The sequence below is a fragment of the Novosphingobium sp. BL-S-21 genome (assembly GCF_055521655.1).
The window spans coordinates 1,535,172-1,592,842 of record NZ_CM145495.1 but is presented as its reverse complement, the minus strand read 5'-3'; the positions used below and the strand labels follow the sequence as shown (position 1 = coordinate 1,592,842).

Sequence of the window (57,671 nt, the reverse complement as noted above, 5' to 3'; positions counted from 1 at the left end):
ATCGACGTCGATTTCGAGCACGAGCGGCGTGAGGAGATCATCCAGTGGATCTTCGAGACCTACGGGCGCGACCGGGCGGCGCTGACTGCCGTCGTCACCCGCTTTCGCGCGCGCGGCGCGGTGCGCGATGTCGGCAAGGCCATGGGGCTGCCCGAGGACCTGACCTCCTCGCTCGCGGGTCTGGTCTGGGGCTGGTCGGCCGAAGGGGTCGGTGAGAAGCAGGCCGCGGAACTGAACCTCGACATGTCGGATCGGCGCCTTCGCCTGACCCTCGATCTTGCCCGCCAGCTGATCGGGGTTCCGCGCCAGTTCAGCCAGCATCCCGGCGGCTTCGTGCTCACCCACGACCGCCTTGATGACCTCGTGCCGATCGAACCTGCGGCGATGGCCGACCGCCAGATCATCGAGTGGGACAAGGACGATATCGATGCCTTGAAGATGATGAAGGTCGATGTCCTCGGCCTCGGCATGCTGGGCTGCATGAACCGCGCCTTCAACCTGCTCGAAGAAGCCAAGGGGCTTCGCGTCGGCCTCGCCGATCTGCAAAGCGACGATCCGGACGTCTATGCCATGATCCAGAAAGCCGATACGCTCGGCACCTTCCAGATCGAGAGCCGCGCGCAGATGTCGATGCTGCCGCGCATGAAGCCCCGCCGTTTCTACGATCTCGTCATCCAGGTGGCGATCGTCCGGCCCGGACCGATCCAGGGCGACATGGTCCACCCCTATCTGCGCCGCCGCGAGGGGCTCGAGAAGCCGGAGTATCCGCGCCCCGAACTGCGCGCCGTCCTCGAAAAGACGCTCGGCGTGCCGCTCTTCCAGGAGCAGGCCATGAAGGTGGCGATCGTCGGCGCGGGGTTCACGCCGGCGGAAGCCGACCAGCTGCGCCGCGCGATGGCGACCTTCAAGATGACGGGCGGCGTGTCCCACTTTTCCGAGAAGCTGATCGAGGGGATGGTCGGCCGCGGTTATCCACGGGATTTTGCCGAGCGGACGTTCCGTCAGCTCGAGGGCTTCGGCTCCTACGGTTTTCCCGAGAGCCACGCGGCGAGCTTTGCGAAGATCTCCTATGCGTCGAGCTGGATGAAGCATCATCATCCCGACGTCTTCTGCGCCGCGCTCATGAATGCGCAGCCCATGGGGTTCTATGCCCCTGCCCAGATCATCACCGATGCGCGCCGGCACGGTGTGGAGGTTCGTCCCGTGTGCATCAACGCGAGCCGGTGGGACTGCTCGCTGGAGCCTGCGCGGGGCCGGTATCATGCGGTGCGGATTGGTCTGCGCCAGGTGCATGGGCTCTCCAATGCCGATGGTGCAGCGATCGTCACGGCGCGCGCCCTCACGCCGTTCGAATCCGTCGAGGACCTGTGGCGGCGCTCCGGGGTGCCGCGCGCCGCGATCGAAAAGCTCGCCAATGCCGATGCTTTCCATGGGTTCGGCGCGGATCGCCGCCAGGGACTGTGGAAGGTGAGGGGGCTCGGCGAAGAGCCCCTGCCGCTGTTCGCCGCCGCGGACCGCGCGGCAGAGAGGATCACCGCCGAGGCGCAGGAGCCGGCCGTGGAACTGCGCCCGCTGGCCGATGGGCGCGAGGTCATCGAGGACTATCGCTCGTTGCAGCTCTCGCTGCGCGCCCATCCTCTTACCTTCGTGCGGGACGAACTCACGCGGCGGGGCGTGACGCGCTGCGCCGACCTCGCGCACATTCGCGACGGCAGGAAGGTCGAGGTCGCCGGGATCATCCTGGTGCGCCAGAAGCCGGGATCGGCCAAGGGCGTGCTCTTCATCACTATCGAGGACGAGACCGGTATCGCCAACGGCATCCTCTGGCCCGACCGCTTCGAGGCCCAGCGCCGCACCGTGATGTCCGCCTCGATGGTGGGGCTCAAGGGGCAAGTCCAGAAGGAAGGCGATGTCATCCATGTGATCTGTGATCGGATCATCGATCACGGTGACCTCCTGCACCGCGTCGGCGAGATGTCTTTCCCGCATCGCACCGGGAGGGGCGACGGCGCTCGCCATGGCGGTAGCCCGGATCGCGGCGATGCGGCCTGGAGCCCGAAACCGGTCAGCAGCTACTGGCCGCCGCATGCGGATGGCCGGGACCCCGAGGAGGTCGTGCGGTTCAAGTCGCACGATTTCCATTGAGGCGTGGCGGCGCTTCCCAAACACCAGCGCGTGATCATCGCGCTCTCGCTGCATATCCTGCGCGGCGGCGTGACCCGCTGCAGCGACGGCAGGGTCGATACCGTCGAGGTTCGCCTCGCCCTCAGATGCCTGCTGCCGCACTGCCGGGAGCGCTGGCCGCTCGAGCTCTACTGGGATGCCGCCTGCCAGGATAACGAGATCGGCCGGGCGCAGGGGGTGACGGCAGCTTTCAACGGAATTGTCCGCCAGCTGCGGCTCGCCGGATGCTATGAAGAAGTCGGCCCGTCCTAGCGCGCCTCGCTAGCAATTCTCTCATAGCGCCGGTTGCCGGCTGCGATGCTTCCGGCGAGGCAGCCTCGCCAGGGGATGCGCGCCGCGATCAGGAGCAATGCCATGTGCAACCGTGTCCGCTTCAAGGGAGAGCCTGAAACCCTCTTCGGTTCGGTCGCTGAGCTCTTTCGCGAACGGCCGCGCGACAATCGCTTCGATCCCCAGGAGCTGAGACCCAAGGGGCGGGCCTACGTGGTGCGCGAGCAGGACGGCATCCGGGGGTGGGACGTGATGAGCTGGGACGTGCTGGGAGGCAAGGGGGCCTGGCCGATGACGAACGTGCGCAATCTCGCCGCGCCGCAGTGGCAGCGCCTTGCCGAAGACCCGAAAAACCGCTGCATCGTGCCGCTGAGCGAATTCTGCGAGTTCACCCCGGACAAGCATGACCATCGGGGATGGCAAGCCGCCGCGCAAGGGTGAGATGTGGTTTTCCGTGACGGATCAGCCGGTGTTCGCGGTCGCCGGCTTCTGGCAGCACACCGAAATTGGTGAAGCCTTCGCCATGGTGACCTGCGATGCCAACCCACTGGTCAAACCGATCCACCCCAAGGCGATGCTCACCATTCTGGAGCCGAGGGATATCGATACTGGCTAGGCGGATCCTATGCCGAAATCGCCCGGCTCCAACGGCCCTTTGACGAAACGCGGATGCGGGTACGCGGGCCGGTTTTTCCGACCCGGCGGGATGAGCGGTGACGGACTGGCTGACGCCAACACCGCGACAAGTGCCCCGTCGCACTTCTGGCGCGATAGTCCAGCTGCGACCTGGAGGGAGGTCGGACTCCTGAACCAAGTCGCGGTCACATACGTGACTCCCGTGTCGTTCGAGAAAAGAGTGCCCCCAAGATAGGGGCACCCCGCCGTCAGGCGCCCGCCTTATTCGCGTATAGATCCGTGGTGCGGATCAGCCGATCAAGGATGCCCGGCTCGGAATAGGCATGACCTGCGCCTTCGATCAGATGGGAGTCGGCTTCAGGCCAGGCCTTGTGCAGCGCCCAGGCGTAATGGGCGGGGCAGGGCATGTCGTAGCGCCCATGGACAATCGTGCCCGGGATCGTGCGAAGCTTGGGGGCATCACGGAGAAGCTGATCGGGCTCGAGCCGGCAATCATGGACGAAATAGTGGGTCTCCAGTCTCGCGAAGGCGAGCGCGAAATGACCATCGTCGTGCTGCTGAGAGGTCGCGGCGTCGGGAAGCAAGGTGATGACCTCCCCTTCGAACAGGCTCCACGCACGGGCGGCCTCGATCTGCTCTTCGGGCGAACCTGTTGTGAGCCGGCGATGATAGGCGCGCAGGATGTCGTCTCGTTCGTCCTCGGGGATCGGCGCCATGAGGCGCTCGTACTTGTCCGGGAACAGCTGCGACACGCCGAATTGATAGAACCAGTCGAGTTCCGCCCGGGAGCACATATAGATGCCCCGCAGGATCAGTTCGCCACGCGCTCCGGATGCGTCTGCGCGTAGGCCAGCGAAAGCGTGGAACCCCAGGAGCCCCCAAACACGAGCCACTGTTCGGCGCCCGCGAGTTCTCGCAGGCGTTCGATGTCTGCAACCAGGTGCCAGGTGGTGTTGGCATCGAGCGAGGCGTGCGGCGTCGATCGGCCGCAGCCGCGTTGTTCGAACAGGAGCACGTCGTATAGCTCGGGATCGAACAGACCGCGGTGCGACGGCGAGATCCCGCCGCCGGGGCCGCCGTGCACGAAGACCGCAGGCTTTGCCCCCGGAGTGCCGCAGCGCTCGTAATAGATGCTATGGCCTTCACCGGTATCGAGCATTCCGGTGGCGTAGGGTTCGATGGACGGATAGAGTGTGCGCAGCATGGCACTCTTCTTGCCGACTTAGTCTCCGAAGGAAAGAGGGGCTACAGCACTGGGTTCGGCCATCCTCCCTTTTCGAAGGCGTTGTTCGCTTGGCAATAGGCTGCGGCTTCATGGAACGCGCGGTCATCGGCACTCAGCGGCGACATTCCGTCGCTCGCTTCCAAGCATTTAATATCTGCACCTGAGCCGGCCATTATTTCCGCTAAGTCGGACGATCCGGTAAGTCCGCTTCCGGGCGACATTAGGCTGGAGCGGACGTTCGTTCAAACAGCCGACAAATGGCAGCAAGGCATTCTAAGAGCGGCTCGCCCGGCGGCCAGAAATGTCGCCGGAAAGCGGCCATTCAGCGGATCTTGTTCTCTACGGACTTGTTGACGGCAAAGCCCATGCAGCGCGTTTCGCGCCAGCTGTTTTTGCGCCCGAGCGAGAAATCGTCGCAATGTTCGATTCGAAATCGAGGAGCGGCGCAATCTAGTGACGCGGGCGCTCAAGCTCGTCCCTTACATGTCGAATAAGGGCGGCGATTAGGCGATAAATTTGAATGCCTTCGCTTGCGCGCTTTGCAGCGATCTCTTGGCTGCCTTGCTTCACGAAATCGCGAGCCTGACCACCGTGCCGATTTTCGATTGTCCATGCACAGGCCCACAGGTGATGTTCGGTCGTCATCAACATTGCTCGTGCCAACGCACCCAGAGGGGCTGAGATGGGCGCGGTCGCCGGATGCTACGCGCAAAGGCGCCGATGTTGAAAATGAAACACTGCGGAACATCAGTTCTTGACTAGGTGGCGCCCACGCGCCTGCTAGCTCCAGGCAGCTTCGAGCACATCCTGCAGGCTTCGAAGCGAAGCGGCGACACGGGGCACGACGTACTTGTAGGCCTTGGTGTCATATCGCTTGCGGATAATGCCTTCGAACCGCACCGCCAAGTCCTCCAGATCGGCCACCGTATCTGGACGCAGGTCGAAACCGACGCCATCGGCTTCCGGCTCCGCGTTGTGTGCCTTGAACCAGGCGGTCACGTCGTCGCTCACGGGCGTTCCGCCGCGTAGCCAGAGATGAACAGTGTCGGCATTTTTGACGGTCGCGAACATCTGGCAAAACCACAGGAACAGACGGCCCTTGGCATCGTAGTCGCCCTCACCCCGATCGTCGACGATGAACGGTGAGTCCCTGGAGATATCTTTGTACCGCTTGTCGGCGAAGCCGTCATACGCGTCGAAAAGGCATTGCTTGAGTTCATTTGCTCTTTGGTTGGGCACAGGCGAAACCTTTTGAACTAACAATCTTGAGTACATGAAATATTAAATAGTAAGAAGTTGACGGTTCTCAAGTTCGGGGTCGGATGCCGATTAGATGCACACTATTCTCGAAAATGTGGTGCAATCCATCTAGATCGGGATCGAGGATTATCGTTCCAAAGATCCCCGGCGGTTGCTGTCCGCTGTCCGGAATGTCCAGGCCGGAATCCTGTTGCTGTGCAAGGAGGCGCTTCGCAGGCTTTGGGGGCACGAAGGGTGTCGAGAGCGCCCTTCGTGCGCAGCGCTGCCTGTCTGCGAAAAACCTATACCGCGTTCTGCCACAGTACTCCGTCTCGGGGCAAATCACGACCCGCTAACACAGAACCACCTCACATCAACTTGATCTCCGGTATCGTCTTGCCGACGAGCCGTATGTCATCGGCTGTGCCATGGGCGCCGTTCCACTTGTGCAACATAGCCTCCACTTTTTCGATATAGGGGAGTCCATCCGGCAGCGGACCGAATGGTTCGAGCTCCGCGCCATCGCAGATATCAACCAAAAATTGTTGGAGCTTCTCCCGTAACGCTGCATCGCCGCTCACACGCAGATATGCTGATAGCGGCTTGTCCTTGCCCAGTTCAGAACCGCCAAGGCTGCGCTCGAAGTCCGGAATGCTGCAACGGTGACGAACCGCGATCCCGGCCTTTCGACATTCAAAGACTGCGTCGTAGATCGACTGGTTGATCGTCCACATGCCGTTTCCGCCACCTTCACGGTTGAAGGGCCAGTCGACGTCGTGGACGATGCTGAACGGTATGCGGAAATGCCTGAGCATTGTGATTAGGCCAGGCAATATTGCTTTCCCGCGCGCCCGGATGACGGTCGCGCGATCGGCGAGCTCATGATCTGCTTCGACGATAGCAGCGATAAACGCGGCGTGTTCGGTATCGCCCTCGACCAGGATCGGATGCGAACCGAAGAACACTTCGGAGAACCCGACATCCATCTGCTGGATCGCCTTCAGATTGCGCTTGGTGTCGTCGTCGAAGACGACATCATCGGCCCGATAGGTTTTGCTACCCAGCGTCGATTTGTCGCCGCCGCTGCGTTCGAGGCGCACGATCGTGGTGTGATCCTCAAGCGGATTCACGAAATATGGGGAATGGGTTGTCATAATGACTTGCCATTCGGGATCCTCAGCAAGTTTGTAGAGGTGTCGTTGCGCCGCCCGCGCCGCCATCGGATGCAGGGCATTCTCCGGCTCATCGATGAGCAGGAGATAGCCTGGAAAGGCAGGGTCATTTTCGTCGGGCTCTTTTTCGCCCTTGCGAAACGCTTCGAGCTTCTCGATCGCGGCGGCCTTGGCATCATCCTTCTTGGCGGTTCTCACCGCCTTCTCGAGCGCGGCTTCCGTTTCATTGCGGCGTGACAGCTGGTTATGGACGGTGAGCATCGACCAAAACAATGCGCGCCGCGCTCCGGCCCCTTGTTGCTCGACGGAGGTTTCTACATCGCCGTCGGTGACGCGGATTCCGGAGCCTTCCTTAAGCAGCTTCTCCAAATCATATTTCGGCTCCGCCATCGCAACTTCTAGTCGGATACCAAGACCTGGGAAGACCCCTGCAAAACCGTCGTGCACCTGCCCAGCGATCTCCGTAAAACGATCTTCGTGGGTTTTGGTGAGGCCAGACACGATCTCGGAGAGGTTCGAGACAGACTTTGCCAGATCGGAGGCCGGATCCTTTTGAAGGTCGCCTAACTCCTTCGCAAAAGGGGATAGTGCTAGGGCTAGCAGAACTGATTGGGTTTCGGACGCATCCTGCAGCGAACCGATGCGAAGCGGTCGCGGCAATCGTGATTTGAAGACATTGTCCGCACCCCCGGCCTTTTCGCTGTCCGACCAAATCTCCGCCTCGGGATCCCAGGTCTTGCGGACAAAGGATCCGTCTGGGGACCATTCCCATCGGCTGCGCACGACAAGATGATGCCCGTCAGCCGTTTTCCACTTCTCATCGACATTCGCCACGCCTTCGGGAATGTGAACGTCGAGTTCGACGACGGACGGCTCGTCGTCTGGCGCCCAGCGGCATCGATCGCGTGTTCCGGAAAACAGAGTGGGTTTTATTGCTAGCTCATAAGCGCGCAGAATAGTCGATTTGCCGGCATTATTCTTCCCGACCAAGCAAACGACATTGTCGAGTGCGACCTCGACACCTTCCGGGCCTATGCAACCGAGATTTTTGACGACCAATTTCAGCAATTTTGAACGATTGATGACCACTATTCCGCCCCATTTTGCCCCACTGGCAATATAGCATTTCAAGGGAACGGTCGTTTCGTCAAGAAGCGCAGAACGGAAAATGACATCATGACTGATTTTTAATTGAGAAGAGCCTTTCAGACGAAAATAGGTTGTATGTTTCCAAATTCGATCTATGCGACCTGGTCCAGCTTGCAGAGCAGGCCGGTCAACGGGCGATCACATCCCGACAGCGCATCCAATGGTTTGGGCCTCGGTGGCGCACGGGAACATTGAGATCGGCCGTGCGGATTGCCTGCGTGTTGATTTCTACTGATTAGTGATCCTGGGTTGATCCGACACCATTCTCGGGACCACCTGGGGTTAGAGTTTCCCGAGCAGGGTCACGGTGATGGGCTGGGTGCGTCACTAGGTTTCATCAGCGTGATCGGGCATGTCAGAATACAGCGTCCATGCATCAACGATTAGAATGTCCTGTGAACCATCGGGCCAAAGGTGCGATTGATGCTAAAATCGTGTCGGGATGGATTGTCAGTGACGAGTTCCCTGGAAGCCGGAGATGTTGCGACTAGATATCCAGCAGGGTCGATCCAGGTTACACCACCAGCATCTGCGATCGGCCGAACGGAATAGGACGGACAGCGTCCGTCGACACCGGTTAGCGTAACGACGCTGGCCGTCATCGGATTTGTCGTTGCGCTAACGGACGCCTTGAGTGAGCGTTGCCACGCGACGAACTGCTGTGGGTCAATCAAGCTTTCCGCGTCCGACACAATTCCCGCCGCAGCAAGCCACCCGACGAACTGTGGCCTGAGGGAATCGGCTTCCTCGCGCGTCTTTGCTAGCCCCTGCGCCTGTGCGAAGGCGACAAAGGGGTCGAAAGTTCCCCAGCGAAGGAGTTCGCGAAACCAGAAGGCGATCCATGGCAACCCTGTGGTTTCTCGCCAGGTAGCAAGCGTCGGAGTCTCCAGGTCTCCGGCAGTCTCTCCCCAGACCTGAGCTACCGCAGCGCCGATAGCCACGCCGAGCCGGAACTCGAGATTTTCCGCTACAAAACGCTGCCACGCCCGAAGATCATCCGGTTGCGGGGCAGATGTGCCTGGCCGCTGCATCCACCAGCCGAGCACCGTTTCCCATGCCGCCAGGATCGCCCTTCCGCGAACAGTATCATTGGCCTTGAAGCCGATGCCTGGAATGCTGCGCAACAATTCAGCAAGCCGTCGGAACAGTTCGTAACGAACCTCGGCTGTCATGCGGCCATATTCAACCCACATCTTTAGCTCCGCTACAATGGTAGGCGCGACGCTATCGAATGTCGTGCCGACGTGAGGCGTAAAACCAAAATGGTAGAGGCGTTTCCGCAAGGCAGGATCCGGGTAGATGGTCTCCACGATCGCGCGACCGCGCTGGATGAAGCACCGCTCCATGAATGCCTCCTCGGCCGTAGCGGCGTAGCTGAAGGTACGTTGCCACAAGCTTCGGAGGAATGCCTCGGCCTGAGCCGGATCGACTTGACCGGTCACTAAGAGCGAAAGCTCCTCGTTTGCGGAAAGAAGAAACCCGTCGAGTTCGTCAAGACTATCGGCGAGCTGGTCGGCCGGATTGCGTGAGCCCGATGCGAGATTTGAACCTATGCGCGGAGCGGTCGCCTGCTCCAGCCACGCTAAGATCGCGTCCTCGCCTGTAATCCCGAGGACCGTCCTGCACTTCTCAGTGATTGCAAGCAGAAGGGTGGCAAGCGGGCTGCCAACCGCCGCACCGGCAGTCTCATCGGCTTGGAGACGGCGTAGAAGATTCTGGAAATAGCCTTCCGAACTCGCGATCTGCAACTCGTGGAGGGGGCGAGTCTGGGCTGCGGTCGTCGAGGGATGAATTGGCAGCGCGACAAGGGTTATACCTTCGATTGACTCCGCCGCTCCAGGTCGACCAGCCCGGCCCGCAAGGTTGCGAAACTCCGAAGCAGGGATCTCATTGGCTTCCGCTGATTCCTCCGCTGCATCGAAACTGCGCCTGACCAGGTTGGTAAGGAAGATGATATCGAACGGAAGATTCACTCCTTCTGTAAGCGTTGCCGTAGCGATGGTTAGCGGGCAGATGCGGCGTTCGATCAATTCGGTCATGAGACGGCGGAGACGCTGCGGCATCTGTCCGTGGCTTGTCGCAATGCCTTTTTCGAGGAGACGAAGTTCGTAAGAATTTACGCCGCAATAATCGGCACATGCAGCTCGCGCCTCTTCAAACAACGACTGTTCAACGCCATCGCCCGGCGGAGCAAATGCTGCGATCGCATCCCAGCCCGGAAGTTGGAAAGCCTGAGCATATCGCTTCATCAGGCGCTCGGGATACTGCAGGATCGAAATGAGGACGCGGCGCCCACCCTGAAGCAGGTGGAGCGCTGTCCAGAGAGTATAAAGCTCTGTGTAATGGGGTAAGCTGTTGCGGATCGCGGCCTTCGGGAGGGGCATCTGAGGAATGCGAAGGTCAAGGTAAATGGCTTGCTCCCGGCCTCGAACATATAGCGTATGCCCGTTCACGACCTCTAGGGTGGCCTGGGGCGGCCGTCTGGGATCGCAGAGGAGTGCCCCAATCAACTGCCGACTGCTCCGGTAATTCTCCCCAATGGGCTCAGCATCCGGATGTCCTTCGATCCAGCGCGACACGGGGCCAGCCGCGCCACCCGCAACGGCGGTGAGTGCGATGCGTGAGAGACCAGGCTTGAGCGTGAGGAGCCGGGAAACCATGGCTTCCAGCCGCATCGAGCGGCTCTCATGGTCTGCGAGTTCTCGCCGCGCCCGATCGTCCCCCGTGCTCACCACTTGGTGAGCCTCATCAATGATCAGCAATTCAAGCCGCCGCACGAGCAAATGTCCGACATAGCGGATCAGCGCCTCAGCCTTTTCGACGGTAGCGATCAGCACAACAGGCTGATCTGCAGTTAGCCAGTTGTCCGTGATGCCCCAGTCTGTTCCGCCATAGAGACCGGTGACAAGCACATCGCTGCCAAGTTCAGCCGAAAGCTTGCGCTCGACCTCGCCGGCAAGGGCCCGGGAGGGCACGAGATACAAGGCGAGAGGAGCTTGGCCTTGAGCCGGGGACGCTACGAGCAGCAGTTCCTTTACGAGTGCGAGATTGGCGACGAGCGTTTTGCCCGACCCGGTCGGTGTGCAAAGCGCGAAGCTGTCCTGATCCGCAAGGCGGTCAAGCCCCTGAACCTGCGAGGTCCATAGAATTCCCCGACCGCGCGCGAATTGTTCGCGCGCAAACCGCCACATCCTTTGACGCTGCTCGGGCGCCCGATCTGCGAGGCGTTCGACGCGGCTATGGATGCTGTTTCCGGCAAAGCCCTTCCCGGCGGCCTCCACCAATCTAAACAGGATCGCAAGTTCATCGCTAGTCAGCCGCGCGGCCAGGCCACCTAGCGCAGACAGCTTGTCGAGCGCCCGCGTGACCCGATCGTGGTTGGCTGTTCTGACAGCATCAGCAAAAAGCCCGAGCGACCGAATGGTTTCGGCCATCAGATATCGGCCTAAGTTGTCCGTCTGCGGCTCCTTCCCCTCTGTATCTCGGTCGTTTTCAGGCTCGGCAAGGAGAGGCGTCGATCCCTCCCGTCCAGTGAGTTCAGGATGTAAGGCCCAGAAGGAGACGCTTGCTTCAAGTACCTCGTCGAAGTCAGCTCGCAAAAATGCGGAGATGACGGATCCAGCTAGGCTTCCTGCCGGTGCGTTTCGGAGCAAACTTGCTGCCATTGCAGGCAGTCCTGCAAGTTGATAGGCGCCGGCTGCCAGAAAAACGACCGGTACGTCGCGCGTTACCTCGTCCCCCGACCTAGCAAGCCATTCCAACAACTCTGCCGCGCGACGATAGCACGAGTTGGCGTCCGCCGAACATGGACCGTCCACATTGACCAGAACCGATGCGGCGTGAAGGAGACGCCGCGCGTCTGCTAGCTGTTGAACAGACTCGCCTTCTCGCCAGAATATCGGCGGCATCTGCCATGACAGCTGAAGGCTGCGCACGAAGAGTCGCGCTTGGTCGGCATGTAGTTCATTGTCGAGCGCGCGACTTTGACGAAGAGCAAGCGCGATCTGCCGCCGTTGAGGGTCAAGCTCAGCCATCAATAGGACCAGAGGCTTGCGTAAAGACGATCGATGAGCGTGACGCCATTGCCAACAACAACTTCTACTACCTGCAACGGCCGTCCCGCAGTGTATTCAACAGGCGGGGCGCCGATCGGTAGGTAAGCCTGACCTGCCGCCCTTTCCGCGGGACGGTTACCAGCGACGAACACGTAGTCTGTACGCGGAAGAGGCGCAGCACCGATCATAAGTGCTTTATCTAGCGATAGGATAGCAGCATCGTGATCTTCGGGGGATCGCTCCTTCAAGAGCCGATAAATCTGCTCGAGACCTTCAGGCACCGGGATCGCGTTGTTGATCTCGTTCCACACGCCTTTACCCGAGCGCACGCGAGCGCCCTCGGATCCAGTCCAATCTCCCAACATCATGCCATCCATGACCGAAGGAGTGAGCGATGCTCGCCACTTGGCCTCTCCAGCGATGAACCGGACGACCTCGCCGGTGTCAGGATCGAGGCCAAGCGCGATGAAATCGTTGCCATGTCGGCCGGAAACCTGTCTGACCCGCTTGGGATCTCGAGCCAGTTCGAAAATGTAGGTCTGGACTTCCGTATGATAACGGAACAAGAAGATCGGAATTGACCACTCGTGCCCGCCAACAAACTGGCAGGCCTGAGCCATCAGCCCCGCCATAACCTCTCCAAACAGGCCTTTTTGTGCAGTGGGCGGCAAACAAGCTGGATACTGCGCATGCACACCGGTGCCATCTGCGTCGGGATGTAGGTCTATGCGGGCGGCGCGGTGAAAGACATCGCGTGCATCGAGGTGTGCCGACTCAAAGTAGTTCTTCAAAGCGGCGAACAGTTGGTCGTCAACCGCGGCCTGTTCCTCGAAAAGCACGTGGCCGTAGCTGCCATTGTCATTGAAGGCGGCGCGCAACCATCGCTGCAGTTCAGTGGTGGGTGGTGGACAAGTATGAAGCATGCACAGTTACCCAGCGCTAGACGTGACCAAGCGGGCGTGAAGTCCCTCACCCGCGGACGACTTAAATGCGGGCGACGACACAAGTACAAGAGCTGCTCGCTTTTTCAAAGTGTTGTTGAGTTTTTCCCATGATCACCCGTTAAAGAGCGAAAGCATACCGCAAGGGTGACAACCCCTGTGCCACTAACCGTAGAGGCCATTCAGCCGTTCGGTCAGGGCCGCTTCATAGTCCTGAAGACCGTCGCGCGGACTGTCGTCCACGGTATCGAAAAGTTCGGCACGACGGCGCCAGTAGATAAGACGATCCGCGCGCCGCGGCCACTGAGCAGCGCTTCGATCAGTCATACCCTATGGCCGGTACGATCTTCTCTGTCGGTATGCCGTGACCGGACCCCAATGAACTATCGGCCGTACGGGCAGGATAGACGCGATAGATTATCGTAATCGTTGTCACCTGACGGAACCATGTTTTGGCAACCTCGGGTCCAATTCGGGTCATCAAAGCCTAATGCGGTTCCCCTCGACATGGCGGAAGGCGCGTTCCCGGCAGGTCAGCAGGATCACCTGCATGCGCCGGGAGGCTTCTGCGATCAGGTCGATCATCGCATCGAGGCGCACGTCGTCGGAGTAGACGAGCGGGTCGTCAAGGATCAGGGAGACCGGGCGGCCTTCCTCCAGCAGCATGTCGGCAAAGGCAAGGCGGGTGAGTAGCGCGAGCTGTTCCTGTGTGCCGCGCGACAGGTGTTCGCACGCCTCGTCGAGCCCGCCGCGCCGGATCGAGGCGAGGCCAAGGTCTTCGCCGAACGCGGGCTGCGCATCCTGCAGAACCCGTCCGACATAGCGCGTGGCGCGGGCTGCGACAGGGCCGGTGATCGTGCGAGCAGTCTCTACTTGCGCCTGCGCCAGCGTCTCGCGCAGCAGACGCAGCGTCTCTGCCTCATCGCTGGTGCGCGACAATGCGGCGATGGCGACGTCATGCTCGTCGCGCGCGGCGGCGGCGTGCTCGGCAAGGCCCTTGCCGCCTTCGCTTTCGACGCGGGCTTCCAGACCGGCAATCCGGATGTTGAGGTCCGAACGCGCGTCCTCCGCCGCCTTACGGCGCGCGACAAGGTTCTCGATGCGGCGGTGCATGGCCTCCTCATCGAAAGCCGAGGCATTGGCACGGGCGTTCTCCAGCGCGACCGCCGCGGTCGCCGCCGTTTCGCGCGCGGCGGCGAGGGCGGTGTCTAGTCCGGCAAAATCGGGATGAAGGGCCAGGCGGGCAAGGTCTTCCGCCGCGTTCGCGCTGTCGTTCGCGGCAGTCTGTTCGGCAATGGCGAGCGGCGTGTCAGCCTTCTCGGCGGTGCGAAGGGCCTCGCCCGCCTGAGCGTGGAGAGTCTCGGCGCGCACGAAGGTGGTTTCGGCGGCTTCGCGCTGGGCTTCGGCCTGTGCGACGGAAAGCGTATCGTCCTTCTCGATTTCACCGGTTTCCAGCGGATAGGCGGCGACGAAGAGCTTGAGCGCATCCGGACCCACAGCGAGATTCAGGTCGCGATCGGCGGGCGCGCCGGCCAGCACCTGCGCATCGATCGTTTCCATCTGACGCCGGGCTTCGCGGGCCGCTTCGTTGCGGGCCCGGGCGGCGGCCAGGCTGTCCAGCGACCACTTGGCAAGCAGTTCCGAATGGCGCCGCGTGGCGGCATCGAGAGCGGCCTGTGCGCCCGCGAGCGCCTGCGGCGGGCGCAGCACCAGTTCGCTGCCGCCGGGCAGGCCGATGCGGGTTTCACGGACCAGCGTCCATGTACCGTTGCCGAGCGGGGCGCCGTCGCGCGTTATCCCTTCCAGCGAAGCGCCCGCGCCGGTCAGTTCGACATGGGTGCCTTCGGTTTCCAGCAAGGTGCGATGGCGCAGGATTTCGCGCTCGGCGACATCGAGTTCATCGAGCACTGGCGCGGGCACGAACAGCGAGGCCGCCGTAGTGAGCGCCTCACGCTCGGTTTCGAGGGCAAGCACTTTCTCATGGCGGGCATGGGCGGCGGCGAGCCCCTCGCGCCGACGTAGTGCGGTGTCATGGGCCTGTGCTTTCGCCAGAGCCGTGCGCGCAAGGTCCCGCGCCTGACGCGCACTATCGAGCGCGGTTGCAGCGGCGGCCAGATCGCTCTGCGCAGAGGCGAGGGTCTGCGCCAGTGTGGCCCGTTCGGCCTGCGCCGCGTCTTTCCGCTCGTCGGCACCGGCGCGGCGGGTCTGAGATTGCGCAAGACGGTCTGCAAGGTCCTGAAGGCCGGCAAGCCGCGTCGCGGCGCCGCTGGCCTCCAATTGCCGCTGCGCCAGCAATTGCGCGGCGCTCCGCGCGGTTTCCAGACGCTTTTCGAGATCGGCGCGCTCCACCGCATGCTGATCGTCATCGAGGTCGCGGCGAAGTGTCGTCAACTGGCGGCGGGCCTGATCGAGATCGGTGAAGGCCGCTTCCAGAGCCTGCTCGCGCTGCTGGGCTTCGGCCAGCGCTTCGGTGGCGGCGGCGAGGCGCTGCTGCGCGGCGCCAAGCCGCCCGGCCTTGGCGACTTGTCCCTTGTCGGTGAAGAACTGGCGGAACTGCACTTCGACGCGGTCCTGCACCTGCTGGAAGGCGGCGCCGCCAAGGATGGTTCCTGCCTCGCCTTCCAGAGTGGCGCCGATGATATCGCGCACCCTGCATCCCGGCGGCGTCACGGACAGGGCTTCTGCCTGCGCCACCCACAGCATTCCGAGTGCGCCGGCAAGCTCGCTGTCGAACGTGCGCCCCTGCGCCTCGAAGCCGAGCAGGCGCTGGAGGCGTTCTTCCGCCTCGGCATTCTGGCTGCGCCCGTCGGGGCCGGACAACTCGGCCATGGCGCGGCCGATGAAGCGCTTTTTCAACGTATAGCTGTCCGCGCCCACTGCGAAATCGAGTTCGACTTCGGGCGCCACTTCGTCTCCCAGCGGCTGGAATGAGGAGATGAGCTGGGTCTTCGATCCATGCCGCAGGAAAAGTGCGGCGCGCACCGCCTCCAGCAGGGTGGACTTGCCCGCTTCGTTGTTCTCGATGACGATGTTGAGGCCGTCGGTCAGGCCGGCGATCTCGTGGCGCTGGCGGAACTTACGGAAGTTTTCGACCGCGATGCGGCGAATGAACAGGCTCATGCCGCGCTCTCCTGCGCTTTCAGGGTTTCGACGAAGAGGCGTTCCAGCGCCCGGCGCGCATGGTGGGCATCGGCCCCGCCTTCCTCGATTTTTGTGCGCAGCATGGCGGCGGCCCTGCCGATCATTCCCTCGGTGGAAAGCGCGGCAAGGTCGTCCTCGGTCGGCCGCGCGACGACATCGGCATCGCGCACGTCGAGGAAGCGCAGGCGGTGGGAGAGGTCATCCTCGATCCGCGCGAGCATGGCCACGCGGTCGGTCAGCGGGACGATGCCGGACAGCGCGAGGCGCAGCAGCGTGGCGGCGGGATCGCAGGCGGTGAGCAGATCGTCGCACAGCGCCGCGAAGCCGATCGCATCGGCAACCGACCAGTCCCGCTGGAGCCATTGGTAGCGGCCGGTGGGCAAGGGCGTGACCACCGGCACGGCGCCGGGAACCAGGTCGACGAGCAGGCACTGGCCGGGCTCGTCACGGCCGAAGCGGTCGGTCTCGGGCGTGCCGGAATACCAGCACCGCGCATCGACCGAGAGCAGGCCGTGCCAGTCGCCCAGCGCGAGGTAATCGAGGTTCGAGCGGCGCACACGGTCGGGCGCGATCAGGTTCGGGGCTTCGCCCTGGGTGCCGAAATCGCGGATCGAGCCATGCGCAAGGCCGATACGCAAAGTGGCGCCGGGGGTTTCCATGCGATCGAAAGTCTCGGTTGGATCGTCGCGGGTGTGGCGGTGTAGCAGGGGCGCGGGCAGGAGCCAGATGCCGTCCGCGATCTCGTGCGGCTCTGGTTCTGCGAGCACGGTGACATTGGCCACGCCGCGCTTGCGCACGCGGTCCCAGAGGCCGCCGTTGCGGGCGAAGTCATGGTTGCCGGGCAGCAGCCACCAGCGGCAGGCATAGCGCTCCATGCGGGTCACCGCCTGGACGACGGTACGCTCGTCCGGGCCTTCAGTATCGAACACGTCCCCGGCGACGAGAACGTGCTCGGCCTCGTGCTTCGCTGCCACGCGGCCGATGGCATCGATCGCATCGAAACGCGCTTCGGTGAGCGCGGTGCGGGTCGCCGCGTCGAAACGGCCGAAAGGCTTGCCGAGCTGCCAGTCGGCGGTGTGAATGAAGCGCATTGTTGCGGCCTAGCAGGGAAGCGGAGCCGATTCAAAAACATTGCAAGCGATGCGGATGCTGAACGAATCAGTAAATTCGTGTTGAATTTTATCAAACTTGTGCAGTTACCTAGTGGTAACCCGCAAGCCTTTTCGCTAGCGATCGAGTTCACTTTCTTACCCGGTAAGTAGATATGCTCGAATTTTCGCGATTGCGGCCCGCAGTGGATGGTTGGCGGGGCTCTTTCGAAGGCCTTATTCGGCAACTTGGAAGATCAGACCCACCGACTGAAGCCAGGGAGTTTCGGCATATCCATGGTGCTGGCGGCGACGGTGGCATCGAAGCGTACTGGCTCTTTGGGAACGACGATAAGATCGGATATCAGGCGAAGTTTCATACACATGTTCGCCTGATTGATTGGGGCGCCATCGACGGTTCTGTACGGACCGCCATGAAAACTGAGAACACCGGTAATAAAAGGGGCCATCCGTCGGCTGAGAGCACCGGGATAAAAAGGGGCCAGTCCTGCTAACCTCCGTTTTTGGGCGGAGGAGAAGGATGAAGAGAGTGGAGCTTTATCAGAAGGTCCGGCGTGCGGTGATGATCGACGGGATGAGCCGTCGGGGTGCTGCGCGTTATTTTGGCGTCAACCGCAAGACGGTGGACAAGATGCTGACCTTTCCGGAACCGCCGCAGCACGGGCGGTCGGGTAGGAGCTACAGCCGCAAGCTTGCGGAGTTCACCGAGATCATTGACCGGATACTGGTTGAGGATCGCACGGTGCATTTCAAGCAGCGCCATACGGCGTTTCGGATATTCGAGCGGCTTCGCGATGAGCACGGGTATGCTGGCGGCATCACGATTGTCCGCGATTATGTGGCGAGCGCAAAGCTCCACAGCCGCGAGGCGTTCATTCCGCTAAGCCACAAGCCGGGTCACGCCCAGGTGGACTTTGGCGAGGCGGACGGGATCATCGGCGGCAAGTTGCTGCGATTTCACTATTTCTGCATGGATTTACCGCACAGCGATGCGCCGTTTGTCAAAGCGTATCCGGCCGAAGTAGCCGAGGCTTTTTGTGAAGGCCATGTGGCGGCGTTCGCCTTCTTCGGCGGCATCCCGCAGTCCATCCTGTACGATAACACCAAGCTGGCCGTGGCGCAGATCCTGGGCGACGGGAAGCGTGAACGTAGCCGGATGTTTTCCACTCTGCAGAGCCATTACCTGTTCGAGGACAAGTTTGGTCGCCCTGGCAAGGGCAATGACAAAGGCAAGGTCGAGGGATTGGTTGGCTATGTTCGGCGTCACTTCATGGTGCCGATGCCGGTGGCCGAGAGCTTTGATGCGATGAACGCTCGCTTTCTCGAACAATGCGTGGAACGCCGTCAAGCTGTGCTGCGCGGGAATGAGCAGAGCATAGCGACAAGGATGGAGGCAGACCTGGCGGCATTCATGGCGTTGCCGGCGACTGCGTTCGATCCGTGCCATATGGTGACGGGCCGTGCCTCGTCGATGTCGCTCGTGCGCTACCGCACCAATGATTACTCGGTGCCGACCGCCTACGCCCACCAGGAGGTGGTGATAAAAGGCTATGTCGAGAGGGTTGAGGTGATCTGCGGCGGGGAACGGATTGCGGTGCACCCGCGCAGCTATGAACGCGAAGACTTCATCCCCAATCCGCTGCATTATCTGGCGCTACTGGAGCGCAAGCCACGCGCGCTGGATCAGGCTGCGCCGCTGGATGGCTGGGTGCTGGCCGAACCGATGCACCGTATCCGTCGTTTGATGGAGGCCCGCAGCGGCAAAGAAGGTCGACGTGAGTTCATTCAGGTGCTGCGCCTATGTGAGAAATTCGAGCAAACCCTTGTCGAATGGGCAGTGGCGCGGGCGCTGGAGATGGGGGCGATCAGCTTTGATGCAGTGAAGATGATTGCGCTGGCACGCCTTGAGCAGCGCCCCCCGCGTCTGGATCTGGAGCTCTATCCGCATCTGCCTCGCGCCCATGTTGGGCGAACCAATCCACGCAGTTATCTGGGCCTGCTGTCCGGGACGACTGCTTCGGCTCCTGGAGCGGCAGCATGACCGAGAACCTGATGCCGCTGCCCGCCATTGAGCAGGCTTCGACCAGCGTGCCGCCAGCGGTGCTGCTGGCCAACCACCTCAAGGCACTGAAGCTGCCGACCTTCGTGCGTGAGCACGAGAAAGTCGCCCTGGAGGCCGCGCAGGACCGCGCCGATTATGCGCGCTATCTACTGCGCCTGTGCGAACTCGAGCGGATCGATCGCGAACGCCGGATGGTCGAGCGCCGCATCCGCATGGCCAGATTCCCGCACACCAAGAGCTTCGACACCTTCGATTTTGCAGCCCAGCCTTCGCTGAACAAGGCGCTTGTGCTGGAACTGGCACGCGGGGAATGGATCGAGCGGCGGCGCAATGTCATCGCGCTCGGGCCGAGCGGCACCGGCAAGACGCACGCCGCCCTGGCACTGGGCCTTGCCGCCTGCCAGAAAGGGCTCAGCGTAGCATTCACTACAGCGGCAGCGCTGGTGCATGACCTCATGGAAGCCAGGGACGAACGCCGATTACGCACCCTTCAGAAGCATCTGGCTTCGGTAAAGCTGCTGATCCTCGATGAGCTGGGCTACGTGCCGTTCACGGCCGTTGGCGGCGAGTTGCTGTTCGAGGTGCTCAGCCAGCGCTACGAACGCGGCAGCACGCTCATAACCAGCAACCTGCCGTTCGACGAATGGACATCAGTGTTCGGCTCCGAGCGCCTCACCGGCGCCCTGCTCGACCGCCTGACCCATCACGTCCACATCCTCGAGATGAACGGCGAGAGCTTCCGGCTCGCCAGCAGCCGCAAGCGCCAGAAGGGCAAGGAGAGCAGCAAGATGCCTTAATCAAAAACGGCTATCGGCAGCGGGAAATCGGCTTCCGCTCCGCTACAGCCGCTTCCCCGCTGCCGATAGTGCCCAGCCTCAATCCGAGGCTGTTTGACTGAACCAACTGGCCCCTTTTTAAACCGGTGCCTGGCCCCATTTTATACCGGCGTTGACACTTCCGCCTGCCGATACATCGCCAGGAATACGGTCGGAAATCTATCGAGCCATGCCTGTTACCGTCCTGAACTGGATCGCCCCCATCACCATCCTGCTTTGCGGCATGGCGTTTGCGGCAATCAGATTATTGGGCTTCTCCACTGGGCGATGGGGCTATGCTCTGCTGTCGCTCTCGATGGGCTTCAGCATTATGCTGATCGAGACAGAGCGCTTCACGCCTTACAAGCAAGTCCTTGAAGACAGTCTCATTCTGCTCAGCATTCTGTTGGCTTGCCGAGCGCTAAGGCGACGCCTCGATATTCAAGGCAGCTTGCTCTTCGAAACGTCTGTAATGGTCTTTTCGGCGGTCGCCGTGACGGTGTCGCTGGTAGGTTTCAAGAGTGTTCGCCTTGAAACGCTGTCCGTTGAGGCTTGCTGTGCTGTTGTCCTTTGGGCGTCCGCATGGCCATTCGCGCGTTCCGCAAAGTCGAGGCCTGATCGGATCCTGGCCGCGCTGTTCTTACTCCTGGCATTCCTCTTGACCAGCCAATGCGCGACTTTCCTCGCTGCATCGCCAGTAGGCCACGCAGTGGGGGCATGGCGTACATCGCCTTGGGGAAATATGATCCAGTACACCGGCGTGATCGGCAGCATCGTTCTGACATTTTGCGTCATGCTCGTGGCTGCAGAGGATACTATCGAGCGGCACCGCATCGAGGCGCACACCGACCCGATGACCAACGTGCTAAACCGTCGGGGTCTGAACGCGCTTCTGGAATCTCGTCAGGCAAAGCGCTTCCATACCGGGCCTACAGTTGTCATCCTGGCCGACATCGATCATTTCAAAACGATCAACGACCGCTTCGGTCATTCCTTTGGTGACGCGGTGATAAAACGCTTTGCGACGGTGCTCACAACCGCTGTCGGGTCAGACGATTGCGTTGCTCGTGTTGGAGGCGAGGAATTCATGATCCTGATCTCAGGAATGACCCTTCAAGAAGCCGCGGCAACAGCGGATCGTGCTCGCTCAACCTTCGCCACCGAGCGATGGGTGTCGAACGGGATCGATCTGAGTTTTACGGCAAGTTTCGGTGTATCCATGGCATCAAGAGACCGGATGGCCATCGATCATGCCATTGAGAGAGCTGATTGCGTTCTTTACGCTGCCAAACAACAAGGCCGAAACCGCGTCATCGTCCATCAATGAGCCTCCCCCAAAGTAAACGTCCGGAATCGCCGAAAATGGCCTCTCAGGACCTTTGGCTGGAACGGCAGTTAAGTATCCCACCAAATCGTTCAGGGTCACGCCTAACTGAGTGAACCTAGGGCAGCTATCAGGGAGCTGAGATGAGGTGGGCTATGACCGCTATGTCGGCGTTTTTTGGCTTGAATCAGCGAGGGACAGGTCGATGTCCTTTGAATTTAGGGCGTGGGCCGTCTGAGGCTTTGCGATCAATCGCTCCAACGATGGTATTTTTTCCGACCTTACAGTTGAAGAGGTGCTGCCCGATTAAATTTCTGCCAGCCTTCGTAACAGATGCAACAATTCGTCACATTGCGATTGAACCCGGCCATGGAATATGCCAGCGCTGATCAATTGGGGTATGAGGGGGCTTTATGAATATCGCGAACTGTCATCGCAACGCTGTGCTCGCGCCGTTTCGTGAGCGGCGGATCGGCCGTCAGCGCATTCTCGACGGCTAATTAGCCGCTGACGTCGTGCTTTCGAAAAGCGCGTCACCCATGCTCAGGCAGATGCGACCACGTGCCTGAGCAACCCTATTGTGGTTTGCTCGGCTTGGCGAATGGGCAGTCCTCATGACCATGTATCTCCGTTTGTACGGCAAACTTGCGTTTGCCACAGTTCTGCTCGTGCCATTCCAGGGGCCCCATGCGGCTTCCGGGGCAGCAAAGCGCGCGTCCATCGCTTTTGCGGGATCCAACTTGCCTGTAACGACTGACGCCATGGCGACGGGTGACCAGGAACCTAACGACAGTCTCGCGGCGGCCATCGTGCAGGCTTATGTCTCAAATCCTTCGCTTGCTGCTGCCCGCTACGATCTGCGCGCAACCGATGACGAACTTGGCCTCGCTCTGGCTCGCGCGCGGCCCACCTTCGATCTACAGGTTTCTGGGCAATATGATCTGACGCTGCCGGGGCGCACGACGCAGGCTTCGCGGCCGCTCGTCGACCGGCTCAACGATCGCAACATCGAGCGTAACAGCCTCGCGTCCAGTCTGATTGCCGAGCAACCGCTCTATGCCGGCGGCAGGATCAGCAGCGCCGTCGCCGCCGCTCGCGCCAGTATCGATGCGGGGCGCGAAGCCCTGCGCGGCGACGAGGGCGACATGCTCGTCAACCTGATTGCCGCTTATAGCGATGTCCGCCGAAACAACCGGGTCGTCGCTATCCGCAGGACCAACGTCGAGGTCCTCACGAGAATGCTCGACGAAGTCGCGGCAAGACGTGAGGCGGGTGAACTTACACGAACCGATATCGCCCAAGCAGAAACCCAGCTTCAGGCGGCTCAGGTCCAGCTCGACGGGGCACTTGCCGAACTTGAGTCCAGTCGCGCGACGTTCGCGACGATCGTCGGGCGCGGGCCGGGCATACTCGCGCAGCCTCCGGCGCTACCCGGGTTACCGCGGACCATTGATGACGCTTTTACGCGCGCGGAAGACGCCAATCCGGACCTTCGGCAAGCCATCGCTCAGGACAGGGCATCGCAGGCGCAGATCGCAGCCGCCAAAGCCGAAGGTCGCCCAAATCTGTCGCTGCAGGGTGTGGCCGGTACGAACGGTGAGGCCGTGCCATTATACCGCCGCGACCAGGACGTGACCTTCACCGGGCGCACCACACTGACCATCCCGCTGATCGCCGGGGGGCGGATCCGCTCGATGGTTGCTCAGGCCCAAAACCGCGAAAGCGCCGATCGCCTGCGTATCGTAGCAATACGCCGGCAGGTCGCGCAGACGATCATCAATGCCTGGAATCAGTGGATCACAGCCGAGCGCAACGTTGCCACCCAAAATGTCCAGTTGAACGCCGCGCGGATCTACTACGAGGGTACGTTCGAAGAATACCGCGAGGGCCTGCGTTCGACCTTCGACGTGCTCTATGCCCAGAATAGCCTGCGCGAGACGGAGATCGCCGTATTGACGAGCGAACGCGACAGCTACGTCGCTCAGGCGTACCTGCTTCGCCAACTCGGGCAGCTCGAGGCGGGGCGTCTGGTCCAAGGCGCCGCGACCTATGATCCCGCTGTCTATACCCGCAAAGCTGAAAGCCGCAGTGGCGGCCCATGGGGGGCAGCCGTGCGCGCCATCGACAGCATCGCCGCTCCGGGCGGCAAACCCCAGACCCTTTCGGTACCGGACAGCGCGGCCCCCGAATCCGTCCTTGCACCTCCGACTTTCGCCCGCGAGCGTCCTCTCGCCACGGGTAGCCCTGCGACGACTGACCTGCCCCTTTCAGCGGGGACCAACCGATGAATGATATGCATAATCCTGAATTGGCAGATGCGACGCGTCTTCGCGATGACAGCGGCCTTTTCGCATTCGCGACCGTCCTCGCTCTTCATCGGATCGCGATGGATCCGCAGCAGCTGCGCCATGGCCTGGGCCATGATCGCGCCATCGATGCCGACGATCTGAAGCGGCTCGCCAAGCGGCAGGATGAGGTCCGGGCCAAGTCACTGCGCACCACCTTCGACAAGCTTCGGCAAATGCCGCTTCCAGCGCTCGCCAACGGTCCTGCGGGGTGGTTTGTGATTGCCCGCGCCGCGGAAGATGAAGTGCTCATCCAGCCACCGTGCCATGCGGTGGACGGCGTGCAGCCTCAGATCATGAAGATCGACCGGGATGCGCTGGAGGCCATGTGGTCTGGCGAACTTCTGCTCCTCACGACCCGCGAAGGCGTAGGCGGTGTCAGCCGGGCCTTCGACGTGAGCTGGTTCATTCCCCAGATCGTCAAGTACCGCCGCCTGATCGGAGAGGTCTTGCTGGTCACGCTCGGTATCAACCTGCTCGGACTCGCCTCACCGCTTTTCTTCCAAAACGTCATCGACAAGGTGCTCGTCCACAACACCCTCGATACGCTGACCATCCTCGTGATCGGGTTCGGCGTCGTGTCGGTCTGGGAAACCGCCTTCGGGTGGCTGCGCACCCGCCTCTATTCCGAGACAAGCCAGAAGATCGATGTCGAGCTCGGGGCGAAGTTGTTCCGGCACCTCCTCGGGCTCAACCTGTCGTATTTCGAAGCGAGGCGTGTAGGCGACATCGCAATGCGCGTGCGTCAGCTGGAGACGATCCGCGAGTTTCTCACCAACGCCTCGCTGACGGTCCTCATCGATCCAATCTTCACGGTCATCTTCCTGATCGTGATGTGGTTCTATTCGACCCAGCTGTTCCTCATCACCGTTCTGACCATTCCCTGCTACATTGCCGTCGCCGTGTTCATCACGGGGCCGCTGCGCGCGCGGATCGAGGAGAAGTTCGAGCGCTCGGCAGCAAACAATGCCCTCCTTATCGAGAGCATCGGCGGCATACAGACCGTGAAGGCCGGGGCCGTCGAACCACAGTGGCAGGATCGCTGGGAGCGTCAGCTTGCCGGCTACAGCTTCGCCTCGCAGAAGGTGATCAATCTCGGGAACACCGGCAGCCAGCTGATCCAGCTGATCTCCAAGATCAACATGGTGCTGATCTTGTACTTCGGCGCGCGGGCAGTGATCGACAAGGACTTGACGGTTGGCGCTCTCGTCGCCTTCAACATGTTCGTGCAGCGGGTGTCAGGACCGGTCATCCGCATGGCCCAGCTCTGGCAGGACTTCCAGCAGGTCCGTATCGCCATCGAGCGCCTCGGCGACGTCCTGAACCAGCCCGTCGAGCCCGGAACGGGTAGCCGCGTCGCGCTACCCCAGCTCAAAGGTGCCGTTGCCTTCGAGGGCGTCAAGTTCCGCTATGGCCTGGATGGACCTTGGACGCTCGATGATATCGATCTGATCGTTCCTGCGGGCTCCACGCTTGGGATTGTGGGTTCATCCGGTTCGGGCAAATCCACGCTCACCAAGCTGCTCCAGCGGCTCTACGTGCCGGCCGCCGGCCGGGTGACGATCGACGGGGTCGATATTGCCCAAATCGATCCGGCCTGGCTGCGGCGCCAGATCGGTGTCGTGCTTCAGGAAAACCTTCTGTTCAGCCGGACGATTCGGGAGAATATCGCGCTCTCCAATCCGGCCATGCCGATCGAAAAGGTCATGGCCGCGGCTGAGCTTGCCGGTGCGCACGAGTTCATCGTCAGGATGCCGCAAGGTTACGACACGCTCGTCGAAGAGCGCGGCACTAACTTGTCTGGAGGACAGCGGCAGCGTCTCGCGATTGCACGAGCCCTGGTTAATCAGCCGCGCATCCTCATTCTCGACGAGGCAACCAGTGCCCTCGACGCCGAGAGCGAGGAGATCATTCAGCGCAACCTCAAGGCCATGGCGGCAGGACGTACCGTAATCATCATTGCCCACCGCCTCTCTGCCGTCCGGCAGTGCGATACGCTGATCGCCCTTGAAGCAGGCCGCATCGTCGAGCGCGGCAACCACGAAGAACTTCTGCGTGTGAATGGTCGCTATGCCGACCTGCACCGCCGTCAAAGTGGAGGGATCGTCGCATGAGCGCATGGGGCCATCATTGGGAGGTTCTACGCGAGGCGCTGCGGGCCGAGAAGGAGCGGGCGAAGAATTTCGTGCCGACGCGGGAAGCGGATTTTCTGCCGGCGGCGCTTGAGGTGGCGGAGCGCCCGGTGTCGCCGACTGCGCGGCTCACGGCCTGGGTCCTGCTCGTCGGTCTCGCGATCACCATTGCTTGGACGGTGTTCGGGCGGGTCGATGTTGTGGCCTCGGCCCCGGGAAGCCTCATACCGACCGGGAACACCAAGCTCGTTCAGTCGCCGGGGCAGGGCGTGGTAAGGGCGATCTATGTCCGCAACGGTGACGTGGTGCATAAGGGCCAGGCGTTGCTTGACCTTGACCCGACGCTCACCGGGGCAGACCTTGCCCAGGCCAAGAAGGCGCTGGCATCGGTCGAGCTCGACATTGCTCGCAATCGGGCCATTGCCGATGCCCTTTCAGGTAAGGGGCTTCACTTTGTAGCACCGCCGGGAACTTCGCCGGAGATTGCCGAGACACAGCGCCGTTTGATCGCAGCGCAACTGGCGGAAATTGATGCTACTACGGCCAGTCTGTCTTCTGCCCGCCGCTCGGCCCTTTCAGATGCGGAGTCTGCGCGGGCACAGGTAGCCAGACTTTCCGATACCGTTCCCATCCTCGACCGGCAGATCGAGCGGATGAACCGGCTTGATGAAAAGGGCTATGCGCCGGGCCAACGGCTTCTGGAACTGGAGAGACAACGGCGTCAGGAAGCGGGTGATCGTGATGTTGCGAGGACCCAAATCAGCCGGGGTCTTGCCGAAGCTACAAAGCTTGAGCAGCAGAGCCGTGAGGCGCGGGAACAGGCTCGTCGCACTGCGCTGACGGATCTCGCTAAGGCAGAGGCAGATGCCATCTTGCGACGTGAGGAAGTGACAAAGGCACGGCAGATGAGCCGGTTTCAGCGTCTCGTTTCGCCGGTAGACGGCACTGTGCAACAGCTAGACGTACATACCGTTGGGGGCGTGGTGGAAGCCGCAAAGCCCTTGATGGCAGTCGTCCCGATCCGAGGTGGGATCGAGGTCGAGGCGAGGATTCTCAACAAAGATGTGGGCTTTGTTCACGCGGGCCAGCAAGCTGCGGTGAAGCTCGAGGCATATCCGTTTACACGCTATGGCACAGTCCCCGGCCGGGTCAGGTCTGTCAGTCGCGACGCTGTGCAAGATAAAGAAATCGGACCTGTTTATGTTGCAACCATCATACTCGACCGGGCGGATATTAAAGCCGATGGAAGGCGACACCCACTAAGCTCGGGTCTGGCGGCGACCGTGGATATTCGCATCGGGACCCGACCGATCGTCAGCTATTTCCTTAGTCCTTTACAATCAAATATTGCGCAGGCGGCACGAGAAAAATGAAAAAAACGGGGCTAGGAAAACGAGGAACAGTAAGGCCTGGGCGGAAGATGCAAGTCGCATTGCATATTCTGTCGGTCGGGCTGTGCGTAACGGCCTGTACGGCAAATCCGCCAGGGCAGCGACCGCGTTCAGCGTGGTTGTATTCGCCTTATGCCCCGGGGAGCCAGCCTAACCCAATGCGAATCGACGTAACGCCAAATGCAACTGAAGATCACCAGAATTCGCAATCCCATGCGGTACCAGCAACCCGACAAATCGATACTCTGCGGCAATCATCCTATCGGTTTGAGCAACTCGTCTCCAGGATATTGGCAGACCAGCAAATCCCCGCAGAGGAGCGCTCAGAGAAAATCGGGTGCAATTCGGCGATTGCTCACGCCATCCGTCCTGCTGACGCCATTGCACGATACTGCGCGGCTTGGCCCAACGGTACGTTTGATGAGATTCGCCCCGGGCAAGATGACCTGTCTCGAGGCTATTATCTGGATTGTGCCGCGACCCTCGACCTTTTGGCTGAGACAACTGGTTGGAATGTCGCCAGATCCGTCCGCCCGCAATCGGTTCCCGGTCCGACTAATCCGATGGTCGATCCGCTCATGCTCGACTTCCTATCAATGGAGATCGAGGCGCCCAATCTTGTCGTCCATGTGGAATTCAACGGGCCTCGCCGCTGTACAGCGCGGATTTTGATCGCGGTAAAGGATTAATCAATATGTCGGATTACCTGTCTCCTGCAGCCCGCGCCTTGTTCACCAACGCGCGCGCAAAGTTCGTTGCTGCCAACACGAGTGACTCGAATGCTGGCACCAAATTCGACGCATTTGTAAATAACATCGCAACAAATCAACAACTTGGTAGTGTGTTTAGTGACGCGGTGGCAAGCAAGCGCATCCGGAAGGTTGAAACTGTTCAAGTATCGACCGGAGCGAGGGATAACTTCGCAAGCGGACTTTACGGCATTCAAGGCAACGAAAAGGCAGTTCTAAGGACAATTGGCACTCGCCTAGCCGGTGGCGGCACCATCACCTTCTCTGATCTAACGATCCTCAGCTTTGGCGCTGAAACGCAACGCTTCGTTGTCGGACATGAAGTCGAGCATGCACAATATCAGGAGCAGGCAGCACAAAAGCTCGTCACGCTCTACAACACCGCGTTCACTTTGATCCGCACTCAGACTGCAGCCCATGCGACTGTGATCGACGTCACCGCTCAGGTGAACAGTATAATCGGTCAACTGATGTACGATGAGGGCCGGGCGAACCTTATATCGTTTAACCGTCTGATAACGGAGCTCGCTCAACATGGCGAGCAATTCGGACCCAAGCAGATCGCGCTCATTGCAGCGGCTCCCGAATACAGCTCCTACCTTCTCTCGAAGGATGCCTCCGGGGCGCTCATCATTGATCCTAGCATCCGTATCTCAGGCGGCGTCGTGGCGATGGACGACGCCAATTTCCGTGCGGCGGCGAATCTCAATAAATCGAACCAAGCAAAGACAACCAACCTCAGTTCACACAATGTCGCCTATGCCGCAAGCGTATTCGCGTCGATGCTAGCAAATTCTAGCAACATCGCGCTAAAGATAGATCCTGCGCAACTTGGAATCAACAGCGCTATATCTTTTTCGCAATTTCTTACTGCTGTCGGTGATCGAATTGGTGCGGCAGGGACCTTCAAGGTTGTCGAGCCTTCCGGAGCTATCCGCACAATCACTGTCACGCAGACATCTCCGGGGCATTTCAGTACGTCAGTGACGTTGCCCGCAGATTACACCGGCGTCGGTGAGGCGGCAGGATCAGCGCTCGCACCAATACAATTCGATCCAGAAATCGATTTTGCGACCGGGCTACGTCTGCCGGGAAATCTTCATACCATCCTAGTAGGCGATAGGTTTGCGCTTTCGGATCGCCTGGGTCGGACAGCTACGGTCACGCGCGATCGTTTAGGTAACATATTATCCAGCACGGTCCAAGATGGCCTCAGCCGTCGAAACGGCAGCGCAGGCGTCAGTGTCGAGACGATGTATCAAGCCGGGGGTCAAGCGGTAGCCACCGATATTCGGATCAACGGTAATCCTATCGGCATCGAATTCTCAGATGCCGTCTCCGCGTTGGGCAGCCAACTCGGCTATCGGTTAGCTGGCAGCAACAGACTCGCCGGGATAGTTACCTCGTCGACGTTGAAGACACTCGGCGACAATTTCGGCGACTTTCTTGATGGCATCAGTGGTCGCCAATCCGTCGATCACGCGCTTGATGACGCTTTCCAGACGCTAGGCGCAGAGTTTATGAGCAACCTGCGCGCCGCTGGCATCGGCGCGGTATCGTCCTTCCTGACCGCTGAGTTGGTGCGGTCTCTTGGCGTTGACGGTTTCGCTGGCGAACTCGCCAACACAGCGGGCGGTGCCGTAATCAATCAAATCCTAAGCAATATCGTCAGCAACGTTGCCAATCCGTTCGCTGGCGTCAGCAACATCGCGTTGCTCGGCAATGCCGTGGGCTCCTTTCTCGGAGCAACAATCGCATCCAAAATCGTCTCGTTCGATACGCTCGGCGGCCAGATAGGATCGGCTATCGGTTCGAGCTTAGGCGTCATAGCGGCGGGTGAGTTGCTAAAGATCGGAGGCGTCCTGGGGGGGCCGGTCGGTGCTGCAATCGGGGCATTCGTAGGCTTTATCGCAGGCGGCCTTATCGGCTCAATCTTTGGTGGAACGCCGGTATCCGGCGCAGATGTAGCCTGGAACGAACAAACCAATCGGTTCGATGTGGCTAATGTCTATTCTAGAAAGGGTGGCTCGAAGGACGCTGCCAGAAGTCTGACTTCTTCCGCAGCCGAAACCCTCAACGGCATCATTGCCGCCACCGGCGGGCAGCTATTAAACGCGGAAGCGGTGCAGGCCGGAAATTACGGTATGCGCAAGAAGGATTACGTCTATCGTCCGGGAGCGGGGGAAACAACAATCACAGCCCGGTTCTCCGGTAAAGACGGCGGGGCAAAACTTATTGCCTACGGGGTTTTTCACGCGATCACGGACAAAGATTTCCAGATCGCGGGCGGAGACGTCTACGTTAAGCGAGCGCTCTACAACAGCATATCCTCCAGTCAATTCGATGGCGATGTATTCGACGCGAACATCCTCCTCGGTAATCTAGAAACTGCTCGCCAATATGGGAACGTAGTTGCGAGCATTGGCGTGGTCGGCCAGTTGCTCAATAATGGAACCGATACCGGTTTTGCCTCGGAGACAATGGTGGTACTGTCTCGTGCTGTCGAGCTAGGACTAACATCGCGCGCAGCCAGTGATTGGTTCGGGGGCTACGCCTTCCTCCTCAAAGAAGCGGAGGCCAGGGCAGATCAGGTTGATTTCGGCCTCGATTATGATTCGGGATACGATCGGATCAGCCGTTCAATAAAGGTCGGGGACTATGTAGCGGGAGATACAATCGACATCGCAGGGCAGACGGTGATTACGGGCACCGACGGCGGCGATACGATCCGTATGAGCGTACACGCGCTTGAAGCGACAAACGGCGTGACCAACGTTGGGTTAAGGGTTAACGGCGTATCGTTCTCTGGCGCCAGGCAGGAGATCGACGTCGCAGCGATCGTCGACGCCGGTGCCGGCAACGATATCGTTTACGCCTCCGACCGCGGCGACACAGTACTCGGTGGCAGCGGCAACGACGTCATATATGGTGGCCGTTTGGATGACTGGTTGCTGGGCGGTGACGGCAACGATACGCTGGATGCAGGCTCGCCTACAGCAGGATCACTCGGTGGCGACGGGAACTACCTGAACGGCGGTGCAGGCAACGATAATCTCCGTGGCCGTGAGGGTTCTGACTGGCTTGAAGGCGGAGAGGGAACCGATACTCTGCTTGGCGGTGCGGGCGACGACATCCTTGTTGGCGGCGCGGGAGACGGCGATAGCCTTCAGGGCGGCACCGGATCTGATCAATATGTGGTGCGCCGCGGCGATGGCGCCGATGTGATCGATGAAGCCAGCATAGAAACGCCATTAACGGCAACGAACGCCGATTCGATCGCGCAGCGCATTAGCGCAATCGAGAAATGGAAAACGAATCCGGGCCTTTTGGGCGCGCTGCGTCCGGATTGGGTAGGTACATCGGCGGGTGTCACCTCCGGAACTATCGACGGCGGCGAGGACGCCATCGTGTTTGGAGCGGGCATCGGAATTGGTGATATTCGCCTGCAGCGTTCGGGATCGAGCGGCGTACCAGGGAACGATCTGCTGGTCATTCTCATGGAAACAGTGGGCGGGGTCGAGCGTGCGACGAGCACTGTCATTACGGTCAAGGACTGGTTCTCCAATCCCTTCAAACGTGTCGAATGGCTGAAGTTTGCGGATGGCAATGAGATCCGCATCGGCGATACGACGAGCTTCATCATTGGCGGCGCGGGCAATGATGTCCTGATCGGCACGGCCGGAAATGATTTCGCCGCGGGTGACGCGGGCGATGACAAGATCTTCCTGCTTGCCGGCGATGACATCGGTAACGGCGGAACCGGCAACGACATGGTGGCTGGCGATATCGGCCAGGATTTGCTGATCGGCGGCCTGGGCAATGATCAACTCATCGGCGGCGCAGGAGCCGACGCCATAACGGGCGACGGCGGTGCCGACGACCTCTACGGCGGTGCGGATAACGATATCCTTTCGGGAGGTACCGGCGACGGCGACATTGTTATCGGCGGCGCCGGCGACGACACATTCAAGTATTCCCGCGGCGATGGCCGCGACATGATGTTCGATGAGCTGATCAATTCGTGGCAGGTCGTTTGGCAAAACAATGCCTGGAACGAGGCAGCAGGTTTCAGCTTCAACGCCATGACCGGAGAGGTGACTGGACCCGGTGGGATCGTTTTGCGGCAGAATGTCGGCACCACTTCCGCCCCCGAGTTCGAGTGGGTCGGTCGTTTTGACTTCGATAGCGCGACGAACACCTTGAAGGTCTTCGCGCCGCCTGTCGACGCTCCGACGATAACCGCTGACGCCGGCACCGACACGATCGAGTTCGCGCCAGGGATCAATATCCAGGACGTGATCCTGCAGCGCCCGGCAGGCGGTAACGATCTCGTTCTTGTCATCAGCAAGGACGGTGATGAGGTTGCAGACACATCAGGTGTGCTGGACAGCATCACGATCAAGGACTGGTATCTCGTGCCCGGAAGCATCGAGAAGCTGGCGTTCTATCAGACCGGCATTCTCGACATCGATCCGTCCAAGATGAACCTCATCGCAGGGACCGATCTTGCCGATGGTACTGGAGGTGCACCGCTTGCCGGCAGCTCGATTGCGGACTGGATCACGGGTGCGTCTGGCGACGACGTGATTGCCGGCGGTTCGGGTAACGACATCCTGGCAGGAAACAGCGGCTTCGATACTCTGAAAGGCGAAGCCGGGGATGATGTCCTCTACGGCGGTACCGGCGACGATATTCTCGATGGCGGCGCCGGAAAGGACGTGCTGATCGGTGGTTCTGGCCTGGATGCTGCGAGCTATGCTTCAAGCTCGGCGGCAGTGCGCGTGCAGCTTTCTGCTTCCGCCACGAACGCAGGCGATGCTGCTGGCGACGAGTTTTACTCGATCGAAAACGTGATCGGCGGTGCAGGCGCCGACATCATCGGCGGTGACGACGGCGAGAACGAACTGACCGGCGGGAAGGGCAATGATCAGCTTTCCGGCAATTCTGGGGACGACACTTACGTCTGGAATACAGGCGACGGTGCTGACGTCATCACAGAAGGTGTTTTCACCGTCGAGGAGGCTGTCACAGCCTCTGGGGCTCTTGGTGCAGGATTCTCCGTCAAGTTATGGGCTGATACAGGCTCGATCGATGCCGCTTCAGGGAAGCATTATTGGCGGTTGCAGATCCAGGCCTCTGATGGATCGCTCGTCTACGACAATGCCACCTACCTCTATGCTGCGGGAACAAGCCCAGCCGTCCCGGCACCGACAGCCTACGTGCAGGCGGGCTGGCTGGGAGGCTTCGTACGCACCAATGGCCAGCAGGTAACGCGTCAGCGCTTCGATCCGTTATTCAATGGTGGTGACGACGAACTCGAGTTTGGTCCCAACATCAGTCTCACCGACTTGAGCTTTGCCTGGAATGGTGATGACCTTGTCATCAGCATCGGAGGCCTTGCGACTTCGCAGGTAACGATCAAGGGCCAGCGATCTTCTAACAGCGCTGTAGAAACCCTGAAGTTTGCCGACGGGTTTTCCGCCTCGCTGGCAAGCATCCTGTCAGCCACCAGTGACGCAACTACAGCAGGAGGCGCTACGGATGATCTAATCGTCGGTCGTTATGGGGTTTTCAACGACAGCCTCAGCGGCGGCGGGGGCAACGATGTCCTCGTCGGATACCTTGGCGATGATACGCTTCGAGGCGGTGATGGCGACGATACCCTCGAAGGGGGAATGGGTGCCGATGTCCTTGATGGTGGCGCTAACAGCCAAAGCTCGGCTTCTGCCGCTGCTGGAGACACCGCTCGTTACGTGCGCTCTTCGGTCGCCGTCACCGTTGACCTCAACCTGACAGGGACGCAGGGAGGTGCCTCGGAATCCGAGGCGTTTGGCGATACGCTGATTGGTATCGAGAATGTCGTGGGCTCTGCGTACAATGATACGATCACGGGCGACGCGGGGGACAACAAGCTGTTTGGCCTCGCCGGAAACGACACCCTTTACGGTGGCGCAGGTGCCGATGTGCTGAGTGGCGATGACGGCAACGACAATCTCTACGGGGGGGAAGGCGACGACTCGATCTCCGGGGGTGTTGGCCGGGACTACGCTTATGGTGGAGATGGCAATGACGTCATCGATGGTGGCGACGATGCCGACATGCTCTTCGGCGACACCGGAAATGATACGCTGACCGGCGGTGCCGGCTCGGATTATCTTGAAGGTGGTGACGGCAACGATACGTTGATCGGCGGCGAAGGTGCTGACACACTGTTCGGCGGTGAGGGCAATGACATAATCGAAGGAGGCCTGGGCAATGATTCTCTGCAAGGCTTCAATGGCGACGATACGTATGTTTTTGATCGCTATGCTAGTGCCGACACCCTAACGGATATCAGCGGCTCAAACGTCATCAGCTTCGATGAAACCGTTGCTTACAATCAGATCTGGATGACCCGAGTCGGGAACGATCTGCGAATTGCGGTGATCGGTTCCGACGCGAGCATCACCGTGACCGCATTCTTCGCGACAAGTTCGCAAGGCCGGGTACATTCGATCCAGACCACGACACATGCAATTTTCCTGGATCATCCGGACACCCTCAATCTCATCAACGCGATGACGGTTGCCAGCGGTGCGGCGCCGGGCGTCACGCCTGTTGCAATGAATGCCGACGTGGCAGGAAAACTGGCGACGTACTGGCACGCCGGTGGCAAGGCCGCTCCAACCGGTCCGACGCAGGCGAGGTCGGTCGTTCTCGCTGAGGACAACGCCATTACTATCGATGGCAACTACGGCGTGGTCGATCATGACCAGAATGTCGTGAAGTACGCAATTGACTCGACGAAGGGGCCTTCCAAGGGCACGATTAGCAATCTGGATCCCGCCACCGGCGCACTCACGTATACTCCCAATGCCGATGCGAATGGCAGCGACTCGTTCGTGATCATCGCCACCGATGCCGATGGCCAGTCGGTCAGCATTCCGGTTTCCGTCAATATTACGCCGGTCAACGATGCACCACGTGCCCTCGCTGTTGTCGGTGGCGAGGCGCTGGTTATTGCTGAGAGCGCTCCGGGAAGTTCGACCGCGAACAACAGCCTGATTGGCAAGTTTACCTCGATTGATATCGAGGGTGATCCTGTCGCATACACGCTCACAGACGATGCCGGGGGCCGTTTCGTCGTTGCTTCCAATGGCGAGCTACGAGTTCTCAATGCGACGTTGCTCGACCGTGAACTCAATGCCTCACACACGATTCGGGTTCGGGCGACGGACATTCTTGGAGCGTGGTCCGAGGCAATTTTCACGGTAACAGTCGGCAATGTGAACGAGGCGCCAAACGTTCCCGTCCTGACGTCGGCGGTCGGCGTGGTGAGCGAATTTGTCGCCGGATCGACCGCATCAAATGTCTCCGCAACAATCGCCCGCTTCACGACCAGCGACCCGGACGGTGCGCCCAATCCCTCGATTGTGTTCGTAGCCGACGCAACTGGAAATCCAGGCGGATGGTTCAAGGTTTCGGACACTGACGTGCAGTTCGCGGTTGAACCCGATTTTGAAACGCTGGTGAATGCCGGGTATACGGTCACCGATAGCGACGGTGACGGCCTCGGCGAAGTTACCCTGTCCGGTAAAGTCTACGCTTCGGATGGCTCGCTGTCGTCTGCGGCGGTGACGTTCACGGTTAAGGTTGAGGATGTAAATCAGCGTCAAACTGCTATCTCCCTCTCGTCTGCAGCGAATTCCATTACCGAGCGTGACAGGGTTGCTGCAGGGACCATTCGCTCTGCTGTGATCCTGGGTACACTGAGCACGATCGATCCGGATCTTCTCAGTCAACTGAGCGGCCAGCAGAGCTACGCCGTGTACGAAAATGGCTCATCGACGGTCAGCACCCGCTTTGGGGTCAACGCAAGCAACCAACTTGTCCTGCTTGCCAACCAGAGCCTCGACTACGAAACGGATGGGGCCTCCATCACGTTGACGCTCCGTGCGACGGACAAATCGTCGGCACCGCTTTCCTTCGATCAAGCCTTCACCTTCACCATCCAGAATGTGGATGATGTTCGAGACGGCACGGCCGCCGCAGATACGCTGACGGGGCAGCAGAATCGCGATATCTTGCGCGGGCTTGCTGGTAATGACACCCTATCTGGCCTTGCAGGAAACGATCAGCTCGAAGGCGGTGACGGTAACGACACACTTTATGGCGGCGACGGCAATGATACCTTGCTGGGCGGCGCTGATGATGACCGTCTCTTCGGCGATGCCGGCGATGACAGTCTGGTTGGCGACGATGGAAATGACGTCCTCGACGGCGGTAATGGAAACGATACGCTCTCTGGCGGTCTCGGTAGTGAAGGCGTCCGTGCCAGCGGAGTGGACGCATGGCGCGGCTTTAGCTCAGCAGGTCTCATTGGTGGGGCCGGCAAGGACATCCTCGATGGCGGTGAAGGCGATGACTATCTTGACGGCGGCGATGGCGCCGATCAGCTGATCGGCGGGAACGGCTTTGACGGGGTAAGCTATTCCAATTCCGGCGCAGCGGTCACGGTCAACCTTGCATTGGGGACGGGCGTTGGCGGACATGCCCAGGGAGACACCCTGACGGGCATCGAACTCGTCGAAGGATCGAATTACGGCGACACCTTGATCGGTTCAGCCGGAAGTGACGTGCTGCGAGGCGGGGCAGGCAACGATCTTATCAAGGGCGGTGCAGGCAACGATTATCTACTCGGCGGCGACGGTGATGATACGCTCGATGCCGAGGCGGGTGATGACTACCTCGATGGCGGCGCCGGTAACGATATCCTGATTGGCGGCGCCGACAACGATACCTATTTCGTGGGCCGCAACCAAGGCAACGACCGCATCCGCAATTTCGATGCCTCTGGTGAGAACTTCGATCACCTCGCTCTCGATAGTTCGGTGCTCTACACCGATGTCTGGTTCGACCGTGTCGATGATGCGGAAGCGGTTAGCACTACCGGTAATCATCTCCGTTTGATGTTGCTTGGGGCTTCCGGATCGGAAGGAAGTATAACCGTCGAGAATTGGTTCACGCTCCCCGACCGATCCCTTCCGGAAAACTATTTCAAGATCGATCTGATCTCCGATGGCAGTGATCGTGCCGCATTGCCGGTCAATGTGGATGCGCTCGTGGCGCTCATGGCTGGGGTGCCTGCGGCCAATCGGCCAACGACCCAGGCGCAGTTGGCGGCTCTCAAGGCATCGAACGTCGCTTTCAATAACGGCATGGAGGAGTACTGGGGGCGGCTAAGTGCTCCGAAAATCAGCAACACGGTTTCGATCAGCGGCACGGAGGCATTGGACAATGCCTCATCAACGATCAGCTTCTCCGTTCGTGCCTGGTTCGACGACGATCAGGGGTTGGGCGTTGTCATCCCAGCCAGCAGCATCGATCTTGTATTGACCACGACGAATGGCGCCGTGCTCACAAATTATGTGACTGCGGTGAATTATGGTTCGCCTGATGCCGCGGGCAATCGCACGATCACGCTTACGCTAGCGCCGAACGCGAGTACGCATCTGTTGCCGAATGGTGTACTGCCTCTTCAATTGCAGGCGACCATTCGTGGAACCACGCGATCTGCGCTCGACGCAGGCGGTATCGCGCTCACGATCGCTCCCACTGCTGATACCGGCAGCTTTACCACTCTCGCGAGTGCTGGCGGCAATGCCGGGTCCAGTATCGCAATCTTTGTGGGAGCAATTACCCCGGACACAGATGGCTCTGAAGTTGCGGATGTCCTCATTAAAGGACTTCCTAACGGATACACCTTAGTGAATGCTACTGGAGCGGCAGTCGGGGTATTTGAGCCTGCATCCGGTTGGTGGCGTCTGAAGTCGGCGGAACTGAGCGGGCTGGGCATGTGGGTGCCCGCCGGGCGCTACGAGAATGCAGCGCTCAGCTTCGCTGTGCAAACCAAGGATGGAGTGTCGGTCCGCACCTCCGCGTGGTCGAACATGACCGTCGTCGTGAATGGTACGCCAAGCAACATCATTCTTTCAGGCTTGGTGGCTGAGAATTCCGCAAATGGCACTTTTGTGGGAACGCTGAGCGCGACCGATCCCGATATGTCGGAAGGGATGGGGGCGCCAACCAGCTTCCAGCTCCTCAACAACGCCGGCGGTCGCTATGTCCTCGACCCGGCAAATACGAGCCGTCTGCTCGTTGCCAACGGCGGTGCGAACATAGACTATGAAGCCGGTAACCGGGACGCAGCGAATACGATCATAGTGCGGGTGTTCGATGCTTCAGGGACTTACTTTGACAAACAGATTGTCGTCCCTGTGGAGAACGTCAACGAGACGCCGAATGCGCCCGGTGGTGGGGCGACGGTTTGGTCATTCTTCGATGAAAGCGGACTCGGCTCCAATCCTGCCGCAGGCGGGAAAACCGTTGCCACCCTGGCTCTGAGTGATCCGGATGGTACGACGCCGACACTGCGATTCTCTGCGGACGGAAATCCTGGAAACTGGTTCACAATCGTTGGGAACCAGATCCGTTTAAACGCAGGCTTCTCCTTCGATTTTGAATACATGCGGGCGGTTGGCTACGGCATCTATGACTGGAGTCAGGATGGGCGCCTCGATGCGCATATTGCGAACGTTTATGTCGAGGCTGTTGACAGCAACGGTGCGGTTTCGACGCCGACGCTCGTGCAGGTGTTTATTTCAGATGTGAACGAGCGGCCGAACGACTTGGTTGTCGAGGCATCGAACGTTTTCTCTGAAACGCTGAGCACGGACGCGGGTCATTCCGGCAACCTCATTGCGCGCTTCACGATGGCTGATCCCGACGGTGTAGCGCCACAACTTTACATTGTAGGCGGGAATCAGAACGGTTGGTTCCAGACCTTCTCCAACAATCACATTGGTTTTTCACCCGGAGTTAATTTCACAGCTGACTGGCTGCGCGCCTACAAAGGCCAGTTCGGTTCCGATGCTGATTTCTATTATGATACCAATGGAAACGGTATCAATGAGATTAGGGTCGCGACGCTTACGCTCGTCGCGCGAGATGCTTCGGGAATGGAGTCCTCTCCGTTCAGTTATTCGGTTTATATCGAGGATCGGAACGAGCAAAACTGGCTGGGCGGAGGCTCCTTCACTGTGAACGAAAACACCGGTATCAACACAGTCTTTGCCGGCGTTACTGCCAGCGATCCCGACACCATGGCGCGGGCATTCGGCCAGCAGCGGTACTGGTTCTGGGATGGCACAAACTACTCTGCTTACACGTGGGATGGGCGGTATGCGATTGATCATGTGACTGGCGAGATTCGGGTGAATTCAGCTCTGAACTACGAGGCGCCGGAGTCAGGCCGTAATTATGTTATCGCCGCACGAGATAATCTTGGAAATCCCGGCTATACGGAAACCCGCGCCAATTATTGGATTCAAATTGGGGATGTGAATGAGCAGCATTGGTTGGAACCAACCAATGTGTCTGTTGATGAAACGACAGTACCTGGATACGTCGCGGCGCCAAAAAATTTGAACGATTTGATGCTGCGCGATCCTGAAGGCAGGCGGAATTTCACGTGGACATTCGCCGATGGCAGTTCGACTTCGGGAATATGGACCCTATCACGCGAGGGTATTCTGCAACCTACGAATGGTACAGTCGACTATGAAACCTTGAGCCCAGGTCAGGTCAATCAGCCCATGACTGTAGTTGCTACAGATGGGCAGTATTGGTCTTCTGCGTCATTTACCGCTTCTGTAAATAACGTGAATGAAGCGCCGACATTCACCTCGAGCGCAATTTATCCTTTAGCAGGCAAGGTAGTATCGATCTCCAAAAGTGAATACTGGGTCCTTCCTCAAACAAACGGTAGTGGTAGTAACAACGGCTCAAAAATTATTCAGCTACGGCCAGCGGATCCCGAAGGCGCTGCTGGTAGTTTTGGCTATAGCATTACAAACTACAGCTACTCGGAGTATAATTCTAGTGTGGGTGGTAGCTTTAGCGCTACCGGATTCCCAATCATCGACATCGATGCCTCAGGAAGGATGAATTTCACCGTACCGGGATCCTATGTATTTAACGCATCCACGTGGACCGGGGGCTTAGCTTTCAATGGCCCAAAACGCTCAGCAACCGTCGACGTAACGTTCACGCTGAACATCAGCGATCCCACAGGAGTAACTAGCAGTACGCCATTCAAGATAAAGTTCATCAGGTCCGGGTCTAGCGTACCGCCGATCGTCCTTGATCTTGATGGCGATGGCGTCGAGCTCTTGCCCTTCTCTGACTCGGATGTCCATTTCGATATGGACAGTGATGGGGTGCGTGATCTCACTGGATGGGTCGCATCCGATGATGGCTTCCTTGCCTTAGACAGAAACGGCAATGGCGTGATCGATGATATCGGTGAGATAAGCTTTATCGGAGATGCTCCAGGAGCATTGACCGATCTCGAAGGCCTGCGGGCATTCGATAGCAACGGGAACGGTTTACTTGACGCAGGCGACGATGACTTTGAACAATTCCGCGTGTGGCGCGACATTAATCAGGATGGAATAAGCGACAAGAGCGAGCTTTTCACGTTGGGTGGGGCAGGTATCAAGCAGATAACCCTCACGATGGAAGTTACCGGCTCTGCTCCCGACGGGATTGAGAACGTCGTGACCGCAACGTCCGACTATCTCACGCTTGATGGGCGAGTGCTTTCAATCGCCGACGTAAGTCTAGCCTACGAGCCAACTGTACTCGTTGAAAATGAAAACCCCGACGGGGCAGCGGTTCAGGATGTTGTGGAACCCGCCGTGCCGCACGTAGCACCGCCGATCGTCTTCGACTTCGACGGTGACGGGAGTTCTCTAATCTCGCTCGCCGACAGCGCGACCAAATTCGATATGAACAAGGACGGTGTAGCCGACAGCACCGGATGGATTGCTTCCGGCGACGCATTCCTGGCGCTCGATCGCAACGGTAACGGTGTAATCGACAACATCGGCGAAATCTCGTTCGTGCAGGACCTGCAAGGCGCCAAGACCGATCTGGAAGGGCTTGCGGCATTCGATACGGATGTCAACGGCCTGCTAGATGCCAACGACACCCGTTTCGTCGAGTTCAAGCTCTGGTTCGATCGGAACAGCAACGGTGTGACCGATGCCGGCGAACTGCTCAGCTTGGCTGAAGCAGGGATGACCTCGATCACCCTCAAGGGTGTGGCAACTGGAGAGACCGTCATCGCTGGGCAGAACATCACCTACAATCGGTCGACTTACGCGCTCGATAATGGTGGTTCGGGTACGCTCCTCGATGTCGGGCTCGCTTTCAAGCCCCTGTCTGCCCTGGTTGATCCGACATTCCAGGCCAGTTCATGGGAAGGCAAGGCCAAGCGTTATCGTCTTGCGGGTGGCTCGGATGGGGTTCGGCTGATACCACGTCAGGCGGAAGGCGCGATCTCGGCTTCTGCCGGTCTAATCGGACCAGCTTCGATGGTCTCGTTCGGCAATGGTACGGTTGGCATGCTTTCTGCGATCATCGTGGATCTGGACGGTGATGGCCTCGAAGCGCGCCAGCGTTCGAAGGCGCATGCCCGCTTCGACATGGACGCTGATGGCACCCCGGATGATACCGGCTGGGTGTCAGGCGGCGACGGCCTGCTGGTGATCGATCGGGACGGCGATGGTGCCATCACCCACGCTTCCGAAATCTCATTCCTCGCCGAAAAGGAGAATGCCAAGACTGCATGGGACGGCCTTGGTGTCCTTGACGCTAACAAAGATGGCAAGATCAATGCCACCGATGCGCGCTTCGGCGACCTCAAGGTCTGGCAGGATGCCAACCATAATGGCATAAGCGATGTTGGCGAACTTAAGTCGCTTGCGGAGGTAGGAATCAAGGAGATTGCTCTGGCCACCACGGCGGTCGGGGAAGCAGCCAAGCTTGGAAAGAACCTGCCACTGACGACGGCCGTATACACGAGGGATAACGGTCAGACGGCGACTATCGGTAACGTGTCGTTTGCCTTCGAGCCGTCATCTGCCCGAAATGATGCAGCACAAGCTGCGGCTCGCCTGGCACAGGCCATGAGTACCTTCGCGGTCACAGGCACCGAAAGTTCCCTGACGGGCAAGATTACCGAACAGGGGGCCGCCTATGATATGCTGACGGCCGCTGCTGTCTGATCGCGATTTGAAAGAAAGAAACGCAAATGACGACATCTGAAAACCCGGGAACCGCCGCTCCGATGACGGTTAGCCATTTCCTGGGTGAAATGGCATGGTTGCTCACTCAATCGCCGTTGCACCGCGGCTTGGCGATTGCCGATCTGGAGTGGCTGGTGATGCCTGCGCTGGTTCACGAGCAGTTTTACATGTTCCGGGACGGGCAGCGGCCGGTGGGCTTGGCCTTATGGGCACGGTGCTCTTCCGCTGGCGCTCGAAAACTGGAACTGGGCATGATCGAGCCGGAAAACCGCCTTACGCTTGAGGAGTGGAAGGACGGAGAGGAGCTTTGGCTCGTTGATCTAATCGCACCGTTCGCGAATGCAGATAATCGTCAGAGAGAGATCATGATCGCGGATCTCATTTCGGGCCCGCTTCGCGGACAGGAGTTCCGCTTCCATCAGACCGATCCAGCTACCGGAAACAGGACCGTGCAATTCATTTCCGCTGATGCGGGGGAGATGCTGAAGCGTGCGGTGGAAGAGGCTGCGAGCAACCAGGCTTGACGTGGCCACCTCTTAACAAGGAGCGGACTTGGACGTGTTGGACGCTGCCACCTTTTATTGCGGCAGCGTCCTTGCCTGAGAATGAGAACATAGCTGTAATTACCACAATCGACGATGACCCGGGTAATCCGTTCTCAGGCGGACCACACATGAACGCTATCGTTCTCGAGACTGGGCTGGCCGCAGTGATCAGTGCTCTCCGAGTGGCCCATAGACTATGATAGTCTGGACCACGAATGGGACATTGCCTGTGCACGGTTCACCCGTAGTCTTTGGGGAGGCCCGTCTCATTGCGGCCCAAGATGGCTAGATCACGGCAGTAAGCGAATGTCGCGATCGGCCAAATCCTGCCCGCGCTTTGAGCTTCTAAGTTCCGGCACGTTTGCAGTTTCCGATTTCGCCAGGCGAACTCAAGAGTCAATGCACTTGGCTTGTATTGTCAAATGATCGGTTGTTAGCCCATGCTTCAAGTTCGGAGAAGGTATAGACGACGCGTCGCCCGAATTTCCGAAAGGGTGGACCGCCACCGACAACCCGCAGCTTTTCAAGCGTGCGCGGCGAAAGGCGTAGATACTCGGCGGCCTCAGAATTTGTCAGATGCACGTTGGCTGGCTTCGTCATAGTTCAAGAGCTTTCTTCCGCGAAACAGGACGAACCGCTAAGCTGTCACCGGACAGCCACTTGAGAAATATACGTTCGAGTGCACCAAGCCGCCTTTCTGATGCCTTGAGCACGACAGGATCAGGATTTTGGTGTGTTCAGGCGAGCAGATGGCTAGTCGAGCCCGAAACTCATGCCCGCGCTTTTTTTGGCATGGAATTCATGGGCAAGGGTCGAGAAGAGTTTTAACCATCTCCCCGGAGCTGACGATTGCGGGAGCGCCTGAGGCAGCGATGAGCGCCAACAGCAGGTACCTTAGTCCTTTGCGCAAGAGCACGCCTCGGTTTTCTTCCGCGTGGCTCCTATATGGCTCCCAGCTCTCTTTTGGCGTCGCTGTTGATTCTGCACGAATTTCATAAACTATTAAAAATAGACAATAATCTCAATCGTCGCACCTAAAAACCGTCTCGACGCAAACATGGAGCGCTACATGTGGTCCATGGACGGCGAGGCGATGTCGGAGAACCCGGCGCCGATCCCGTTCCGTCTGGGTGAACGCGTGCGCGTCAACCTGGTCAACGACACGATGATGCCGCACCCTATCCACCTGCACGGCCATTTCTTCGAACTCGTCAGCGGAGAGCCAGGGCACCGGGCGCGCAAGCATACCGTCAACGTGCTGCCCGGCGGCAAGGTCTCCTTCGACCTCACGGCCGACGGCGAGGGAGACTGGGCCTTCCATTGCCACATGCTGCTCCACATGCACGCCGGGATGATGCGCGTCGTGACGGTACGCAGGGCGGAGGAAGCCTGATGACGAGGCGCTTCCCGATCCTTGCCGCGCTGTTGCTGCCCGGTGCCATGCTGGCGCTGCAGGCGCAGGCGCAGGCGCAGGAAACCGATGCGACAGCACCGCAGGCCGAACGACATGCCGGAAGCGATCATGGCTCCATGGATCATGCGCAGATGGACATGAGCGCGGGTGACATGAACGGAATGGATCACGCCGCGCATGCCATGCCCAAAGTCAACGCCTCCGACGAACCGGGCGATGCTCCGCCGCCGCCGGTGCCTGCCGATTTTCCCGCCGATCGCTTCTTCCCGCCTGCGCGCATGGCGGTGTCCCGTGCGGCAATGGTGAAGGAAATGACGTTCAGCACATTCGCGCTTCAGGTCGATCGGCTCGAATGGCGGTCGGGCAAGGGCGGCGACGGCTTCGGTTGGGAAGGACAGGCCTGGTACGGGGGCGATATCGACCGCGTGGTGCTGGCCAGCGAGGGCGAAGGTCTGTTCGGCGAACGGGCCGAGCGCATCGAACTGGGCGCCTATTGGCGTCATGCGCTGGACCCGTGGTTCAATCTGCAACTGGGCATGCGGCAGGACTTCCGGCCCGATCCGCGGCGCACTTACGCCTTGCTCGGCATCGAGGGACTGGCGCCTTACTGGTTCGAACTGGAAGGCCAGCTGCTGGTCTCGAACAAAGGCGACATCCACGCGCGCGGCAAGGCGGGCTATACCCAGCGGATCACCCAGTCGCTGGTGCTCGAGCCCGAAGCCGAAGTGGATTTCGCCTTCCAGGACGTGCCGGAACTGAATGTGGGCGCTGGTTTTGAAAGGCTCGAACTGGGCTTGCGGCTGCGCTACGAGCGCAATCGTTCCCTCGCACCCTATGTGGGCGTGAACTGGGAGCGCAAGCTGGGCGGGACCGCCGATTTCGCGCGTGCTGCGGGCGAGGGCGTCTCGGGCGTTTCGGCGGTCTTCGGCGCGCGCGCGATGTTCTGACAGGCGCCGTTGCTACTTTTTGCGCGCTGTTCGACATGGGACGGCACTCCCGGTCTTTTCAGGTGTTGCCGATTGCATGACACATCTCGGCATTCCCTTCGAAGAGACCTCGGTTGCAATCGTGACGGGCGGCGAATCCGGCATCGGCCGTGCCGCCGCCCTGAAGCTGGGGAAACGCGGCGTTCCCGTGGTGCTGACTTTCTTCGAAGATGCGGAAGCGGCCGATGCCGTTGTCTCCGCCATTGCCCAAGGCGGGGGCCAGGCAGCGGCGATAAAGGCGGATGTCAGCGACGAGCAGGCCGTGGAGAACGTCTTCACGCTGGCCGAACAGCGGTTCGGTACCGTCGATCTCCTCATCAACTCTGCCGGTCTGAACATGTCCGGCGTCATGCTGCGGGACATGGCGCTGGCTCAATTCGACCGGCTTGTCCGCGTCGATCTCTACGGACCTTTCCTGAGCTGCCGCCGGATGGTGAGGGCTCTGGAAGATGCGGGACGCGGGGGCCGGATCGTCAACGTGTCTTCGATCCATGAACGCGCGCCGCGTCCAGGCGGGGCGGATTACGACGCCGCCAAGGGCGGGCTGGCACAATTGACCGCCACGCTCGCGCTCGAACTGGCGCCGAAGCATATCGCGGTAAACGGCATTGCCCCCGGCATGATCCTGACGCCGATGAACCAGAGCGCGCTGGATCACCCGGAGGAGTTGCAGCGAAAGGAGGCCGCGATACCCTGGGGCCGGGCCGGCACGCCGGAAGAAGTTGCCGATCTCATCCTGTTCCTGCTCTCGCCCGCCGCCGATTACATCACCGGAACGACCGTGACGATCGACGGAGCCCTGTCGCTCACCGTCGCCCAGGGAGCCTGAGCCCATGGTCGCTTATGTGGTGGAGGCGCTGGAGGATGTGACGCTCGACGTGGCAGGGCCTGAGGGGCGGCTCGCCCATTACGATCTGATGAGCCCGTTCGTCTGGACGGAAGGAGAGACATATCGAATGCTCGTCCGCGTGCTGCCAAGCCCGCTGGGTCCAGCCGACCCTACCGGCGTCATCTGGGGCGGCGATTCCGATGACGGATTGCATTTCCGGATGCGCGAAACTCCGGCGATCATACCGGGGCCCAACCCTGATGACGCTGGTGGATGCGAGGACCCGACGGTCGTGCGGGGCGAGGACGGCGCCTATCTCGTTTTCTATACCGGGGTGGACGCCGCACGTCAGCAAGGCTCGCTGCTGGTGGCCAAAGGGCCGGCGCTCACGGATCTTCACGAGCAGCGAGTCATGCTCACGGCGCCGCGCGGCGAGGGCAATATCAAGGAAGCGACCCTGGCGCAGGGGACGGACGGCTGCTTCAGGCTGTTCTACGAATATGCCAGGGACAATGCCTCGCGGATCGGAATGGCGATCGGCCCGACGGTGGAGGGGCCGTGGACCGTGGTGGAGGACCCCTTTTCGATCCGTGAAGAGGGCTGGGACAACTGGCACTTGTCGACCGGCCCGATCGTTCAGCAGGACGGGCGCGACCCGGTGATGTTCTACAACGGCGCCACGATGGACGCCCGGTGGCGGATCGGCTGGATCAGTTTCTCCCCCGACTTCGGCAAAGTGACCGGACGCGGCCTCGAACCGCTCATCATGCCGCCTCCGGCAAGGAGCCGCGATGCGACAGATATCGCCTTCGCGGCCTCTTGCCTCGTGATCGGGGACGATATCTGGCTGTACTACTCGCTGGAGGACAAGATCCTGCGGCGGGCCCTGGTTCGCAGCTGTCTCTAGAATCATGCCGGAACCGCGCACCGGACCGGATGTTCGCAGCCCTCATCTCGCGCTGGAAGGACGCTCTGGCGCTGGAAGTTCCTGACCGACGGACAGGGACGTTGCGGCGGGATAGTGCCCGATCCTCGGCCCCTTGCGCGCCGCGCGCTTACTCCGCGGTCGCCAGCAATTTCGCGAGCAGCACGCTGAGCTGCACTTGTTCAAACGCATCGAGGCCGCTGACGATGGCGTGCTGGTTGGCCGCCTTCCTGCCCCTCATCGCGGGCGTGCTGCGCCAGCACCTTGCCGACTTGACCCCCGCATGGTGGCTGCACCTCATGGGAACCTTCGAACCCTGTTAGCCGGCGGTTACCCGACGCTTTCCACGTGAAGGCCGGGCTTGCCGGCTTCCAGCGAGAAGCGGGCAATGTCGGCAATCCCCGAATCCTCGCGCCGGGCGTCCGCCAGTCCGCGATAAGTGACGGCAGCCCCGCGGGCATCGATGTTGATCCGGCCGTAGCCGCGCACGTCGTTCTCCGCGAAGGCCAGCCCGTTGGTAGCGGCCAGGCGCTTGAAGTCCGGATCCGGCCGGAGCGAGGTGATCGATCCGCCCACGAATTCGGCGGCGATCGGCGCATCGTCCGGACGGTCGGGATTGCGGATGTCGGCGGCGGCGAAGGCGTGGATGTCTCCGCCCAGAGCCAGCGGGTTGCTGGTTCCGGCCTCGGCCCAGCGGCGGAAGATCCGGTCGCGCGCGGCAGGATAGCCGGACCAGTTGTCCGCCGAGTATTCGGCGGCGCCATCCTCGTAATGCTGAACCGTCTGGCGCATCAGCGTCTGCTGGGTGAGCAGGTTCCACTGCGCAGTGCTCTTGCCCAGGCGCTCGTCCAGCCAACGCTCCTGCGCCGCGCCCAGCATCGTGCGGTAGGGGGTATAGAGGTCCGCGCAATTGCCGATGCGGCTGTGATAGGGCTGGTGCGCCTCGATCAGGCCCTCGGGCTGGCAGGCGTGCGGCCCCCGGTACTGGCGGTCGTCGACGATCTGGAACTGAGCCAGGCTGCCCCAGTCGAGCGTGCGATAGAGCCGCATGTCCGCCCCGCGCGGTGGGCGCGCCCGCAGCGGCTGGTGCTCGTAATAGGCCTGGTAAGCGGCGGCACGGCGGCGCAGGAATGCGGCCGGATCGCCGTTACCCTGGTCCAGCGCCCCTGCATAGTCGTTGGCGACCTCGTGATCGTCCCAGGTCAGCGCCCAGGGCGCGGCGTGGTGGGCGGCCTGGAGCAAGGGGTCGAGCTTGTAGGTGGCATAGCGGACCCGATAGCCCGCAAGATCCATCGGTTCGGGATTGCGGTGGAGGCGAACCGCGTCCTTCTTGTTGGGCGCGCCTTCGTAGATGTAATCGCCCAGGAAGAGGATCAGGTCCGGGTCTTCTTCCACGACATGGCGCCAGGCCGCGTAGAAGCCGACCTCGTATTTCTGGCAGGAGGCGAAGCAGAGCCGCAGGCGGTCCACGGCAGCCCCGCGTGCCGGGGCCGTGCGCGTGCGGCCCACCGGGCTGGCTTCGCCGCCGGCGATGAAGCGGTAGAAATAGGCCCGGCCGGGTCGCAGGCCCCCAGCTTCGACATGGACCGAATGGCCCCAGCGCGCCTCGGCGCGGGCCACGCCCGAGCGCACGATCCGCGAGAAGCGCTCATCCTCAGAAACCTCCCAGCGCAAGTCCACCGGGGCCGAAGTCATGCCGCCGTCGGGTGCCATGGGCTGCGGCGCGAGGCGGGTCCAGAGAATCACGCTTTCGGGTTCGGGATCGCCCGAGGCGACGCCGAGCGTGAACAGGCCCGGCGGCAGGCCGGCCGCCGCATGTGCACCGATCGAAAACAGCGTCCCCGCGGCCAGCGCGCCTCCCATGACGGCGCGGCGGGAATAGGCGAGAGGGGCGGTGGGGCGGGTTTCGGTCATGATGGCCGGGCTATCGGCATCCAATGTTACCGAACCGTGACAATTGCCCGCAGGCCCCGGTCTCTGCCGAAAAATGGCGAGGCGGCCGCAACGCAGTCGCAGCAAAAAGAAAGCCGGCCCATGGGACCGGCTTGAAAAGTTTTGGGAGAGGATGCCTGAAAGGCCCGTCCTTCTTGCGCCATGTTGCGGTGCAGCGCAATAGACAAAATTGCATGTGCAGTTGCAGCATCGCCAGCGCGTTGCGATCTGCGACATCTGTCGCAAGGCGTCAGACCATCGGGCTGGCTCGACCGTCGCGGTGGTGAAGCAGGGCGTCTACCGTTTCGAGCGCGCGGTGGAGGCGCGGGTGGTCCACGCTGCCGCCGATCGAGAGTCGCACGGCATGGCGCTGGCACGCCGGATCGACGCGGAAGTGCTCGCTGGAGACTGCCGAGATGCCGAGTGGGCGCATCGCGCTCACCAGTTCGTGAGCGCGGGTCTCTCCCCCCAAAGGGATCCAGAGATGATAGCCCGCAGGCGCCGTGCGGTAGGCGCCTGCGGGCAGAGTGGAAGCGACGATGGCCTGCCGGGCCAGGCATTCCTCGCGCACTTCGCCGACGAGGGCGGCCCAGGTGCCGTCGACCAGCCACTGCGTGCACACGGCCATGTTGAGCGGCGGCGGCATGATCGTGGTCTCGTGCGTATCCGTGGCAAGCCGCATGGCGTCGCGCAGCAGCGGCGCGCGCAGATAGGCCATCCGCAGCGCGGGCGAAATCAGCTTGGAGAGGCTGGCGACATGCCAGGTCCGCTCCGGCGCCAGCGCGGCAAGGGCGGGGATATCGGTCCTGTCCAGGCGCGAGTAGGGATCGTCCTCGATGAGGAGAACGTCGTGGCGGCGCGCGATCTCCACGATCCGCTCGCGCCGCTGCCGGCTGAGCGTGCCGGTCGTGGGATTGTCGTTCTCGGGCACGAGATAGAGCGCACGGATCGGCTGGGCGGTGCAGGCCCGTTCGAACGCGTCAGGGTCGATACCCTCTTCGTCGCCGGTAAGGGGCACGATGGTCATGCCCAGCCTGCGGCAGATCGCGGTCCAGCCCGGATAGACGAAAGCGCCGGTGCATACCGCGTCGCCCGGCTGGAGGATGGCGCTGGCCACGGCATGGAGCGCCGTTTGCGCGCCGCTGGTGACCACCACATTGTCCTCGTTCGCCTCGATCCCCGATGCACGGAGCCATAGCGCTCCGGCCACCCGGTCCTCCGGCGCGCCGCCTGCGGGCTGATACTGGAGACGGTTGGCGGCCGCTGGTCCGTCCAGCACTTGCTGCAGGCCCTGCGCGAAGCGCCGCGCGAAAGTGCCGGCCGCGGGGACCGGGGGCAGGTTCATCCCGGTATCGAAAGGCGCAACTTCGCTGGAAATGCCGCCTGCAGGACGATTGCGCACGAAGCTGCCGCGGCGACCTTCGGCATCGATCAGCCCCTGCCGCCGCGCTTCGGCATAGGCGCGGGTGACCGTTCCAGTGTCGATGCCGAGCGCTTCCGCCAATTCGCGCTGCGGGGGAAGACGGTCCCCGGGGGCGAGCCTTCCTTGCTCCAGATCGCGCCCGATGGCCGCGCATATCGCCAGGTAGACAGGCCCGAGGGCCGGGTCGATCTCTGGCAACCATTTTTGCGATGTGATTTGCATTGACTTTGTATGCATACAAAAACCATATGATGCAATATCGACTCCAGGGACATTTTTCGGATCGGACCATGACGCAGCCGGATACATTGCCGCCCAGCAAGGGACGCTGGATCTTCCATTGCGGGCTGAAAGGCTTGTGTCCGCGCTGCGGAAAAGGCGCGATGTTTCGCAAGTGGCTGAAGTTGCAGGATACCTGTCCCCAATGCGGGTTGGACTACGGCTTTGCGGCGCCCGACGACGGCCCGGCTTTCTTCTCGCTCTGCATCGTCGCCTTTCCGCTGACGTTCTTCGCCGTCTGGCTGCAGGTCGCGTTCGAGCCGCCGTTCTGGGTCCATCTGCTGACTTCGTTCCCGCTGCTGGGGATCGGATGCATCGTGCCGCTGCAATATATCAAGGGCTGGCTGGTCGCCTCGCAATACGTGAACAAGGCGCAGGAAGCCGGGACCGAGAAGCTTTGGGCCGACCTGAACGCAAGGGCGGAAAAGCATGATGCCTGACCGCTACGGCCACGCAGTGATCGGGATGGCGCGCAGTTTCGTGTCGGGATATCTGGAGGCGGCGGGACGAGCCGATCTCTCGCATATTGTGCGCGCGGGCGAGGGGGACGATTTTCCCGAGGTTCGTGCTGCCGTCGAGATGCTCTCGGTGCAGGCCGATGTCCTGCGGCGATATGAGGAAGCGCTCGGCCAATATGCCGATCCCGGTTTCTGGGACGAGGCGACGCCGGGCGGTGCGCTGGCCTTGCACGACAGCGGCCAGATGGCGCGCAATGTGCTGGGCGGCCGGCCGCCGTTCTTCCACCGCGACTGACGGCGATGACATGGCAAAGAGCCCTGCCGGTCCTGCTGGCCGCCACCGCCCTCGTGTCAGGCTGCGGGGACGACCGGCGCGAGGAGCGCTTGCGCGCGGCCGGACCCGATCCCTCGTTCGAACGCCTCATGACAGTGGCCGACGCCGATTCCGGCGCACGCAAGTTCCGCCAATGCGCGGCCTGCCATAGCGTGATCGAGGGCGCGATGGACCGCGGCGGGCCCAACCTTTTCGGGGTATTCGGCAAGCGTTTCGGCACCAACAGCACGCGCTACGGTTACACCGCCGCGCTTACGCGCGCGGGCGGAACCTGGGACGCGAAGACCCTCGACACCTGGATCGCCGGGCCTTCCGCCCTGATTCCGGGCACGACGATGCAGTTCCCCGGCGTGCCGGACTCGCTCGACCGCGCGGACCTGATCGCCTACCTGCGCAGCCAGAAGCCCCAGAGCTAGAGCCGTTTCCCGAAAAGCCGATGCAATCGCCGGCCGGCGTCCCCATATCGCTACCGGGCGGAAGGGTGCATGCAAGGAAAGTCACATGGCCAACGGCTGGGCGCCCGACGGCGCCGTTCAGGACCAGATCGACGACAGCCTCAAGGACGCCGTCTCCATCGCCCGGGCAAGATTGCCGCAGGGTGAGGGGCTGGAGGATTGCGAGGTCTGCGGGGAGACCATTCCCCCCGCCCGCCGCCGTGCACTCCCCGGCGCGCGGACATGTGTTTCCTGCCAGTCCCAGCGCGACAAGCGGCCGGATTTCTCCGGCATCAACCGGCGTGGCAGCAAGGACAGCCAATTGCGCTGAGCACGGCTCCGGCGGGCCGGAACAACTCGGCGCACCACTTCGTTTCCTCGCAAAACGGAGTAGCCCATGGCCGACCACGACAGCGAAGTCTCTACCGTTCCGGCGCTCGATATCGATCGCTACCTCGGAACATGGTTCGAAATCTGCCGCTTGCCTCTCAAGTGGGAGGATGCGCAAGCCCGGGACATTACCGCCACTTATTCCCGCAACCCCGACGGCAGCGTCCGGGTGGAAAACCGTTGCATCGACAAGGACGGGAATCCGGACCGATCGATCGGGCAGGCCTTCCCGATCGACGGCAGCAATGCGCGCCTGAAAGTCAGCTTCCTGCCCCAGTTCCTGCGCTGGATCCCCTTCACCAAGGGCGACTACTGGGTGCTGCGGATATCCTCGGACTATACGGTGGCGCTGGTCGGCACGCCCGATCGCGACAACCTCTGGCTCCTGTCCCGCACCGCCGATCTTGCGCCGGACGTGACGGCAGACTTCCTGGGAGCGGCCGAGCGCGAGGGCTTCGACTTGTCCGGGCTGATCACGCCGGTTCAGAGCGGATATGCCGTGCCGGAGGCGGCCTTCACCGACTGAAGCGGAGGCTTCCCTTGGGCTTGCGGTCATGTATGGTGGAATAAGATAACACCATATGGGATCGATTTTCGACCCGAACCGGGAGCATAAATGTCCAGCAGCCACTGCGATCGCCGTACTTTCGCGTTATCCGTGCTGGCGCTGCCGCTTCTGGCGCAGGCCGGCGGTGCGGGGGCGGAGCCGGACATTGCAGTGTCGATCGTCAGCTTCGGTGCAAAGGCGGATGGCGTCACCATCAACACCCGCGCGATCCAGGCGGCGATAGACAGTCTCGCCAAACGGGGCGGCGGGACGGTGGTGGTGCCGAAGGGCGTTTTCGTCAGCGGGGCGCTGTTTCTCAAGCCCAGGGTTCACCTCCATCTCGCCGAGGGAGCGGTGCTGCGCTGTACCACGCGGATGGAAAATTTCCCGCCGCGCCGCACCCGCATCGAGGGGCATTTCGAGCCGAGCTTTACCCCCGCGCTCATCAATGCGGATGGCTGCCACGGACTGCGCATCACCGGCAGCGGCACGCTGGACGGTGCGGGGCGCCCGGTCTGGGACCGCTTCTGGAAGCTGCGCAATGCCGCGCCGGTTCCCGACGAGTTCCCGAACCTCGGCCTGCCGCGCGCGCGCCTGGCCCTGATCGAGAATTCGAAGAACGTCCTTGTCGAAGGCGTGACCTTCAAGGATTCCCAGTTCTGGAACCTGCACCTCTATCGCTGCGAAGACGTGCTGGTGCGCTATGCGCGCTTCGAAGTGCCGGACGACTATGCCCAGGCGCCCAGTACCGACGGCATCGATGTCGACAGTTGCCGGCAAGTGACGGTGGACGGCTGCACGTTCTCGGTGACGGACGATTGCATCGCCGCCAAGGGATCGAAGGGGCCGCATGCCCTGGAAGACAGGGACAGTCCCCCGGTGGAGGGGCTGCGCGTGCGCAACTGCCACTTCCGGCGCGGCCATCACGCCCTGGCCTGCGGCAGCGAGGCCACGGTCGTGCGCGATGTCGTGATGGAGAACTGCCGCGTGACCGGCAGGATGGTGCTGGCGCGCCTCAAGCTGCGCGCCGACACGCCGCAGCGTTACGAGGATATCCGCTTCCGCAACATCCGCCTGGATCATGCCGAAGGCACGGTCATGGCGGTGGAGCCCTGGAGCCAGTATACCGACCTCAAGGGCATGGCGCCGCCGATGTCATGGGTGCGCGGGCTGGAGTTTTCCGGCATCAGCGGCCGGTTCGGCGCGCTCGGCACGATCAGGCCCAATCCGGGGCAGACGGAAATCCGCGACGTGCTGCTGAAGAACTTCGCTCTGCAACTGGCCGACGGGGAACTCCACGGGCAGGGCGTGGAGGACATCGTGTTCGATCACGTCATGATAAACGGGAAAGTGCGCAAGGCGCCTGCCGCTCAAGGGTAGGATCGCGCCGGCGAGGGCAGTTCCGTCAATTGACGGCGTGCGCCGCCTCTTCGCCGGCCGGAGACTGCAGCGCGGCGCGGGCGCGTTCGAGAGCGGTGGTGAAATCGGCGCGACGGATATCCTTGGTGGCGCGAACCAGCTTGCGCAGTTCCTGGGCGGTACGGGCGCGCAGGGTCTCGTCGGCGATACGGTCGAATTGCCGGGTCAGCCATTCCACCGAAGCGGGTTTCGCGTTGCGGTGCGAACGGAACGCCAGTTCCACGGGAGGCGCCAGAAACACCAGCGTTGCAATGCCTTCATATGGCGGAAGACCGAACAATTCCACGAACCCTGAACCCTTTTCCTCGATGGCGCCGCGATGCGCTCGAACTATTCATAGGATCGGGTTAGCCAACCCGGTCGCGCGATTGCGACGAACCGTTGACAACGATTGCCGATAGCCGCGCCGGGTAGGGTGAGGGTGTGAAACGCACAGGGCTTGCGCCGCTTCGGCACGACAATGAGGCCCCGCACGCACCAGCGCGCGAGGCCCAGTCAGGGTCGCACTTCGAATTTTGATGGATCGGCCTCGGAGAGGCCGGGGCTTGGCGGTTACGCGGCGGGAACGGTTCGCTCGCCAGCGATCGGCTGGGCGGCATCGAGGCCGCGGTGACAGCTGCGCAGGACGAGGTCGCTCCATTGCGCCATGTTCTCGGTATAGGCGCGTACGGAATCCGTGATGAACGACACCCCGACTTGCGATGCACTGGCCGGATCGCCGGCCTTGGCCATGCCGTCCAGGCAGGTCAGCAGCCGTTCGCGTGCCGTCGAGACCTGGGCCACGATCTGCGCCTGAATTTCCTGGCCGTTTTCGAGCATCTGTTCCGCGGCGATCCGCGTGGTCGAGGCTAGGTGCTCGCGCATGGACCTGGCGCGATCGATGCCTTGTTCGAAACCTGCGAACTCAATCATGCTTCATCCTCTGTCCAATAGCTGCTTTCGAAGTCGCGAATGCATCATGTCCGTGCTTGGGGCCTCCAGCGGAGACGCGAGGCCCCAAGCGCCCTTAGTCTCCGTCCAGCAGGGCCCAGAGCCGCTGCTGCAGGGCAGCCGATTCCGAAGGCGTGAGCGAAGGACGCCCATCCTTGTCCGAGCGTGACCATGACCGGTGCGCCGGTGCCGCGACATACGACGATCCGCGCAGGTTCGTCCGCCCTCTCCTCGAGCCGATGCTCATGACGATCCAGTTCCTCCTCGCAATAAGTCAGCAAGACCGGACGCGCATTCCCAGGCGCTTTGCCGGTGCATTCGGCGATAATCGTATACTTATTATTATTGTATGCCGTTTGGCGTTCTTGCGAGGGCTTATCTACAGTTCGCACTCGGTTTTAAAAAGAGGAAAACTTTGTACGGCCGCGTACAGTGGTTTGGGGTAGCCCGAAAGGGTAACTCTACTGATCGAAAATGAGTATATGTAAAAATACGGTGCTTTTGCAGATACTTGCGTGGTGCGTCGGGAAAGCCGCATCTCAAGGAACCTTGGCGCGCATCGATCGTTGTATTTTCCTGATAAAATGGAATATCTCTTGGTCGGTCCGGCCAGGGGGAGGGCTCTGCCGATGACAGGCGGATTGAAGACGGGAAAGACCTGCAACAAGTTGTTGCTGGGCATGTCGAAAGACGACCGCGGGCGCGTCGAATCGCTGCTGCGCCGGGAGTGGCTTGCCACCCGGCAGTATCTGGAGCGACGCGGCGAACTTCAGGAAAAGGTCTACTTCATCGAATCGGGCGTGGTTTCCAACCTGGAGACCAGCGACATTCCCATACCGCTGGAAGTCGGCGTGGTCGGCTGCGAGGGTATCGTTGGCGCGAGTGCGATCTGTACCCTGCTTCCGCAGCGGGACAGCTGCGTCCAGATCGAGGGAGAGGCGCTTTCGCTGGATCGCGGGGAATTTCAGACTTTGCTGGAAACGAGCCCGTCGCTGCTGCGCTATCTCCTGCGTTACATCCAGACGCAGATCGTGCAGATCAGCCTTGCCGCCAGCGCCGGCGTGCGGGCCACGGTGCAGCAACGCCTGGCGCGCAAGCTGCTGATGTACCACGACCGCATCGGCAACGACGATCTTGCGCTCACGCATGAGGCGATGTCGATCATCCTTGGCGTTCGCCGGGCCAGCATAACCCACGCCATCCACAACCTGGAAGCCGAGCGCTGGATCAGGGCGCAGCGCGGACTGGTGCATATCCGCGACCGCGCGGGCCTGGTGAAGTATTGCGGGCCGTTCTACGGCGTCGCGGAGGCTCGCTACGCCGAGATCATGGGCCACGAATCCTGAGGCTGCCCTTGCCGCGCGCGCCCGAGATGGCCGGAAGCAGATCTCACGCAACTTACGGCCGGCTGATCCATTGTGCCCGCATGGAATTTGCGCACCTGCAGACGGGGAGAACGCCTGTGCACAGTCATGACGCCGTCGCTCTGTTCGTAAGGCGTATCCAGCTGAGAAGCGTGGTTTCCGCCGAGGAAGTGGAAGCGATGCAGCAGCTTGGCGGCCGCCGCGTCCATGCCTCGCGCGGGCAGGATCTGGTTCTTCCGGGCCACGGCGTGAACCATGCGATCCTGCTAGTGGACGGCCTGCTGGCCCGGTTCGACCAGATGGCGGACGGCAAGCGGCAGATCACGGCGCTGCACATCCCGGGCGACATGGCCGATCTGCATTCGGTGCCGATGCCGCTCCCGGCCTGGGGCATCCAGGCGCTGGTGCCGTCGGTCGTGCTGCACATTCCGCACGGCGACTTGCGCAGGCTTGCGGATTCCCGTCCCGCGATTGCCAGGGCGTTCTGGCGTGACACCGTGACGGATGCCTCCATCCTGGCGAAATGGACGGCCAATCTCGGCCGGGCCGATGCCGTCACCCGCACGGCGCACCTGATCTGCGAGATGGGCATGCGGATGGAAGCGCACGGCCTGGACGCGCGGGACGATTTCGCTCTGCCGATCACCCAGGCCCAGATGGCCGATGCGCTGGGCCTCACCACCGTTCACGTCAATCGCACAGTCTCCGCCTTGCGCCAGGAATGCGGCCTTCTCTTCGAGCAGGGGCGGGTGCGCGTGGAGAACTGGGACGCCCTGGCCGGTCGCGGCAGTTTCGATCCGGGCTACCTGATGCTGGACGTTCGGGTCTGAGCGCCCGCCGCCGCAAGTGGAGGCGGCAAGATCCATCGACGTGAAAGGGGATAGTGCGGGGCGCCTGCTTGTGCAGGCATCGGCGGAAGACTAGCGGCTTGCGCGGATGGCCGAACAGAGGATGCGCCTGCGATGACCGACGACGAACTGATCGACCATGCCCAGCGGCTTTACGATCTTGCCGCATCGCGGGTGGGATCGCGCCTCGACCTGATCCATCTTCGCGATCTGGTGCCCGATCTGCTCGACCGGCTGCGCTCCCGGATCGAGCCCGACCATGAAGGCGAAGGCACGCGTTCGTTCTGACATTCGCGGTATTCTTCGCATGGTCCGCGGACGACAGCGAGCAGGAGGGGGCGGCAACGCAGCGCGCCACCGCCCCCCGGTCCATCGTTGTTTAGAGGCGAGGACCGGGCGCGGCCTCTAGAGCGGGTTTGCGCCGACAACAAGCGGTCGGCAGCCATAACCCACCGCCCAGATCGCCGGAAAAGCCCGTCCTGCCGTTCACGCCGGACATGGAAAGGCCGCCCACCGTGCATGGGGGCGGCCTTGATGGAGTGACGG

The 57,671-nt window shown here is 61.1% G+C and carries 37 protein-coding genes and 3 pseudogenes (1 of these 40 only partly in view); 25 read left to right on the top strand and 15 right to left on the bottom strand.

Annotated features, from left to right (window positions below):
- The 3 genes and pseudogenes from ACZ1J6_RS06250 to ACZ1J6_RS06240 all read left to right on the top strand — a co-directional run.
- A protein-coding gene (locus tag ACZ1J6_RS06250) for an error-prone DNA polymerase (protein ID WP_465127103.1) crosses the window boundary here: on the top strand, positions 1 to 2,145 show its 3' portion. Its footprint begins 1,119 nt before the window's first position; only the last 2,145 of its 3,264 coding nucleotides appear in the window; the start codon falls outside the window, past its left edge; it ends in the stop codon at positions 2,143 to 2,145.
- A 30-nt stretch (positions 2,146 to 2,175) separates the two neighbouring features.
- On the top strand, positions 2,176 to 2,436 hold the full coding sequence (locus ACZ1J6_RS06245; RefSeq protein ID WP_465127102.1) for a hypothetical protein: 261 nt from the start codon (positions 2,176 to 2,178) through the stop codon (positions 2,434 to 2,436).
- Between the two features lie 102 nt (positions 2,437 to 2,538).
- Positions 2,539 to 3,171, top strand: a pseudogene (locus ACZ1J6_RS06240) (SOS response-associated peptidase family protein).
- A gap of 167 nt (positions 3,172 to 3,338) precedes the next feature.
- Here ACZ1J6_RS06240 and pip read toward each other — a convergent pair.
- The 9 genes and pseudogenes from pip to ACZ1J6_RS06195 form a co-directional block, all read right to left on the bottom strand.
- Positions 3,339 to 4,294 (bottom strand): annotated as a pseudogene (pip, locus tag ACZ1J6_RS06235) (prolyl aminopeptidase).
- A 471-nt stretch (positions 4,295 to 4,765) separates the two neighbouring features.
- Positions 4,766 to 4,960, bottom strand: a complete 195-nt coding sequence (locus tag ACZ1J6_RS06230) for a hypothetical protein (protein ID WP_465127101.1) — start codon at positions 4,958 to 4,960, stop codon at positions 4,766 to 4,768.
- Positions 4,961 to 5,095: 135 nt separating this feature from the next.
- Positions 5,096 to 5,554, bottom strand: coding sequence for a hypothetical protein (locus ACZ1J6_RS06225; protein WP_465127100.1), 459 nt, complete (start codon positions 5,552 to 5,554; stop codon positions 5,096 to 5,098).
- A 368-nt stretch (positions 5,555 to 5,922) separates the two neighbouring features.
- Entirely contained in the window at positions 5,923 to 7,815 is a 1,893-nt protein-coding gene (locus ACZ1J6_RS06220; protein ID WP_465127099.1) for an ATP-dependent nuclease, read from the bottom strand.
- A 443-nt stretch (positions 7,816 to 8,258) separates the two neighbouring features.
- Positions 8,259 to 11,909, bottom strand: coding sequence for a DEAD/DEAH box helicase (locus ACZ1J6_RS06215; protein ID WP_465127098.1), 3,651 nt, complete (start codon positions 11,907 to 11,909; stop codon positions 8,259 to 8,261).
- The gene (locus ACZ1J6_RS06210) at positions 11,909 to 12,853 is read right to left on the bottom strand and encodes an aminotransferase (protein WP_465127097.1); all 945 of its coding nucleotides are present in this window, start codon (positions 12,851 to 12,853) and stop codon (positions 11,909 to 11,911) included. Before ACZ1J6_RS06210 ends, ACZ1J6_RS06215 begins: the two co-directional genes overlap by 1 nt.
- A 183-nt stretch (positions 12,854 to 13,036) precedes the next feature.
- Complete coding sequence (locus ACZ1J6_RS06205) at positions 13,037 to 13,198, bottom strand: hypothetical protein (RefSeq protein ID WP_465127096.1); 162 nt, start codon at positions 13,196 to 13,198, stop codon at positions 13,037 to 13,039.
- 153 nt (positions 13,199 to 13,351) lie between these two features.
- Positions 13,352 to 15,991: an AAA family ATPase gene (locus ACZ1J6_RS06200; protein ID WP_465127095.1), complete on the bottom strand. Its 2,640-nt coding sequence runs from the start codon at positions 15,989 to 15,991 to the stop codon at positions 13,352 to 13,354.
- On the bottom strand, positions 15,988 to 17,103 hold the full coding sequence (locus ACZ1J6_RS06195) for a metallophosphoesterase family protein (protein ID WP_465127094.1): 1,116 nt from the start codon (positions 17,101 to 17,103) through the stop codon (positions 15,988 to 15,990). Before ACZ1J6_RS06195 ends, ACZ1J6_RS06200 begins: the two co-directional genes overlap by 4 nt.
- 538 nt (positions 17,104 to 17,641) lie before the next feature.
- Here ACZ1J6_RS06195 and istA point away from each other — a divergent pair.
- The 9 genes from istA (at position 17,642) to ACZ1J6_RS06150 (ending at position 42,592) form a co-directional block, all read left to right on the top strand.
- On the top strand, positions 17,642 to 19,162 hold the full coding sequence (gene istA, locus ACZ1J6_RS06190; RefSeq protein WP_442047891.1) for an IS21 family transposase: 1,521 nt from the start codon (positions 17,642 to 17,644) through the stop codon (positions 19,160 to 19,162).
- Between the two features lie 11 nt (positions 19,163 to 19,173).
- On the top strand, positions 19,174 to 19,980 hold the full coding sequence (gene istB / locus ACZ1J6_RS06185; protein WP_132269683.1) for an IS21-like element helper ATPase IstB: 807 nt from the start codon (positions 19,174 to 19,176) through the stop codon (positions 19,978 to 19,980).
- A 208-nt stretch (positions 19,981 to 20,188) separates the two neighbouring features.
- Positions 20,189 to 21,325, top strand: a complete 1,137-nt coding sequence (locus tag ACZ1J6_RS06180) for a GGDEF domain-containing protein (RefSeq protein ID WP_465127093.1) — start codon at positions 20,189 to 20,191, stop codon at positions 21,323 to 21,325.
- Positions 21,326 to 21,936: 611 nt separating this feature from the next.
- The gene (locus ACZ1J6_RS06175) at positions 21,937 to 23,610 is read left to right on the top strand and encodes a TolC family protein (RefSeq protein ID WP_465127092.1); all 1,674 of its coding nucleotides are present in this window, start codon (positions 21,937 to 21,939) and stop codon (positions 23,608 to 23,610) included.
- The gene (locus ACZ1J6_RS06170; protein ID WP_465127091.1) at positions 23,607 to 25,781 is read left to right on the top strand and encodes a type I secretion system permease/ATPase; all 2,175 of its coding nucleotides are present in this window, start codon (positions 23,607 to 23,609) and stop codon (positions 25,779 to 25,781) included. Before ACZ1J6_RS06175 ends, ACZ1J6_RS06170 begins: the two co-directional genes overlap by 4 nt.
- Positions 25,778 to 27,172 (top strand): HlyD family type I secretion periplasmic adaptor subunit, encoded by a 1,395-nt coding sequence (locus tag ACZ1J6_RS06165; RefSeq protein WP_465127090.1) that lies wholly within the window; start codon positions 25,778 to 25,780, stop codon positions 27,170 to 27,172. The genes ACZ1J6_RS06170 and ACZ1J6_RS06165 overlap by 4 nt, the downstream gene beginning before the upstream one ends.
- A gap of 176 nt (positions 27,173 to 27,348) precedes the next feature.
- Positions 27,349 to 27,879 carry a hypothetical protein gene (locus tag ACZ1J6_RS06160; protein ID WP_465127089.1) on the top strand — a complete coding sequence of 177 codons (531 nt, stop codon included), beginning with the start codon at positions 27,349 to 27,351 and terminating at the stop codon, positions 27,877 to 27,879.
- A gap of 5 nt (positions 27,880 to 27,884) precedes the next feature.
- Complete coding sequence (locus ACZ1J6_RS06155) at positions 27,885 to 42,047, top strand: Ig-like domain-containing protein (protein ID WP_465127088.1); 14,163 nt, start codon at positions 27,885 to 27,887, stop codon at positions 42,045 to 42,047.
- 26 nt (positions 42,048 to 42,073) lie between these two features.
- On the top strand, positions 42,074 to 42,592 hold the full coding sequence (locus ACZ1J6_RS06150) for a toxin-activating lysine-acyltransferase (RefSeq protein ID WP_465127087.1): 519 nt from the start codon (positions 42,074 to 42,076) through the stop codon (positions 42,590 to 42,592).
- Positions 42,593 to 43,009: 417 nt separating this feature from the next.
- Here ACZ1J6_RS06150 and ACZ1J6_RS06145 read toward each other — a convergent pair whose 3' ends face one another.
- The gene (locus ACZ1J6_RS06145) at positions 43,010 to 43,213 is read right to left on the bottom strand and encodes a helix-turn-helix transcriptional regulator (protein WP_465127086.1); all 204 of its coding nucleotides are present in this window, start codon (positions 43,211 to 43,213) and stop codon (positions 43,010 to 43,012) included.
- 445 nt (positions 43,214 to 43,658) lie between these two features.
- On the opposite strand from ACZ1J6_RS06145, the pseudogene ACZ1J6_RS06140 reads away from it, so the two are divergent.
- The 4 genes and pseudogenes from ACZ1J6_RS06140 to ACZ1J6_RS06125 form a co-directional block, all read left to right on the top strand.
- Positions 43,659 to 44,006 (top strand): annotated as a pseudogene (locus ACZ1J6_RS06140) (multicopper oxidase domain-containing protein); the annotation flags it as partial.
- Positions 44,006 to 44,974 carry a copper resistance protein B gene (locus tag ACZ1J6_RS06135; RefSeq protein ID WP_431567072.1) on the top strand — a complete coding sequence of 323 codons (969 nt, stop codon included), beginning with the start codon at positions 44,006 to 44,008 and terminating at the stop codon, positions 44,972 to 44,974. The pseudogene ACZ1J6_RS06140 and the gene ACZ1J6_RS06135, both read left to right, overlap by 1 nt.
- 76 nt (positions 44,975 to 45,050) lie before the next feature.
- Entirely contained in the window at positions 45,051 to 45,842 is a 792-nt protein-coding gene (locus ACZ1J6_RS06130) for an SDR family NAD(P)-dependent oxidoreductase (RefSeq protein ID WP_431567073.1), read from the top strand.
- A gap of 4 nt (positions 45,843 to 45,846) precedes the next feature.
- Positions 45,847 to 46,749 (top strand): glycoside hydrolase family protein, encoded by a 903-nt coding sequence (locus ACZ1J6_RS06125; protein WP_431567074.1) that lies wholly within the window; start codon positions 45,847 to 45,849, stop codon positions 46,747 to 46,749.
- Positions 46,750 to 47,097: 348 nt separating this feature from the next.
- Here the strand turns inward: ACZ1J6_RS06125 and ACZ1J6_RS06120 are convergent, their stop codons facing one another.
- Positions 47,098 to 48,681 carry an alkaline phosphatase D family protein gene (locus ACZ1J6_RS06120; protein ID WP_431567075.1) on the bottom strand — a complete coding sequence of 528 codons (1,584 nt, stop codon included), beginning with the start codon at positions 48,679 to 48,681 and terminating at the stop codon, positions 47,098 to 47,100.
- Between the two features lie 268 nt (positions 48,682 to 48,949).
- The gene (locus ACZ1J6_RS06115; RefSeq protein WP_431567076.1) at positions 48,950 to 50,320 is read right to left on the bottom strand and encodes an aminotransferase-like domain-containing protein; all 1,371 of its coding nucleotides are present in this window, start codon (positions 50,318 to 50,320) and stop codon (positions 48,950 to 48,952) included.
- Positions 50,321 to 50,412: 92 nt separating this feature from the next.
- Here ACZ1J6_RS06115 and ACZ1J6_RS06110 point away from each other — a divergent pair, with 92 nt between their 5' ends.
- From ACZ1J6_RS06110 to ACZ1J6_RS06085, 6 genes are all read left to right on the top strand, one after another.
- The gene (locus tag ACZ1J6_RS06110; protein ID WP_132269318.1) at positions 50,413 to 50,841 is read left to right on the top strand and encodes a DUF983 domain-containing protein; all 429 of its coding nucleotides are present in this window, start codon (positions 50,413 to 50,415) and stop codon (positions 50,839 to 50,841) included.
- Positions 50,834 to 51,154, top strand: coding sequence for a hypothetical protein (locus ACZ1J6_RS06105; RefSeq protein WP_431567077.1), 321 nt, complete (start codon positions 50,834 to 50,836; stop codon positions 51,152 to 51,154). Before ACZ1J6_RS06110 ends, ACZ1J6_RS06105 begins: the two co-directional genes overlap by 8 nt.
- A 5-nt stretch (positions 51,155 to 51,159) precedes the next feature.
- The gene (locus tag ACZ1J6_RS06100; protein ID WP_431567078.1) at positions 51,160 to 51,609 is read left to right on the top strand and encodes a c-type cytochrome; all 450 of its coding nucleotides are present in this window, start codon (positions 51,160 to 51,162) and stop codon (positions 51,607 to 51,609) included.
- Positions 51,610 to 51,694: 85 nt separating this feature from the next.
- Positions 51,695 to 51,958: a DksA/TraR family C4-type zinc finger protein gene (locus tag ACZ1J6_RS06095; protein WP_132269322.1), complete on the top strand. Its 264-nt coding sequence runs from the start codon at positions 51,695 to 51,697 to the stop codon at positions 51,956 to 51,958.
- 66 nt (positions 51,959 to 52,024) lie between these two features.
- On the top strand, positions 52,025 to 52,543 hold the full coding sequence (locus tag ACZ1J6_RS06090) for a lipocalin family protein (protein ID WP_132269324.1): 519 nt from the start codon (positions 52,025 to 52,027) through the stop codon (positions 52,541 to 52,543).
- A 90-nt stretch (positions 52,544 to 52,633) separates the two neighbouring features.
- The gene (locus ACZ1J6_RS06085) at positions 52,634 to 53,944 is read left to right on the top strand and encodes a glycoside hydrolase family 28 protein (RefSeq protein WP_431567079.1); all 1,311 of its coding nucleotides are present in this window, start codon (positions 52,634 to 52,636) and stop codon (positions 53,942 to 53,944) included.
- A 25-nt stretch (positions 53,945 to 53,969) separates the two neighbouring features.
- On the opposite strand, the gene ACZ1J6_RS06080 is transcribed toward ACZ1J6_RS06085, so the two are convergent.
- The 3 genes from ACZ1J6_RS06080 to ACZ1J6_RS06070 form a co-directional block, all read right to left on the bottom strand.
- Positions 53,970 to 54,224: a hypothetical protein gene (locus ACZ1J6_RS06080; protein ID WP_132269327.1), complete on the bottom strand. Its 255-nt coding sequence runs from the start codon at positions 54,222 to 54,224 to the stop codon at positions 53,970 to 53,972.
- A gap of 311 nt (positions 54,225 to 54,535) precedes the next feature.
- A complete protein-coding gene (locus ACZ1J6_RS06075; protein ID WP_431567080.1) occupies positions 54,536 to 54,895 on the bottom strand; it encodes a hypothetical protein in 360 nt (119 codons plus the stop codon).
- Positions 54,896 to 54,989: 94 nt separating this feature from the next.
- Positions 54,990 to 55,160, bottom strand: a complete 171-nt coding sequence (locus ACZ1J6_RS06070) for a hypothetical protein (RefSeq protein ID WP_314468502.1) — start codon at positions 55,158 to 55,160, stop codon at positions 54,990 to 54,992.
- A 433-nt stretch (positions 55,161 to 55,593) separates the two neighbouring features.
- Between ACZ1J6_RS06070 and ACZ1J6_RS06065 the strand changes: the two genes are divergently transcribed.
- From ACZ1J6_RS06065 to ACZ1J6_RS06055, 3 genes are all read left to right on the top strand, one after another.
- Entirely contained in the window at positions 55,594 to 56,259 is a 666-nt protein-coding gene (locus tag ACZ1J6_RS06065) for a Crp/Fnr family transcriptional regulator (protein ID WP_431567081.1), read from the top strand.
- A gap of 116 nt (positions 56,260 to 56,375) precedes the next feature.
- The gene (locus ACZ1J6_RS06060; RefSeq protein WP_243654428.1) at positions 56,376 to 57,107 is read left to right on the top strand and encodes a Crp/Fnr family transcriptional regulator; all 732 of its coding nucleotides are present in this window, start codon (positions 56,376 to 56,378) and stop codon (positions 57,105 to 57,107) included.
- 132 nt (positions 57,108 to 57,239) lie between these two features.
- A complete protein-coding gene (locus tag ACZ1J6_RS06055) occupies positions 57,240 to 57,413 on the top strand; it encodes a hypothetical protein (RefSeq protein ID WP_431567082.1) in 174 nt (57 codons plus the stop codon).
- Positions 57,414 to 57,671: the final 258 nt, after the last annotated feature.

What these genes read in the sequence shown, in the direction of transcription:
- ACZ1J6_RS06055 (WP_431567082.1), top strand. Translation starts at nt 57,240, where the DNA reads ATGACCGACGACGAACTGATCGACCATGCCCAGCGGCTTTACGATCTT.
- ACZ1J6_RS06195 (WP_465127094.1), bottom strand. Translation starts at nt 17,103, where the DNA reads ATGCGCTTCATTCACACCGCCGACTGGCAGCTCGGCAAGCCTTTCGGC.
- ACZ1J6_RS06170 (WP_465127091.1), top strand. Translation starts at nt 23,607, where the DNA reads ATGAATGATATGCATAATCCTGAATTGGCAGATGCGACGCGTCTTCGC.
- ACZ1J6_RS06150 (WP_465127087.1), top strand. Translation starts at nt 42,074, where the DNA reads ATGACGACATCTGAAAACCCGGGAACCGCCGCTCCGATGACGGTTAGC.
- ACZ1J6_RS06090 (WP_132269324.1), top strand. Translation starts at nt 52,025, where the DNA reads ATGGCCGACCACGACAGCGAAGTCTCTACCGTTCCGGCGCTCGATATC.
- ACZ1J6_RS06065 (WP_431567081.1), top strand. Translation starts at nt 55,594, where the DNA reads ATGTCGAAAGACGACCGCGGGCGCGTCGAATCGCTGCTGCGCCGGGAG.
- ACZ1J6_RS06210 (WP_465127097.1), bottom strand. Translation starts at nt 12,853, where the DNA reads ATGCTTCATACTTGTCCACCACCCACCACTGAACTGCAGCGATGGTTG.
- ACZ1J6_RS06230 (WP_465127101.1), bottom strand. Translation starts at nt 4,960, where the DNA reads ATGACGACCGAACATCACCTGTGGGCCTGTGCATGGACAATCGAAAAT.
- ACZ1J6_RS06145 (WP_465127086.1), bottom strand. Translation starts at nt 43,213, where the DNA reads ATGACGAAGCCAGCCAACGTGCATCTGACAAATTCTGAGGCCGCCGAG.
- ACZ1J6_RS06180 (WP_465127093.1), top strand. Translation starts at nt 20,189, where the DNA reads ATGCCTGTTACCGTCCTGAACTGGATCGCCCCCATCACCATCCTGCTT.
- ACZ1J6_RS06085 (WP_431567079.1), top strand. Translation starts at nt 52,634, where the DNA reads ATGTCCAGCAGCCACTGCGATCGCCGTACTTTCGCGTTATCCGTGCTG.
- ACZ1J6_RS06200 (WP_465127095.1), bottom strand. Translation starts at nt 15,991, where the DNA reads ATGAGCCTGTTCATTCGCCGCATCGCGGTCGAAAACTTCCGTAAGTTC.
- ACZ1J6_RS06125 (WP_431567074.1), top strand. Translation starts at nt 45,847, where the DNA reads ATGGTCGCTTATGTGGTGGAGGCGCTGGAGGATGTGACGCTCGACGTG.
- ACZ1J6_RS06095 (WP_132269322.1), top strand. Translation starts at nt 51,695, where the DNA reads ATGGCCAACGGCTGGGCGCCCGACGGCGCCGTTCAGGACCAGATCGAC.
- ACZ1J6_RS06075 (WP_431567080.1), bottom strand. Translation starts at nt 54,895, where the DNA reads ATGATTGAGTTCGCAGGTTTCGAACAAGGCATCGATCGCGCCAGGTCC.
- ACZ1J6_RS06100 (WP_431567078.1), top strand. Translation starts at nt 51,160, where the DNA reads ATGACATGGCAAAGAGCCCTGCCGGTCCTGCTGGCCGCCACCGCCCTC.
- ACZ1J6_RS06070 (WP_314468502.1), bottom strand. Translation starts at nt 55,160, where the DNA reads ATGAGCATCGGCTCGAGGAGAGGGCGGACGAACCTGCGCGGATCGTCG.
- ACZ1J6_RS06120 (WP_431567075.1), bottom strand. Translation starts at nt 48,681, where the DNA reads ATGACCGAAACCCGCCCCACCGCCCCTCTCGCCTATTCCCGCCGCGCC.
- ACZ1J6_RS06130 (WP_431567073.1), top strand. Translation starts at nt 45,051, where the DNA reads ATGACACATCTCGGCATTCCCTTCGAAGAGACCTCGGTTGCAATCGTG.
- ACZ1J6_RS06205 (WP_465127096.1), bottom strand. Translation starts at nt 13,198, where the DNA reads ATGACTGATCGAAGCGCTGCTCAGTGGCCGCGGCGCGCGGATCGTCTT.
- ACZ1J6_RS06165 (WP_465127090.1), top strand. Translation starts at nt 25,778, where the DNA reads ATGAGCGCATGGGGCCATCATTGGGAGGTTCTACGCGAGGCGCTGCGG.
- ACZ1J6_RS06215 (WP_465127098.1), bottom strand. Translation starts at nt 11,909, where the DNA reads ATGGCTGAGCTTGACCCTCAACGGCGGCAGATCGCGCTTGCTCTTCGT.
- istB (WP_132269683.1), top strand. Translation starts at nt 19,174, where the DNA reads ATGCCGCTGCCCGCCATTGAGCAGGCTTCGACCAGCGTGCCGCCAGCG.
- istA (WP_442047891.1), top strand. Translation starts at nt 17,642, where the DNA reads ATGAAGAGAGTGGAGCTTTATCAGAAGGTCCGGCGTGCGGTGATGATC.
- ACZ1J6_RS06105 (WP_431567077.1), top strand. Translation starts at nt 50,834, where the DNA reads ATGCCTGACCGCTACGGCCACGCAGTGATCGGGATGGCGCGCAGTTTC.
- ACZ1J6_RS06160 (WP_465127089.1), top strand. Translation starts at nt 27,349, where the DNA reads ATGCGAATCGACGTAACGCCAAATGCAACTGAAGATCACCAGAATTCG.
- ACZ1J6_RS06155 (WP_465127088.1), top strand. Translation starts at nt 27,885, where the DNA reads ATGTCGGATTACCTGTCTCCTGCAGCCCGCGCCTTGTTCACCAACGCG.
- ACZ1J6_RS06135 (WP_431567072.1), top strand. Translation starts at nt 44,006, where the DNA reads ATGACGAGGCGCTTCCCGATCCTTGCCGCGCTGTTGCTGCCCGGTGCC.
- ACZ1J6_RS06110 (WP_132269318.1), top strand. Translation starts at nt 50,413, where the DNA reads ATGACGCAGCCGGATACATTGCCGCCCAGCAAGGGACGCTGGATCTTC.
- ACZ1J6_RS06175 (WP_465127092.1), top strand. Translation starts at nt 21,937, where the DNA reads ATGACCATGTATCTCCGTTTGTACGGCAAACTTGCGTTTGCCACAGTT.